The following is a 57,671-nucleotide window of genomic DNA, read 5'->3' on the forward strand; positions in this document are numbered from 1 at the left end:
CCCGGTGGACGGCTCGTCCAGGAACAGCACTTTCGGGCGGTGCATCAGGGCGCGGGCGATCATGACGCGTTGCGCCTGCCCGCCGGACACGAAGTCGATGCGCCCCTTCGCCTGATCGGCGAGGCCCATGCGGTCCAGGATCTCGTCGGCCCGCCGGGTCCGCTCCGCACGCCCGACCCCGTGGTACCGCGCGTGGAACAACAGGTTCTGCCGGATGTTGAGCGAGCGGTCCAGGTTGTTGCGTTGCGGGACGACGGCCAGCAGCTGCCGGGCGGGACTCGGCGTGCGCACGACGTCGACGCCGTGGATCAACGCCGAGCCCGACGTCGGCAGCACGCGGGTCGTCAGCACGCCGACGGTCGTCGTCTTGCCGGCACCGTTCGGGCCGAGCAGGCCGAACACCTCGCCCTCGCGCACGGCGAAACTCAGCCCGTCCACCGCGAGTGGAGCGTTGCGGCGGTAGCGCTTGACCAGATCGGTCACGACAACGGCGTCAGTCACGCCCTCAGCGTATGCCGCACCGCAAACGGAAAACCCAGGCCAGAAAGGACAAAGCGGCTACCAGCCGGCGGGCAACGGCCGTCCCTCGGCGAAACCGGCCGCCGACTGCACACCGAGCACGGCGCGCTCGTGGAACTCCTCCAGCGTGCGGGCACCGGCGTAGGTACACGCCGAGCGCACGCCTGAGCCGATCGAGTCGAGCAGATCCTCGACGCCGGGCCGCTGCGGGTCCAGGGCCATCCGCGACGACGAGATGCCCTCCTCGAACAGGGCCTTGCGTGCGCGGTCGAACGCGTTGTCGGTGCGGGTACGCGCCCCGACGGCCCGCTTCGACGCCATGCCGAAGGATTCCTTGTACGGCCTGCCGTTCTCGTCGTACCGCAGGTCGCCGGGCGACTCGTGGGTGCCGGCGAACCAGGAGCCCACCATGGCCGCCGACGCGCCCGCCGCCAGCGCCAGCGCGACGTCACGCGGGTGCCGCACACCGCCGTCGGCCCAGACGTGCTTGCCCAGCTCGCGGGCGGCGGCCGCGCAGTCGGCCACCGCGGAGAACTGCGGCCTGCCGACGCCGGTCATCATCCGGGTGGTGCACATCGCGCCCGGCCCGACGCCGACCTTGACGACGTCCGCGCCCGCGGCGATCAGGTCCCTGGTGCCCTCGGCGGTCACCACGTTGCCGGCCACCACGGGAACCGACGGCGAGATCGACCGGACGGCCTTCAATGCGGAGATCATCTTCTCCTGGTGGCCGTGCGCGGTGTCCACCACCAGCACGTCCACCCCGGCGTCGAGCACGGCCTCGGCCTTGGCTGCCACATCACCGTTGACGCCGATGGCCGCGGCCACCCGCAGCCGGCCGAGGTGGTCCAGCGCGGGGGTGTAGATCTCCGCCCGCAGCGCGGCGACGTCGGTGAGCACGCCGGCCAGCCTGCCGTCGGCGTCGACGCCCAGCGCCAGCTTGCCGCCGTGCTCGTGCAGCCGTTCGAACACCTCACGCGGGGCCGTGTCCAGGTCGGTGACCAGGGCGGGTGTGACGACGTCGCTCAGCCGGGAGAACCGGTCGACGCCCGCGCAGGCGGCCTCGTCGACGACGCCCACCGGGCGGCCGTCGGCGTCGACGACGACCACGGCGCCGTGGGCCCGCTTGCCCACCAGGTTGAGCGCGTCGGCGACCGCGTCACCACCGGTCAGCACCAGCGGGGTGTCCCACACCGCGTGCCTGCTCTTGACCCAGCTGGTGATCTCGGCGACCGCGGCGGGGTCGACGTCCTGCGGCAGGACCACCAGGCCGCCGCGGCGGGCGACGGTCTCGGCCATCCGCCTGCCGGCGACGGCGGTCATGTTGGCGACCACGATCGGGAACGTCGCTCCGGTGCCGTCGGCGGTGGAGAGGTCGACGTCGAACCGCGACTCCACGTCCGAGCGGTTCGGCAGGAGGTAGACGTCGTCGTAGGTCAGATCGTGGGCGGGGCGGTGCCCGTCGAGGAAGCGCACGGGTCCCCAGGTTACCGGGAACCCCGCAGGGTGGCCCGGACGGCGTCGATGGTGTCCGCCTCTGCCGGGTCCTTGTCCGGGCGGTAGCGGAGCACCCTGGCGAACCGCAGCGCCACGCCGCCGGGGTAGCGGGTGCTCACCTGGGCGCCGTCCAGCTCGATCTCCACCACCAGCTCAGGGCGTACGTGAACGGTCCAGTCGTCGCGGTGGGTCTCCAGCCGCTGGAACGTCTCGGTCTGCCAGGCCAGCAGCTCGTCGGTCATCCCCTTGAACGTCTTGCCCACCATGATCGGCGGTCCGCCGTCCGGGTCGCGGGCGCCGAGGTGGAGGTTGGACAGGTAGCCGGTGCGCCTGCCGTGGCCCCACTCCGCGGCCAGCACGACCAGGTCCAGCGTGTGCACCGGCTTGACCTTCAGCCAGGCGCTGCCCCGTCGCCCGGCCGCGTACACCGAGTCCAGCGCTTTGACCATGACGCCCTCGTGCCCGGCTTCCAGCGCGCCCGCCAGTACCTGCTCGGGGTCGGCGGGGTTCACCTCACCGGGGATGAGGTGCGGGCCGACGACCTTGCGTAGCGCCTCGTTGCGTTCGCGAAGGGGCGAGTCCAGCAGGTCCACGCCGTCCAGGTGCAGGCAGTCGAAGAAGTACGGCCGCAGCAGCAGGGCACGCACCTGCTCCTCGGTCGTCGACCCGAACCTGCTCATCGTCTCCTGGAACGGCCGGGGCCTGCCGTCGTCGGTCAGCGCCAGCGTCTCGCCGTCGAGCACCACGGACGTGCACGGCAGCGCCCGCACCAGCTCGACCAGCTCGGCGACACTGCCGGTGATCTCACGCAGGGTGCGGGTGTAGACGTGCACCTCCTCGCCGTCGCGGTGCACCTGGATGCGCGCACCGTCCATCTTGTACTCGACCAGCGCGTCCGGGTGCTCGGTGACGGCCTCGGCCAGCGACTCGGCAGGCGAGGCCAGCATCGGCCGTACCGGCCTGCCCAGCCGCAGCCGGAACGTCTCCAGCTCGGCGACGCCGCCGGCCATCGCCGCGCGTGCCGTCTCCGGCAGGCTGCCGGACAGCATCAGGGCGCGCCGGACCACGGCTGCCGGTACCTGCGCCGCCGCCGCGACGGCGTCGATCATCACCCCCTCCAAGGCTCCCTGTCGTAGCTCACCTGTCACCAGGGCCAGCAGGAACCGCTGCTCCGCCTCGGTGGCGGCGGAGAACAACGCGGTCAGTACGTCGGCCCTGCGCTTCACGGACCCGGCGCCGCCTGCCGCGGCGACGTCGCCGAGTGCCTTGTCGACCTCGGACACGCTCAGCCGCGGCTCCCGGGCAGGGGTGGCGTCCAGCCCGGTGACCGTGCGCCAGCCCGCCCCGATCCGGCCCTGCCTGGTCTGGCCGGTGAGGTAGGCGACCGCGGCGGCCAGCTCGTCCGGGTCGGTGCCGGACAGGCGTCGCGCCAGCGCCTCGATCTTCGCCTTACGTGAACGGGTCGCGGCGACCTCGGCCGAGGTGGCGACCAGGTCGGCGAACAACATGGGGACCATCATGCCCCCGACCACCGACAATCGCCGATCAGCGAGGCTCGCCAAGCACGTGAAGGCCACCTTCATTACGTGTGACGTGGTGAAGGTGGCCTTCACGTGCTCTGGGTGCTTGGCGGGGTTGTCTCGTTCGTGGTGGCTGGTGGGGCGGGTGTGCCGGGGTGAGGGCGGATGTGGTGGCGTCTGATGCCGTGAAGGGCGCCCTCACGGCAATCGCCCCGGACTCTGGACTTTGCCGGAGCCCTGACGTCTCACGTAGTGAAGGTGGCGATCAGCGAGGTCAGGGGGCGGCGCAGAGGGGGTGCACCGAGCCGTCGCGGCCGACGCACGGCGTGTACCCGGCCTCCTGCAGCTCGGCTCGCGCCGCGTCCCCGCGCAGGTAGTCGAGGAAGTTCTTCAGCAGCGAGTCGCCGTCCGGGACGCCCTTCGTGTACAGGTACTCGATCGTCCAGAACGGGTAGCCCGCGGCGATCACGCTGACGTCCGGCTCCCGGCCGTCCAGCCGCACGGTGGTCAGCGACTGGTCACCCGCCGTCGCCGCCTTGGCGGCCGGGACGTCGGCGTACCCGATCGCCCCCGGTGTCGCGGCGATCTCGGCCAGCACGTCGGAGGTGCTGCTGCGCTCGCAGCGGACGGTCGCCGCGCCCGCGTCGCGCTCGGGCCGCTCGCAGGAATCCGACGACAGCCCGCCCTCGGTCCCGCCGAGTACCTCCGTCTCGAACGCCTGCCTGCTGCCCGACTCCTGGCCCCTGCCGACCAGCCTGATCGGCATCGACGGCCCCGGCCGCAGCTGGTTCCAGTCGCGGATCCGTCCCTGGAAGATGTCCCGGAGCTGTTCGGTGGTCAGCCGGTCGACCCCGGCGGAGGTGTTGACGACGACACCGAACACGATCACCGCGACGGCCTGTGGCACCAGCGCTTTCGCCTGCTCGCCGCCCCTGCCGTCGGACAGCACGGCCAGCTCGCCCCGCTGCTCGGCGGGCAGCGCCGCCAGCGCGCGGACCCCGTCGATACTGCCGGTGGGCTGGGCGGTGACGGTCGCGTCCGAGCAGGCCTGCGTGTATTTCTGCGCGATCCGCCCGACGATCGGCGTGAACACCGTCGACCCCTCGACCCGGATGGTGCCGTCCGCGCACCGGATGGCCGGGTCGACCGGACGGCTCGCGGTCAGCAGCGTGGCGATCAACGCGCCGGTGAGCAGCACCCCGACCGCACCGGTCACCACCGGCCAGCTCAGCCTGCGCTGCTGCTTCTCGTCCTTGATCCGCCCGCCCGAGATCCGGCCGCGGCGGGTGACGTCCTTGCTGATCTCGGTCCTGCCGTTGTCGCCCGGCTCCCGCAGCACCACGACGAGCTTGAACTTCTCCGACCGCTTCAGCGACAGTCGCGTCAACCGCACGCCGTGCAACTGCGGCGGTTCCGGCTCCTTCTCCTTGTCCTGCGAGCCGAGCAGGCCGGCGAGCCGCTGCGGCAGCCAGGACCGCACGCCGGACAGTTTCTCCCGGTCGGCGACGTCGGGGGTGGATTCGCGGGAGAAGAACTCCATGTTCTCCCGGATCAGCTGACGCAGATCGTCTGTGGTGGCCTCGGAAATCCTGGCGTCCCAGACGATCCGGTCGCCGAACGTGAACGAGATCGGTGTCTCGAAGTCGTCCGGGTCGATGTCGAAACTGCCGGTGTTGCGGATCCGGATGACCACGATGCTCATCCGGCTCAGCTGCCGCGCCATGGTCTTCAGGTGCGGATCCATCTTGGCCGAGTGCGCGTCGTCGTTCAGGTCGACGGGGGTGAGGCCGATCTTGGAGTTGTAGAGCACCCGGAACGTCAGCCGCTTGCGCCGGATGACGTAACGGTCGGCGAACGGCGCACCGATCGCGATGAGCGCCGCGATTCCCAGGACCAGGCTGCCCTCACCGGAGCCAAGGAGTTCGGCGATCGACTGCATCGCCTGGCCGATGCCCACGTGTTGCTCCCTCCACCGCGAGCAGCCAGCGTAGACACGGATCTTCCTTGCCCAGCAGCGGAAAACACGACGTTCACCTGGGATTCAACCCCTGGTTGGCGACCTGAGCCGTCACGGTGACCGCCTCCCGCAGCCGGTCCGGCGTGAGCGCCGCGTACCCGAGCACCAGACCGGGGAACGGCGAGTCCGGCGTGTGCGCGTAACCGGACAGCGCCGGCGCGTTGACGCCCGCCGCCGCCAGCTTTCGTTGCAGGGACGCGTCGTCGGTGCCGTCGGGCAGCCGGACGACCACGTGCAGACCGGCGGCGATGCCGAACGGCCGCCACGCCGGCAGGTGCTCGGCGAGCGCGCCCAGCAGGGCGTCCCGCCGCTGCCGGTACAGCCTGCGGGTGCGGCGCAGGTGCCGGTCGTACCCGCCACCACGCAGCAGGACGGCCAGCGCCGCCTGCGGCATCGGCGCGCAGCCGAGGTCGTGTCGGAACTTCAGCTCGATCACCTGTTCCCGCAGCCGCGTGGGCAGCACGAGCCAGCCGATCCGCAGCGCGGGTGCGAGGACCTTGCTGACGCTGCCGACGTAGGCGACCCGTTCGGGATCGAGCGCGCGGACGGCCCCGAGCGCGGCCCGGTCGTAGCGGTGCTCGGCGTCGTAGTCGTCCTCGATCACCAGGCTGCCCGTCGCCCGCGCCCAGGACAGCAGCGACCGCCTGCGGTCCGGCCCGAGCGCGACGCCGAGCGGGAACTGGTGCGCGGCGCTGACCACGACCGCGCGGCAGGGCGCAGTCAGCAGGGTGATGTCGATGCCGTCGTCGTCGACGGGCACGCCGTGCGGCTGAAGTCCATGCGCGGCAAGGAGTTCGGCTTGACCGACGTGGCTGGGATCCTCGACGGCGACCGTCGTGTGGCCCTCCGCGCGCAGGACGCCGGCGAGCAGCGAGAGGCCTTCGGCGGCGCCGTTGGTGATCACGATGTCGTCCGGTGTGGTGGGCAGGGCACGGACGCGGCCGAGGTAGGACGCCAGCTCCGCCCGCAGCGCGGGATGGCCGGCCGGATCGGGGTAGCCCAGTTCGGCGTCGGGCATCGTGGTGAGCGATTCCCGTTGTGCCGCAAGCCATTCCGCCCGGGGGAACGCGCTCAGCGCGGGCAGGCCGGGTTTGAGGTCGTACCGCCAGCGCGGCCGGGCAGCCGGTGGTGCCGGACGGGGTGCGCTGTCGTCGCCCAGCGGTGCGACCTCGGTGCCGGATCCGTGCCGGGCCAGCAGGTAGCCCTCCGCGACCAGCTGCCCGTACAGCGTCGTGACCGTGCCGCGGGACAGGCCGAGCTGGGCGGCGAGGTCGCGGCTGGACGGCAGCCGGGTACCCGCGGCGAGCCGGCCGGAGCGGATGGCTTCCCGCAACGCCGCCTCGACGGCCTTGCCCCGGCGGCCCCCGGTCAGGCTCGGCAGCAGCAGTTCACGCAACATGTGGTCCAGTTTGCGGCAGCACAAGTGGTACTGGGAAGTGGACCAGTGGTCATCGACGCTGGACCTATGAGCACAACCCGCCACGGCGTACTCGCCGGGATCACCACCTCCGTCATCGTCGGCGGTTCCGTACCGGTGACCGCGCTGCTCGACGCCTACCCGCTGCTGACCGGCCAGGCACTGCGGTACGGCCTCGGCGGCCTGCTGCTGCTCGCGTTCGCCAGGCTGACCGGACGGCGGCTGCCCCGGCCCCGGCTGTCCGACGTGCCCGCACTCGTCGCGCTGGCGGCGACCGGAATGATCGGGTTCCAGGCGTTCCTGCTGCTGGCGCAGCGGCACGCCGAACCCGGGCTCGTCGCGGCCTTGCTCGGCGGCAGCCCGCTCGTGCTCGCCATCGCGGGCCCACTGCTGGCCCGCAAGCGACCGTCGGCCACGCCGCTGGTGGGTGCGGTGCTGGCCGTCGCGGGGGTGGCGGTGCTGTCCGGTGGTGGTTCGGGCAGTGCGGCCGGGCTGCTGCTGGCCGTGCTGGCGATGCTCGCCGAGGCGGCGTTCACGTTGCTCGCCGTCGGCCTGATCGAGCGGCTCGGCCCACTGGCCACCGCGACGTGGAGCTGCTTCACGGCGGCGATCGGCGGGGCGGCTGTGGGCAGTTTCGCCGGTGGCTGGCGGGTGCCGGACGCGACCGAGCTGACCGCGTTGCTGGTGCTGGCCGTCCTGGTCACGGCCGTGGCGTTCGTGGTCTGGTACTTCGCCGTCGGGACGCTCGGCGCCGACCGGGCCGGAGTGCTGATCGGGATCATGCCCGTCTCCGGCCTGGTCGTCGCCCTGCTGCTGGGCAGGCAGTCCCTCGAACTGACCGACCTGGCAGGCGTCGCCCTCGTCAGCCTCGGTGTGGTGGTGGGCCTTACTTCCCGCCGCGTGCCATCCGCAGCACGTCCAGAGCCTCGTCCAGCTGAGCTTCGGTGAGCTTGCCGTTGGCCACATGGCCGCGCTCGATGACCACCTCGCGGATGGTCTTCAGCTCCTTCAGCGCCTGCTTGGCGACGGCGGCGGCCTCCTCGTAGCCGATGTAGGCGTTGAGCGGGGTGACGATCGACGGCGATCCCTCGGCGTACTCCCGCGCCCGCTCGGCGTTGACCGTCAGGCCGGCGAACACCTTGTCCGCCAGTAGCCGCGACACCGCCGCGAGCAGCCGCGCCGACTCCAGCACGTTGCGGGCGATCACCGGCAGGTTGACGTTGAGCTGGAAGTTGCCCTGCGCGCCCGCGTAGGCCACCGCGGCGTCGTTGCCGATCACCTGGGCGACCACCTGCAGCGTCGCCTCCGGGATCACCGGGTTGACCTTGCCCGGCATGATCGACGAGCCCGGCTGCAGGTCCGGCAGTGCCAGCTCGGCAAGGCCGGTGCGTGGGCCGGAGCCCAGCCAGCGCAGGTCGTTGGCGATCTTGTTCAGCGACACCGCGACCGTGCGCAGGTGACCCGACGTTTCCACCACGCTGTCCTGCGTCGCCTGCGCCTCGAAGTGGTCGCGGGCCTCGGTCAGCGGCAGCCCGGTCACGTTCGCCAGCTCAGCGGCGACGGCGCTGCCGAAGCCGTCGGGCGCGTTGAGGCCGGAGCCGACTGCGGTGCCGCCGATGGGCAGCTCGCCCAACCTGCCCAGTCCGGACCGCAGCCGCTCGATGCCGAAACGGACCTGCGCCGCCCACGCCCCGGCCTCCTGGCCGAGCGTGATCGGCACGGCGTCCATCAAGTGCGTGCGACCGGACTTCACCACGTCCGACCACTCGGCCGCGCGGCCCTCGATGGTCGTTGCCAGGTGATCCAGTGCCGGGATCACGTCGGTCAGCACGGCCTCGGTCGCGGCGACGTGGATGGTCGTCGGGAACGTGTCGTTCGACGACTGGGAGGCGTTGACATGGTCGTTCGGGTGCACGTCGCGGCCGAGCGCGCGGCTGGCCAGCGTCGCGATGACCTCGTTGGCGTTCATGTTCGACGACGTCCCGGAGCCCGTCTGGAAGACGTCGATCGGGAAGTGCTCGTCGTGGCGGCCCTCGGCGACCTCGTCGGCCGCGGCCGCGATCGCGCCTGCCAGATCGGCGTCCAGCACCCCGAGCCGGGCGTTGACCCGCGCGGTCGCGGCCTTCAGCAGGCCGAGCGCGCGGATCTGGGCGCGCTCCAGGCCCCGGCCGGAGATGGGGAAGTTCTCGACGGCACGCTGCGTCTGCGCGCGGTAGAGGGCGTCGGCGGGCACCCTGACCTCGCCCATCGTGTCGTGCTCGATCCGATACTCCTGTTCTGCCATGCCGCCAGTCTGGCCCAGTTCGGACGGCCACGCGCCGTGTGTTCGACCACTAGGGTGGAAGTGTTCCCGATCACAGCCACCACCACTGGCGGAAGAGGTACGACATGAGTCGGCCCACCGAGGTCCTGACCGTCGACGTCGCCATCATCGGCGCCGGTCCCACCGGGTTGTTCGCGGCTTACTACGCGGGCTTCCGCGGTCTGTCCATGGCCATCGTCGACTCGCTACCCGAGCCCGGCGGCCAGGTCACCGCGATGTACCCGGAGAAGATGATCTACGACGTCGGCGGGTTCCCCGCCGTGCGCGGCCGCGACCTCGTGCAGGGCCTCGTCGACCAGGCGGCGCCGTGGAAGCCGACGTACCTGCTGGGGCGCAAGGCCGAGGGGCTGGTCGAGCACGGCGAGGGGTTCGAGTTGACGCTCGACGGCGGCGATGTCGTGCGGGCAGGCGCGATCCTGATCACCGCGGGGATCGGCGAGTTCACCCCGCGGCCGCTGCCCGCTGGCGACGGCTGGCTGGGACGCGGGATGGTGCACTTCGTGCCCGCGCTGGAGGCGCACCGCGGACAGCACGTGGTGGTCGTCGGCGGCGGCGACTCGGCGTTCGACTGGGTGCTCGCGCTGCACCCGGTGGCGGCCAGCGTCTCGCTGGTGCACCGGCGGTCGAAGTTCCGGGCGGCGGAGTCCATCGTGCGGGAGGCCAGGGAGCTGGGCATCCGGATCATCACCGACGCCGAGGTCACCGCGCTGCGCGACCGCGACGGCGTCCTGGCCGAGGTGGAGGTCGAGGTCAAGGGCGGTGGTACGGAGGTGCTGCCGGCGCAGACCGTCGTGGCGGCGCTGGGCTTCACCGCCGACCTCGGGCCGATCGAGAACTGGGGCCTGGAGATCGACCACCGGGCCATCGGCGTGGACAGCACCATGCGAACGGCCCGGGACCGGATCTACGCCGCCGGGGACGTCGCCGCCTACCCGGGCAAGGTGAAGCTGATCGCCACCGGCTTCGGCGAGGCCGCCACGGCGATCAACAACATCGCGGTGGCCCTCAACCCGGAGGCACACCTGTTCCCCGGGCACTCGTCGAACGTGGAGTAGCTATGGGCCAGGAAACGTCGACGACGGTGCTGTGGCGCCCAACCGGTCCGGAGGAGCTGGAGCTGGTGCGGCAATCCGGCTGGCGCGCCTGGCCGCCACGGCTACCTGAGCAGCCGATCTTCTACCCCGTGCTCAACGAGGAGTACGCGATCAAGATCGCCCGTGACTGGAACGTTCCGCACAGCGGTGTCGGCTACGTGACGCGGTTCCGGGTCGAGTCCGAGTTCCTCCGGCGCTACCCGGTCCAGCAGGCCGGCGGCCGCACGATCCTCGAGCTGTGGGTTCCCGCCGAGGAACTCGACGAGTTCAACACGCACATCGTCGGCCAGATCGAGGTCACCCACGAGTTCCGTCCGTCGTCAGAGGCACCTGCTCGATGAGCAAGCCGGCGTGGTGGCCTTCACGAGCTTGGGGAGCCGGGCGGCTTCGGAGCCGTCTGCTCGGTGATCCAGCTCGCGTAGGCGATGGCGGAGGTGTAGATCGACGGCGCGGTCGCGCAGGTCTCGTCGCCGTTGCCCGGCCGGCTGGTCACACCGACCAGCCGCCAGCGGTCGCCGACCCTGGTGATCTGCGGGCCGCCCGAGTCGCCGTAGCACGACCCGGCCTTGGCTCCGGGGTTGCTGGTGCACAGTTCGACCTTCGGGTCGAAGTCGTCCGTGCAGCCCTCGGTGACGAGCTTCGTGTCCAGCTGCCGCAGCACCGCCGGGTAGTCGCCGCAGCCCTGCTGGGGGCAGATCTGCCCCCAGCCGAGCAGCCGGGTGACGGTGTCCGGCGGCGCGGCGTCCGCCCTGGCGATCGGCTCGGCCTTCACCGGCTGCGTCAGCTCGACCAGGCCGATGTCGCCGCCCGCGCCGTCCGGGTTGTAGTCGGGATGGCGGATCAGCCTCGCCGCCTTGACCAGCTCGCCGTCCTTGGTGCGGTCCCTGCTGCCGACCCTGGCGTTGAGCAGGTCGGTGTTGCGCCCCTGCAGGCAGTGGGCGGCGGTCAGCACCCAGCGCGGGTCGATCAGCACACCGCCGCAGCGGTGCGAGCCGGTGCTGGTCTGCAGCGAGACGATGAACGAGTAGTCCTGGTCGGCTTCGACACCGCCGACGATGAACAGCCGGGTGGCCGCGGCCGGCGTGGCGAGAGCCAGCGCCAGTACGACGGCCGCGAGCAGGGAGCGAACGATCACGGCAGCGGGGGCACCGCGTCGTTGTCGCCGTCGAAGTCGACGGAGGAGTAGTCCCGCAGCTTGGTCAGCCGGTGGTAGCCGTCGATCATCCGCACGGTGCCGGACTTGGACCGCATGACGATCGACTGCGTCGTCGCGCCGCCCTCCCGGTAGTGCACACCGCGCAGCAGGTCGCCGTCGGTGATGCCGGTGGCGCAGAAGAACACGTTGTCGCCACGGACGAGGTCGTCGTTGGTGAGGACGCGGTCGAGGTCGTGGCCGGCGTCGATGGCCTTGGCGCGCTCCTCGTCGTCCTTCGGCCACAGCCTGCCCTGCAGCTCGCCGCCGATGCACTTCAGCGCGGCCGCGGCGATGATGCCCTCGGGGGTGCCGCCGATACCGAGCAGCATGTCGACACCCGTGGTCGGCCGCGCCACCGCGATGGCACCGGCGACGTCACCGTCGGAGATGAACCGGATCCGGGCGCCCGCTTCGCGGACCTCCTTGACCAGCTGCTCGTGCCGGGGCCGGTCGAGGATGCAGACGGTCACGTCGGACACACCGCTCTTCTTGGCTTTCGCCACCCGGCGGATGTTCTCCGCGATCGGGGCGGCGAGGTCGACCGAGCCCGCGGCCTCCGGCCCGACGGCGAGCTTCTCCATGTAGAACACGGCGGACGGGTCGAACATCGCCCCGCGCTCGGCGACGGCCAGCACCGCCAGCGCGTTGGGCATGCCCTTGGACATCAGCGTGGTTCCGTCGATCGGGTCGACGGCGACGTCGCACTCCGGCCCGTCGCCGTTGCCGACCTCCTCGCCGTTGAACAGCATCGGGGCCTCGTCCTTCTCGCCCTCCCCGATCACGACGACGCCGCGCATGGAGACGGTGCCGACGAGCTGACGCATCGCGTCGACGGCCGCGCCGTCGCCACCGTTCTTGTCGCCCTTGCCGACCCAGCGGCCCGCGGCCATCGCCGCGGCCTCGGTGACCCGGACCAGTTCCATCGCCAGGTTGCGGTCGGGCGCCTCCCTGCGGCGCGGCTGGCTGCTGGCTGGACTTGGGCTGGACATGCGGCCTCCCGGGTCACGTGCGGCGGGTTCTCAGTCTCTCAGATCCCCGCTGGCGGTCCCGTTCAACCGCGCATGGCGAACGTCACTGTCCGTCGTCGCCGTCCTCGACCGACGCGAGCGCGGTCTCCACCCGTTCCCGGGCGCCTTCCAGGTGCCGCTCGCACAGGCGGGCCAGTTCCTCGCCCTTCTCCCACAGCGCGAGCGACTGCTCCAGCGACAGGCCGCCGGCCTCCAGGGTGCGGACCACCTCGACCAGCTGGTCGCGGGCCTGCTCGTACCCGAGTTCGTTGTCGGTCTGGCTCTCGCTCACGCGAAGGTTCTCCCGTGTTGTCGGCTGCCCGCGCACACTACCGCGCTGGCCATCGCGTGGTCGTAGCCGACGAACGCGAGCGCGAACTCCTGGCCGTCGCCATCGGTGACGGCGTCCTCGATCTGGTTCTGCGCGCGGGCCACCCGCTTGCGGTGGGCGCTGCCCTCGGCGAACCACCAGCGGGTGCCGACGTAGAGCGAGGTCGCCTCGGACAGCTGCCGCAGCCGCGGCGGCAGGTTGCGGCAGCCGGTGCGGCCGGCCAGCAGGGCCGTCCAGCAGGAGGTGGCCGCCGCGTCGGCGGCCTGGGCGCTGGCGAGCACCGACGTGGCACCGGCGCGGGAGGCGGCGTCGGTCGTCAGCGGCAGGAACTGGTGCACTAGTCCTCCTCGCCCGGTGTTCGCACCGTCGCGGACACGGCACCGTCGGCGACCCGGATGCGGACGACGCTGCCGTCGTTCACCTCGGAGACCGATCGGAGTACGTGGAGGTTGCCTTCCGGATCGGAGAATTGCACGACGGCGTACCCCCGATCGAGTGTCGCGGCCGGTCCGAGCGCGGTCAGCCGGGCCCGCGCGGCGGTCAGCGCGGTCTGTTCGCGGGTGAGGTGGGCGAGGATCTCCCTGCGGCCGCGTTCCTTCTGGACCATGACCTCGTCGGCGCGGCGGTCGATCGGGCCGAGCGGGTCGGCCAGCACGGGACGGCTACGCAGCTGGTCGAGCAGGCGCCGCTGGGTGTCCACCCAGCCGTGCAGTGCACGGCGGCCGCGGTCGCGCATCTGCCGTACCCGGGTGGCCTCCTCCTTGACGTCGGGAACGATGCGCTTACCCGCGTCGGTCGGGGTGGAACAACGCAGGTCGGCGACGTGGTCGAGCAGCGGGGTGTCCGGCTCGTGTCCGATGGCGCTGACCACCGGGGTGCGCACGGCGGCGACCTCGCGGCACAGCGTCTCGTCGGAGAACGGCAGCAGGTCCTCCACACTGCCGCCACCGCGGGCGATCACGATCACCTCGATCGCCGGGTCTCTGTCCAAAGTGGTCAGTGCGCGGACGATTTCCGGAACCGCCTGAACGCCCTGCACGGCGGTGTTGAGCACGCGGAAGTTGGCCGACGGCCAGCGGGCCCTGGCGTTGACGAGAACGTCGCGTTCCGCCGCCGAGGCGCGCCCGGTGATGAGGCCGATTCCCTTGGGAAGGAAGGGAATCTTGCGCTTGCGTTCGGGAGCGAACATGCCCTCGGCCGCGAGCAGCCTGCGTAGCCGCTCGATCCGGGCGAGCAGCTCGCCGACGCCGACCGCGCGGATCTCGTCGGCCCGGAGGCTGAGCGCGCCGCGTCCGAAGTAGAACGTCGGCTTGGCGTGCACGACCACGCTCGCGCCCTCGCGTAGCGGCGGTTCGATCGACCGCATCAGGCCCATCGGGCAGGTGACCGACATGGAGACGTCGGCGGCCGGGTCGCGCAGCGTGAGGAACGCGGTCTGCGTGCCGGGGCGTGCGGTGAGCTGGGTGACCTGGCCCTCGACCCAGACCGTGCCCAGCCGGTGGATCCAGTCGGCGATCTTGCGGGCGACCGTGCGGACCGGCCACGGCGTCTCGGCGCTCGATCCGTCCCTGGCCGCGGTGTCGGGACCCGTCACTGGCCGTTGTTCTCCTCGCTGGCCTCGCCGGTGCGATGCAGGTTGCCGAGGCGGCGGGCGAGCATGCCGGTGAACTGCGGACGGTTCGCGTGATCGCGTTCGTAGGCCAGGATTTCCTCGAGCTGCTCGGCGCTGAACCGGCGCAGGCGGGCGCGCAGCTGGGGCAGTGTGAGGTCGTCGTAGCCGGCGACCCCGGCCGGGCCGGCGGTGTCGAACTCGCCCTCGGGGTGGTCGGCGGCCAGCGCCTGCTCCTCCTGTGACCACGGGTCGTCGGCGACGCCGTTCGTGCTTTCGGCGGGGAGGTCCTCGTCGAAGGTCGCCCAGCTGGGCGCCTCCTCGACCGGGCGGAGGGCGGCGAGGGCGTCGTCACCCTTGATGGCCAGCTCGGTGATGTGTTGTTGAACACGCATGGAGAGCTGGAGGACCTGGCTGGCGACGGTCACCGGAAGGCCGGTGAGCTGCCGGGGGAGTTCGCGAGCCCGCTCGACGGTGGTCACGGCGAGGCCCGCTGCGATCCGGAGCGGGAGCGGGAGAGGCTTCATGCCGCTTAGCCTGCCGCATGTGGGCCGTCCTGCCCAACCGGATGGGGGAAGTGGCGCAGCGTGCGTGACGGTGCGCACAGAGGGTGAGCCCGTACCCTGGGGGTATGAGTGGGAAGCGAGTGCTGCTGGCGAAACCCCGTGGCTATTGCGCGGGCGTCGACCGGGCGGTGGTCGCCGTCGAGAAGGCCCTCGAGATGTACGGCCCGCCGGTCTACGTGCGCAAGGAGATCGTGCACAACCGGCACGTCGTGGAGACCCTGCGGGAGCGCGGCGTGATCTTCGTCGAGGAGACCTCCGAGGTGCCCGAGGGGGCGCTGGTGGTGTTCTCGGCGCACGGTGTGTCGCCCGCGGTCCACGCCGAGGCCGCCGAGCGCAACCTGAAGACCATCGACGCGACCTGCCCCCTGGTGACGAAGGTGCACAAGGAGGTCAACCGGTTCGCCCGCGACGACTACGACATCCTGCTGATCGGCCACGAGGGCCACGAGGAGGTCGAGGGCACCGCCGGTGAGGCGCCCGACCGCGTGCAGCTCGTCGACACCGCCGAGGACGTCGACAAGGTCGAGGTGCGCGACCCGTCGAAGGTGGTGTGGCTGTCCCAGACCACACTGAGCGTCGACGAGACGATGGAGCGGGTCGACCAGCTCAAGGCGAAGTTCCCGCAGATCTCCGACCCGCCGAGCGACGACATCTGCTACGCCACGACCAACCGTCAGGTCGCCGTCAAGGCGATGGCCGCGGAGTGTGACCTGGTGCTGGTGGTTGGGTCGCGGAACTCGTCGAACTCCAAGCGGCTGGTCGAGGTCGCCCTGAAGGCCGGCGCGCGGGCGTCGTACCTGGTCGACTTCGCGTCGGAGGTCGACGAGTCGTGGCTGGACGGCGTCGAGACCGTCGGCGTGACCAGCGGCGCCTCGGTGCCCGACGTGCTGGTGATGGACCTGCTGAAGTGGCTGTCCGAGCGCGGCTGGGACGACGTCGAAGAGGTCACCACGGCGAACGAGAAGGTCGCCTTCGCGTTGCCGAGGGAGCTACGTAGCGCGGTGCGCTAGCCCTGGCCTTCGGGGTCCGGGCGTGGTCAACTCGCCGGGCCCGGGAGGTGGACTCGCGGGGCGCGAACGGTGGACTCGCGGGGCGCGAGTGGTCAACTCGCGTGTTCTGAACGGTCAACTCGCGCGCAGGAACCTACGACTCGCGCGTGGGAACGTACGACTCGCGCGTGGGAACGTACGACTCGCGTGTTGCGCGTCAGCGGTCTTCCTCCCAGGGGCGGCGCGGAGGCGCGCTTCGGCGGCCGCGCGGGTCCTGACCGCGGCCACGCGAGCCCGGGGCGTCGCCCCGGGACCCGGGGGCCTCGCCGCGCCTGCGCGGCGGCTCGCCGTCCTCCGGGCGCGGCCGCCTCGGCCGCGCGCCACCGGCCCGTTCGGGCGCGCCACGTTCCCCGGACCGCCTCGGCGGCGGGTCGTCCGGCCTCGGCCGGCGCCCCCTGCCCGCGGCACCTCCGGCGGCGGCACCGCCGGACGCGGCACCGGAGCCCCGGCGCGGACCGCCCTGCGGCGGCCGACCGCCACCGCGCGGCGGCGGACCGTCCAGGTCGTCACGACCGCGTCGCGCGCCAGACGGCCGGGCGCCCTCGCGCGGCTCCCTCGGCTTGCGGGGCGGCGCGGGCGGCCTGCTGGCCTCGGCGGGCTTCGCCTCGCCCTTGACCGGCGCGTCCGGGTCACGCTCGCGGTAGATGCGGTAGAACCCGATCGCCAGCACGACGGCCGTGGTGATCGCCATGGTCGGGAAGCCGTTGATCAGGGGCGTACCGACCGCGAGGCCTTTCTGCAGCATGTCGGCGTTGTCCGGCAAACCCGACACCAGCAGCACCACGCCCAGTACCGTCACCGCGAGGACCAGCGGCGGCTGCACCATCGGCCCGAACAGGCTCCGTCGCTGCACCGCGCAGATCGCGCCCACCGAGCCAAGGAAGAAGCAGACGTGGAACAGCAGATCCGCCACACCGGAGATCTGCAGGTCCAGCTTGCCGTCGTCGAGCTGGAGGTTCACGACGGCACCGATCACCGACAACCCGAGCGCCAGCAACACGGCCGCCCACCAGGGCAAACCTCTGCGCACGCCGATGACGGGGAGTTCATCCCACGGCACGTCGACGTCGTCGGCATCGGGATCGCTACGGCGATCGGGTACTGCGGTCACGAGGCAACACCGTATCCCGTGGTCAGGCCTGAAGTTGCTACCCCTGCCACAACGATGTGCATGCGACCACTCGTCCGCGTCTCCCACCTCACACCACTGGGGCGCATGAGCGGGCTTCTTGGTTGCCTCCCCCGGGAGGGTGTGTCAGCTTGCTGCCATCTCGTCCCCCTTACGGATGGGTGGCACTGGCGCCGGGCTGGCCGCCGTCTCGGTCAGCGGCGTGACCGAACTGCGGAAGCTCTCCAGCGCCTCCAGCTCCCGCCTGCGTGCTGACAGGAACCGCTGCAGGTGGGTGCTGGACAGGTTGACGGCGTCGACCGCGTTGCCCGCCATGCGGTGCGCCGCCGCCGCATGCGCACGCAGGTGGTCGACGTCGTCGGCCAGGGCTCGCTCGCTGGCCGCGAACAGCGCTGCGGAGGCGATCACCGCGAACCCCGTGGGGCCGCAGAGGAACACTCGCCGGTCGAGCATCCAGCGCAGTAACTCCGGGTCGGTGTCGAGCGCAGCCACCACCGCCGCGTCCGACGGAACGAACATGATCGTTCCGTAGATCGCGTCCGCCCAGCGTTGGTAGCCCTTGCCGGCCAGTTCGGCCGCACGCGAGCGGAGGTTGCGCACGTGGACCCGCAACGCGTCGAGCCGCTCGGCCGCGTCGTCGGTCTCCACGGCCTCCGCCCAGCAGGCCATGCTCGCCTTGGCGTCGACCGGCACCGTCCGGTCACCACCGACGCGCAGCAGCAGGTCGGGCTTCGCGGCGCCGCCGCCCGCGAGGTCCGTCTGCAGCGTGAAGTGCAGCCCTTCCCGGAGACCGAGCGCACGCGCCGTCTCGACCAGTACCTGCTCGCCCAGCTCGCCCCTGCCGCTGATCGACGCGAACGCCACCTCGTACCGCCGCAGCGACGCCTGCTGGGCGTCCACCTTCGCCCGTTCGGCCTCGATCTGCCTGGCCGCCGCGTCGGCCCGGCGCACGCTGTCGTTGTACAGCCGCCACACCAGCGCGACCGCCAGCGCCAGCACCACGGCGACGGCCACAGCCGCCGTGGTGATCACGGTCGAGGCCACCTGGCACCCCCTTTCCTGTCGACGCCCATCATGGCGAAGGGGCCCGACAGAATGCTCGCGATCCGATCATCGAACACACGTTCGAGTGACACGCGGGCCGGGGGTCCGTGGTTCGGTCGGGGCGAGCCCTTAGCTTGAGGACATGCGGGTCCTGCACACCTCGGACTGGCACATCGGGCGGAGCTTCCACGGTGCCGACCTGCTCGCCGAGCAGGAGACCGTCCTCAACCACCTCGCCGAGCTCGTTGCCGGCGAGGCGGTGGACGTCGTCCTGGTGTCGGGGGACGTCTACGACCGCGCGGTGCCGTCGGCCGAGGCCGTCGAGGTCGCGACCCGCGGGCTGGAGGCCATCCGCGCGGCGGGGGCCCAGCTGGTGATCACCTCGGGAAACCACGACTCCGCGCCCCGGCTCGGCGCTCTCGCCGGGTTCGCCGCAGCCGGTGGTCTGCACCTGCGCACCACGATCGACAGCCTGCACCGGCCGGCGTTGTTCACCGACGAACACGGCCCGGTCGCCGTCTACGGCATCCCGTACCTCGAACCGGAACCGGCGCGGCACGCGCTCGGCATCGAGGCCCGCGGTCACACCGGCGTGCTTACCGAGGCCATGCGCCGCATCACCGAAGACCTCGCCACCAGGCCGGAAGGCACGCGTTCGATCGTGCTCGCCCACGCGTTCGTCACCGGTGGGGTCGGCTCGGACTCCGAGCGGCCCATCGCCGTCGGCGGGGTCGAGCAGGTCGGCGGCGCTGTGTTCGACGGCGTCGACTACGTGGCACTGGGACACCTGCACGGTCCGCAGACCCTCGCCGAACACCTGCGTTACTCCGGCAGCCCGCTCGCGTACTCGTTCACCGAGGCGACGCAGCGCAAGTCGGTCTGGCTGGTCGATCTCGACGCGGGTGGCCTCGCCGAGGTCCGCAGGCGGGAGCTGCCCGTGCCGCGCCCGCTGTCCACGGTGACCGGCAAGCTCGACGACCTGGTCGAGGACCCGGAGCTGGAAACCCTTGTGGAGCACTACCTTTCGGTGACGCTGACCGACGACGTCCGCCCGCTCGACGCGATGCGCAAGCTGCGTAACCGGTTCCCCTACGCGGTCCACCTGGACTGGCAACCCGAGAGCGGGCGCGCGGTCGCCGAGCTGCGATACTCCACCGCCGTGCGGGGCCGGTCGGACATCGAGATCAGCAGCGGTTTCCTGGCCGACTGCCGAGGTGCGGGGCCGAACGAGTCGGAGAAGGAGCTGCTGGGGGCCGCGTTCGAGGCCGCCAGCAGGGTCGAGCCGCCGGGATGAGACTGCATCGGCTGGAGGTCACCGCGTTCGGGCCCTACCCGGACCGGGAGGTCGTCGACTTCGACCGCCTCGGCATGGACGGGCTCTTCCTGCTGCACGGCGACACCGGTGCGGGCAAGACGACACTGCTCGACGCCGTCGCCTTCGCGCTGTTCGGCGTGGTGCCGGGCGCGCGAGGGGACGCGAAACGGTTGCGCTGCGAACTGGCCGACGCCGACACGGCGACCGAGGTCGTGCTGGAACTGACCGTGCAGGGCAAGCGCTTGCGGCTGTCCCGCAGTCCCGCCTACGAACGGCCCAAACGCAACGGCACCGGGTTCACCACGCGCCCGGCGAAGGCCTGGCTGACCTGGCTCGGCGACGCCCCAACGGGCCAGTCGGCCGACGGCATCACCCGCATCGACGAGGTCTCCCGCACGGTGGGCCGCCTGCTCGGGCTGAACGCCGAGCAGTTCTTCCAGGTCGTCCTGTTGCCGCAGGGTGAGTTCGCGCGGTTCCTGCGAGCGGAGACGGCCGAGCGGGAGCAGTTGCTGGAGCGGTTGTTCGGCACCTGGCGGTTCGGCGAGGTCGAGCGCTGGTTCCGGGAGCGCAGGGTCGAGCGCAAACACGTCCTCGACGAACGTCGCCACACCCTGCGCGAGTGGGCGGCGAGGATCGGTCAGGTGGCAGGCGAGGAACCGCCGGATCAGGCCGACGACGACTGGGTAGCCGGGCTGCGCGAACGGGCCGCTCGCGCACGCGACGTCGCCGAAGAGGCCGAACGCAAGGCCCAGCGTGCTCGCGCCAACGCCGAGACCGAGCTGCTGCAGGGGCGCGAACTCGCCGAGAAGGCCCGGCGGGTCCGGGTGGCGACCGAGGCGCTGCGTGCCGTCACCGAACAGGGGCCCGAACGCGGGCGCTGGGCCGCCGAGCTGGCCGCGGCTCGCCGTGCCGCGCCGGTCGCCGAGGCAGCCGGGCTGGCGGACCGGCTGGCCGAGCGGGCCAAGCAGGCACTGGCCGCCGAACGCGTGCTCGCCCGCAAGCTGAAGGAACCCGACACACCCGCTGCCGAGTTGCGTTCCCGCGCCGGCGCGCTGCGCGAGCAGGCGGGCGGCCTCGCCGGACTGGTCGCCGAGGCGGAGCAGCAGGACGGCGACCGTGCCCGGCTCGGCGAACTGGAACGCGCCGCGAAGGAGGCGCTGGCCAGGGCCGCACAGCTCGGGCGCACCCTGTCCGAGCTACCGGCGCGCACCGAGGAGGTCCGGGGGAAGCTGGCCGCGTCGGCCACCGCCGGGGCCCGCCTCGACGGCACGCGGGCGCGGGAGGCCGAGCTGGCCGGTCTGCTCACCGAGGCGCGGCGCTTGCCCGAGGTCGAGCGTGCCGCCAGCGACGCCGCCGAGCTGCTGAGCAAGGCCGTCGACGCACACCAGGCGGCCCGGGCGCACCTGCTCGACGTGCGGGAACGGCGCCTGCGCGGCATGGCCGCGGAGCTGGCGGAAGGGCTCGCCCACGGGTTCGCCTGCCCGGTGTGCGGTTCGGAGGACCATCCCGCGCCTGCCCGGCCGGGGCTGGAGCAGATCGGCGACGCCGAGGAACGTGCCGCGGAGCAGGCCGAACACGTCGCCCGGCAGGACCGGGAGACCGCCGCGGCCGCGGCGAAGGAGGCGGACACCCGCCTGGTCACGCTGCGGGAGCTGCTCGCCGGCCGCACGGCCGAGCAGCTCGACACGGAGCTGGGCAAGGTCCGTGCGGAGCTGGCCGCGCTGGCCGAGGTCGCCGCCGAGCACGAGTGGCACGAGATGCGGCTGCGGGAGCTGGCCGCCGAGGCGGACAGCCTGTCCGATCAACGCACCGACGCCGAGCGTGCGGCCGCGACCGCCGCGACCGAACGGCGAAACCTCGAACAGGTCGTCACCGAACGGACCGTTCGCCTGGACAAGGCCAGGGGCAGCTATCCCGACGTCGCCGCCCGGCGTGCGCACCTGCTCGAGCAGGCAGTCGCGCTGGAGGAACTCGCCGAGGCGCGAGCCGATCGGGCACACGCCGAGCAGCGGCTCACCGAGCAACGCGAGGCAGTGGACGCGGCGGTCGCCAGGGCGCAGTTCCGCACGCTCAAGCGGGCGCTGTCCGCGATGCGTTCCGAGGAGGAGGTCGCCGAGCTGGAGGCCCGGATCGCCGAGGCGGACCAGGCCGAGGCGGCGGCGCGTGCCGTGCTCGGCGAACCGGAGCTGTTCGGCATCACCGGTGACGAGGTGGTGGACGTCGACGCCGCGGCCGCCGCGGCGGAGCGGGCACGTGAGCACGCGGAGTCGGCGGTCGCCGAGCACCGGGCGGCGACGGCGCTGGCCGCCGAGCTGGACCGGCTGGCGAAACGGTGGGCAGCCGCACGGGCCGCACTGGAACCCATCGAAGCCGAGGTCGCCGAGCTGGACGCACTGACCGACGTCGTCAACGGGCGTGGGCAGAACGTGCGCCGCATGTCGTTGCGGTCCTACGTCCTCGCGGCGCGGCTGGAGGAGGTGGCCCAGGCGGCCACCATCCGGCTGCGGGTGATGAGCCAGGGCCGCTACACGTTCGTGCACTCCGACGCGGCGGGCGCGCGGGGCACCCGCGGCGGCCTCGGGCTGGACGTCCTCGACGACTACACCGGCACGGTGCGGCCGGCCAAGACGCTGTCCGGCGGCGAGTCGTTCCTGGCATCGCTGGCGCTGGCGCTGGGGCTGGCCGACGTGGTCGCGGCCGAGACGGGCAGCGCCCAGCTCGACACGCTGTTCATCGACGAGGGCTTCGGCACGCTCGACTCGCAGACGCTGGACACGGTGATGAACGTCCTCGACGAGCTGCGGGCCGGTGGCCGGGTGGTCGGGCTGGTGTCACACGTCGAGGAGCTGCGGCAGCGCATCCCGACGCGGCTGCGGGTACGCAAGGCACGCACCGGATCGTCGCTGGAGCTGGTCGCCTAAGCGGCTCGCCACAGGTACATCCCGGCGTAGGACCGCCATGGCCGCCAGGCCTGGGCCCGCTCGGCCAGTCCGGCGGGGTCGTCCGGCAGCCCGAGGGCGGCAGCGCCCTTGCGCAGCACCAGGTCGCCGGTCAGCAGGAGGTCCGGAACGCCGAGGACGCGGGTCAGCACGTAGTCGGCCGTCCACGGCCCGATACCGGGCAGTTCCAGCAGTTCGGCACGCAGCTCCCCGGCGTCCCTGCCCACGTGAACGGTCACCTCGTGCCGTGCCATCGCCTCGGCGGCCCGTTGGATCGACTCGATACGGCGCCGCGGCCCACGCAGTACGTCGGCGCCGTGCTCGGCGACCGCCTCTGCCGTCGGGAACAGCGTGGTCAGGCTGCCGGACGGAACCGCGAGCGGCTCGCCCAGCTCCGCCGTCAGCCGCCCGGCCGCCGTCCGGGCGGCGGCCACCGACACCTGCTGCCCGAGCATCGCGCGCAGCACCAGCTCGGCGCCGTCGACGGCGCCCGGCACGCGGATGCCGGGGGTCGCCGCGACCAGCGGCGCCAGCGCGGGGTCCGCGGCCAGGACGCCTGCCACCGCGTGCGGGTCCGCGTCCAGGTCGAACAGCCTGCGGACCCTGGCGACGGCGCTGCCCAGGTCCCGCACGTCGACCAGGTGCAGTTCGCAGCGCACGTGCCCGTCGGACGGCGTCAGCCGTACCGTCGCCGCGCCGTGCGGCAGGCGCAGCGTCCGGGCGTAACCGGTCTCGGTGACCTCCTCGACGCCGGGCACGGCACGGTCGCCGAAGAACGTGAGCAGGCCGTTCGCGTCGAACGGTGGCCGGTACGGCAGCCGCAGCACAAGCCGCGTGCCGCTGCTCGGCGCGGCCTCGGCGGGCAGCCGCCGCCTGCTCGCCGACTCGCGTAGTCCGGACGGTGTCGTGGCGAACACCTCGCGCACCGTGTCGTTGAACTGGCGGATGCTGGCGAATCCGGCGGCGAACGCGACGTCGGCCAGCGGCATGTCGGACATCTCGATCAGCAGCCGGGCGGAGTGGGCGCGGTGGGCCCTGGCCAGCGCGAGCGGACCGGCGCCCAGCTCCGCGGTCAGCACCCGGCCGAGCTGACGCTCGGAGTAGCCGAGCCTGCTGGCAAGGCCGGGGACGCCCTCACGCTCGACCGTGCCGTCGGCGATCAGCCGCATCGCGCGGGCGGCCAGATCGGCGCGGACGTTCCACTCCGGTGAGCCGGGCACGGCGTCGGGCAGGCAACGCCGGCACGCGCGGTAGCCGCCGGACTGCGCGGCCGCGGACGTCGGGTAGAAGCGGACGTTGTCCGGTTTGGGCGTGATCGCCGGGCAGGACGGGCGGCAGTAGATCCCGGTGGTGCGTACGGCCATGACGAACTGGCCGTCGAAGCGGGAGTCACGCGAGGCGACCGCCCGGTAGCAGCGCTCGGTATCCCGCCAGAGCGGTTCGGTCCTGGTCAGCGTGGTCACGAGGTCGATAGTGCCACCGGCCGGGTCGCCCGACTGGCGGAAATCCGCCATGACAGCCGCCGACGGGGTGTGCGGGGGTGGCACGTAGACTGGCCTGCCGTGAGTCTCACCCTCGGTATCGTCGGCCTGCCCAACGTCGGCAAGTCCACCCTGTTCAACGCGCTCACGCGCAACGACGTGCTCGCCGCGAACTACCCGTTCGCCACGATCGAGCCCAACGTCGGCGTCGTGCCGCTGCCCGATCCGAGGCTGGACAAGCTCGCGGAAGTGTTCGACTCGGCCAAGACCGTGCCCGCCGTTGTGTCCTTTGTGGACATCGCGGGCATCGTGAAGGGCGCGTCGGAGGGCGCGGGGCTGGGCAACAAGTTCCTCGCCAACATCCGCGAGGCCAACGCCATCTGCCAGGTCATCCGCGTGTTCGACGACCCCGACGTCGTGCACGTCGACGGCCGCATCGACCCGTCGTCGGACATCGAGACGATCAACACCGAACTGATCCTCGCCGACCTGCAGACGCTGGAGAAGGCGCTGCCGCGGCTGGAGAAGGAAGCGCGGACGAAGAAGGAGAACCGGCCCGCGCTGGAGGCCGCGCAGCAGGCCAAGGAGATCCTCGACGGCGGCCGGACGCTGTTTTCCGCGCAGGGTGAGTTCGACGGCGCGCTGGTGCGGGAGCTGAGCCTGCTCACCACGAAGCCGTTCCTGTACGTGTTCAACGCCGACGAGGGCGTCCTGTCCGACCAGGCGCGGCGGGAGGAGCTGACCAAGCTCGTCGCCCCCGCGGACGCGGTGTTCCTCGACGCGAAGGTCGAGGCCGAGCTGCTGGAACTGGACGACGAGGAGTCCGTGCGCGAGCTGCTGGAGTCCGTCGGCCAGGAGGAGCCGGGCCTGCACGCGCTGGCCCGCGCCGGGTTCCACACGCTGGGCCTGCAGACCTACTTGACGGCGGGGCCGAAGGAGTCGCGGGCGTGGACGATCCCGCAGGGCGCGACGGCGCCGCAGGCGGCAGGCGTGATCCACACGGACTTCGAGCGCGGCTTCATTAAGGCCGAGGTCGTGTCGTTCGACGACCTGATCGAGGCCGGCTCGATGGCGGCGGCCCGGTCCGCGGGCAAGGTCCGCATGGAGGGCAAGGACTACGTCATGTCCGACGGCGACGTGGTGGAGTTCCGCTTCAACGTCTGACCGCGCCCGCGTAAGTGAAGATAAGGGGCGGCCATACCTTCACTTATTCGGTAAGTGAAGGTATGATGGGTGTATGCCTTCACTTGGGTCTCGTCCAGACCCGGAGGGGGTCGAGGCGGCCGGTGGCTGGCCGGCGATCTCCAGCGAGCCGGTGCCGTGGCGCCCGGCAATCGCTGCTGACCTGCTGACGCGCCCACAGCGTGAGCGGTATCAGGGGCCGTACCGTGCCGCGGTTGTTCCGTTGATCGCGGACAGGGTTCCCGCACTCTCTGCCGAGACGACGGCGATAGCTGCCGAGGCCAGCCTCGCCATTACTCGGTTCGATGCCGATCTCGGCGCCGAGGTCGCGCCATTTTCCGCGATCCTGCTGCGCTCGGAATCGGCGTCATCTTCGCAGATCGAGAACCTGTCCTCGGGGGCGAAGCAGATCGCACTCGCGGAACTGGGCAGCCGGGAGAAGCGAAACGCGACCGAAATCGTCGGCAATGTCGAGGCGATGAAGGCGGCGATCGTGCTAGCGGACCGGTTGGACGCCGACGCGATCCTGGCGATGCACCGCGCGCTGATGGCTGAGCATGATCCCGACATCGCGGGAAAATGGCGTGAGAGCGCGGTGTGGATCGGTGGGTCCAAGATCGGCCCCCATGACGCTGACTATGTCGCTCCTATTGCTCAGAACGTACCGGCGTTGATGGACGACCTCGTAGCGTTCACTCGTCGAGCCGACATTCAACCCATGGCACTGGTGGCGATCGCACACGCCCAGTTCGAAACCATCCACCCGTTCCCAGACGGCAACGGGCGCACGGGTCGTGCGTTGGTGCAGTCGATGATCCTGGGGCGAGGACTCACCCGGAACGTCACCGTGCCGGTATCGGCGGGCTTGCTCAGTGACACCAGGCACTACTTCGACACCCTGGACGCCTATCGGGACGGGGACGTCTCGCCCATCGTCGAGACGATGTCTCGTGCGGCGATGTCTGCCATCGAAAACGGGAGCAAGCTCGTTTCCGATCTCCGAAAGGTCCGCGAAGAGTGGAGTGAGCGACTGCGCTCTCGACGCGGATCGGCAGCTCGGCGACTGGTCGACGTCCTGCTCCGGCAGCCCGTGATCGATGCGCGGACTGCGGCGTCGGAACTGGGCATCTCTCCGGCAAATGCGGGTAGGGCGATTGGGCCGCTCGTCGATGCCGGAATCCTGACCGAGTTCACGGGCTTCAACCGAAACAGGATGTGGCACGCCAAAGACGTCACAGGTGCCTTGGACTCGTTCGCGGCCCGGGCGATGCGTCGTAGCGAATAGCGAGGGTGTTCGTTCAGAACAAGGTCAGCTGTCCCTCTGGTGGCCGGCGGCGGGCGATGATCCCGTCGCAACGGCCGCAGGTGACCTCGTCGTCGGTCGGCTGTAGGCCGCGGTAGTCCCAACCGTGCTACCGAAGTCGTAGCATCGAGATCATGGCCATGACACTGCGGCTGACCGAGGAACAGGAGCGAGCACTGGCCTTGCTCGCCGAGGCTGACGGCGTGAGCAAGCATGAGGCGGCCGTCCGCGCGATCACCGCCACTGCTGCTCGCCGGGTCCAGACCGAGCGGATTCAGCTGTCCCGTGAAGGGCGCGAGCGGTACGGCTCGCTTCTCGGCCGCCTGGCACGGTGACCGAGGTACAGGCTCAGCCCAGGACTGCCAGCGCGAGCACGAGCAGCATCGTGATCGCCGTCGCCAGGGTGGTGACCATGGCGCGCTGGGCGGGGGTGAGGACGGTGGCGGTGTTCATTCGGCATTCCCAACAGCTCTGAACTGGCGTTTCCACCCGTCACAGCGCTTGGATCATGCCCGGTGTTACGGCGCGGCGGGCCGTGTGGCCGAACTCACGACAGCGCGTCCACCGCGTCGTCGATCTGCGCCGCCAGCGCCGTGTCCTTGCCGGTCAGGCCGCCCTCGGAGTGCGTACTCAGCCGCAGCGTCAGCGTCCGCCAGCGGATGTCGATGTCCGGGTGGTGGTTGACGCTCTCCGCCAGCTCCGCGATCCGGTTCACCACGGCGATCGCCTGCGGGAAGCTGGGCAGCTTCGCCGTGCGCACGATCGAGTCACCGTCCCTGGTCCACGACGGCAGGTGCTCCAGCGCGGCGGCGACGTCTTGATCACTCAAAAGTTCCGACATGCCTCCATGGTGGTCCCTCGACCGGTACGCTGCACCTTCGCCACCAGAGGGAGGACCATGATCAGCACGGCGCGCGTCGTCGTCGCGCTCGGCGTGGTCGGCACGCTGACCGCCGGGTGCACGCTCTTCTCCAGCTCCGGCGACGACCCCGCCGGCCCGACCACGATCAAGCTGGTCACCCACCAGTCGTGGAACGCGCAGCAGGAGATCCTCGACGCCTTCGAGCGCCAGTCCGGCATCAAGATCGAGGTGCTCAAGGAGGGCGACGCCGGCGCGCTGACCAACAAGCTGGTGCTGACCAAGGCCAATCCCATCGCCGACGTCGCCTTCGGCGTCGACACGACGTTCGCGTCCCGGGCGCTGGCCGAGGGCGTCTTCGAGCCCTACACCAGCCCCGAGGCCGACCGCGGCTCGCAGCGCTACGCCATCGACCCGCAGCACCGGCTGTCCGCGGTCGACGTCGGCGACGTCTGCGTCAACATCGACGTCCAGTGGTTCGCCCAGCGCAACCTGCCCGAGCCCAAGACGTTCGACGACCTGGCCGACCCGCGTTACCGCGACCTGCTGGTCGTCGAGAACCCCGCCACCTCGTCGCCCGGTCTGGCGTTCCTGCTGGCCACCGTCGCCAAGTACGGCGAGCAGGGCTGGGCAGGCTACTGGGAGAAGCTCAAGCAGAACGGCACGAAGGCCGTCGCGGGCTGGGAGGTCGCCTACAGCCAGGAGTTCTCCGGCTCGGCAGGCAAGGGACCACGCCCGATCGTCGTGTCCTACGCGTCATCGCCCGCGGCCGAGGTCGGCGAGGACGGCAAGCCGCGGACGAAGGCGCTGCTCGACACCTGCTTCCGGCAGGTCGAGTACGCCGGGGTCCTGGCGGGCGGCAAGCAGGTCGACAAGGCCGGCAAGGTGGTGGACTTCCTGCTGTCCCAGCAGTTCCAGGCCACCGTCGCGGACACGATGTACGTCTACCCCGCCCGGGAGGGCGTCCCGCTTCCCGCCGCGTGGACGCAGGCCGCGCCGCTCCCGCCCAACCCGGTGACGATGCCGGGCGAGCAGATCCAGGCGGGCCGGGAGCGCTGGGTCGAGCAGTGGCGCGGAATCGTCGAACGCTGACCGGGCTGGGCCTGCTCGCGGCCCTGCCCATCGGTTTCCTCGCACTCTTCTTCATCTGGCCGGTCGCCGCGATCGTCGGGCTCGGCTTCGCCGACGGCGGTGTCGGCGAAGCCCTCGCCGAGGGCGAGACGTGGCGGCTGGCCGCGTTCACGGTCACGCAGGCCGCCGCCTCCACCGTGCTGGCCGTGCTCGCCGGCCTGCCCGTGGCCTACGTCCTGGCCCGGCTGCGCCTGCCCGGCGTCGCCGCCGTCCGCAGCCTGCTGTTGGTGCCGTTCGTGCTGCCGACGGTCGTGGTCGGCCTGGCCTTCCGGGCGCTGTGGCCGGACGGCGGGCTCACGTCGATCGTGCTGGCCAACACGTTCTTCAACATCGCCGTCGTGGCGCGGACGGTCGGCGGCCTGTGGGCGCACCTCGACCGCGGTGGCGAGGAGGCGGCGCGGGTACTGGGCGCATCGGCGTTCACCGCGTTCCGGACGGTGACGCTGCCGGCCATCATGCCGGCGGTCGGGTCCGCGGCGGCGGTCGTGTTCCTGTTCTGCTCCACCAGTTTCGGCGTCGTGCTGATCCTCGGCGGCGGCACGCTGCGCACCCTGGAAACCGAGATCTACCTGCGCACGGTCAACCTGTTCGACCTGCCCGGCGCGGCGGCGCTGTCCCTGGTCCAGCTGGCAGCCGTCATCGCGGCACTGGCCGTCGGCGCGCGGGCCCGGCGACGCCGGGAGACGGCCCTTCGCCTGCGGCCCAGCACCCGCACGGCCCGGCGGCCCGCGGGCGGCGAGTGGTGGGTGGTCGCCGCGGCGGGGGGCGTGCTGGTCCTGCTCGCGGTGCCGATCGCCGGGCTCGTGCTGCGCTCGCTGTCCGGAGTGGACGGCTGGAGCCTGGCCGGTTACCGGGCGTTCACCGGCACGGGCGAGGGCGTCCCGGCCTGGGACGCGGCGCTGAACTCGCTGCGGACCGCCTTCGACGCCACCGTGCTCGCGTTGATCGTCGGGGTGCTGGCCTCGGTGGTGATCGTGTCGCTGCGGCGTTCGGCTCGCGTGGCCGGTGAGGTGCTGGACGGCGCGCTGATGCTGCCGCTCGGCGTGTCGGCGGTGACGGTCGGCTTCGGCTACCTCGTCACGCTGGACGATCTGCCCGGCGACCTGCGCACGTCACCGCTGCTCGTGCCGCTGGCGCAGGCCCTGGTGATCATCCCGCTGGTCATCCGGATGGTGCTGCCGGTGCTGCGCTCGGTCGACGAACGCCTGCGGCAGGCGGCCGCGACGCTCGGCGCCGGGCCGTTGCGGGTGTGGCGCGAGGTCGACCTGCCGCTGACGTTGCGGTCGCTGGTCGCCGCGGCCGGGTTCGGGTACGTGGTCGCGCTCGGCGAGTTCGGCGCGACGAGCTTCCTGGCCCGGCCGGAGGCGCCGACCCTGCCGGTGCTGATCGCGGAGCTGGCCGGACGGCCGGGACAGCTCAACAGCCAGCTGGCCTACGCTTCCTGCGTGCTGCTGATGGTGGTGACCGGAGCCGTGGTGCTGGTGATCGACCGGCTACGGGCCGGCCAGAGCGCGGTCGGGGAGTTCTGATGCTCACCGTCACTGACGTTACTGTCCATTATGGAACGTTCGAGGCCGTGTCCGGCGCGTCGCTGGAGATCGGCGACGGCGAGGTGTTCGCGCTGCTCGGGCCGTCCGGTTCGGGAAAGTCGACGCTGCTGCGCGGCATCGCGGGCCTGGAACCGCTGACCGGCGGCACGGTGGCCTGGGACGGCACCGACCTCGCCACCACGCCGGTGCACCGCCGCGGGTTCGGCCTGGTCTTCCAGGACGGCCAGCTGTTCCCGCACCGCGACGTCGCGGGCAACGTCGCGTTCGGCCCGCGCATGCACGGCGCCTCCCGCGAGGAACGGGCCGCGCGCGTCCGCGAGCTGCTGGAGCTGGTCGGCCTGGCCGGCTACGAGCGGCGGCGGGTGACGGAGCTGTCCGGAGGCCAGGCCCAGCGCGTGGCACTGGCCAGGGCGCTCGCGCCGCGGCCCCGGCTGCTGCTGCTCGACGAACCACTGTCCGGTGTGGACGCCGAGCTGCGCGAACAGCTGGCCGTTGACCTCGCCGGGCTGCTGCGTGCGGCCGGTGTGAGCACGCTGCTGGTCACCCACGACCAGGAGGAGGCGTTCGCCCTCGCCGACCGGGTGGCCGTGCTCGACGGGGGACGGATCCTGCAGGCCGGGCCGGTACGCGAGGTGTGGCGCCGCCCGGCAGACGACCGGGTCGCGCGGTTCCTCGGGGTGACCACGGTGGTCGACGCCCACGCGGCGGACGGAGTGGTGACCTCACCGCTGGGCACGCTGAGCATGAACGTGGAAGACGGGCCGGTCCGGCTCGGACTGCGTCCCGGCGCCCTGCGGCTCGACGCGGGCGGCGACATCGCGGGGGAGGTGGTCTCGCTGGCACACCGCCGCGACCACCTGCGGCTGACCGTCCGGGTCGCCGAGGGCCTGGTCGTCCAGGCCATGGCCCCGGTGCTGGCCGACCCGGCACCGGGCGACCCCGTCCGGCTCACGGCCGACCCGGACGGGGTGGCGATCACCCGTCCTTCGTGATCAGCCGGGCGTAGGCCAGCGACAGCCCGATCACCAGGTAACAGCCCGCCCGCACGGCGCCTTCCACCAGGCCGGACGCCGGCACCGGGTCGCGCAGCACGTCGCCGAGCGCGATGAACGACTCGTTGAGCAGGAAGGGGTGCAGCCAGTCCAGCGCGTCCAGCAGGCGCAGCATCGAGAACACGATCATGCCGCCGAGCACCGAGACGACCACCAGCATCGGGTGCTCGGTGCAGGTGGAGATCGCCAGCGCCACCGCGCCGACCCCCCACATCTGCAGGGTCACCCACAGCACGCTCAACGCGATCTTGCCGACCACGCCACCGAAGCCCAGTGACGTGCCGGACAGCGTGAACACCGCGTCCGGCCCGTTCAGGACCAGCCCGGTGATCACGCCGGACACCGCCATCAACGTCACCGCGACCAGCGTCACCACACCGACGCCGAGCGTCTTGACGGCCAGCAGCCTGCCCCGGCTCACCGGCGCGACCAGCCACCCGCGCAACGTGCCGTGGGACGCCTCGCCTGCGATCGCGTCGGCGCCCGCCATCGCCGCCACCAGCGGCAGCAGCAGGCCCATGCCGATGCCCAGCGCGGCGATCGGCAGCACCAGCGCGTTGCCGACGGCCGCGGCCAGCAGCGTCTCGCCGCCGCCGTTGGCGCCGTCCTCGCCGCCACCGCGCCCGGTCGGACCGCCGACGACGGCCAGGCCGATCCCGATGATCACCGGCATGACCGCCAGCAACGCGAGCACGACGATCGTGCGGGGCCTGCGGAAGATCCAGCGCAGCTCCGACCGCAGCAGCCGGGCGACGCCGATCGTGCGGACCGGCCCGGCCGGTGCCGTGGCTGTCGTCATCATCGGCCGGCCTCCTCGTCGACGGGCTCGTCCTGGGTCAGCCGGGCGAACACGTCCTCCAGGCCGGTGCGGGCCCGTCGAGCCTCGTACACCGGCACGCCGGCCTTGACCAGGATCTCCAGCACCTCGGGCGCGCTGCTCGTGCTGAGGTCGGCCCGGATGCCCTCCGGCGTGAGCCGGCTGGGAATCCGGCTCTCCCGCAGGGTTTCGATGGCCTTCTCGGTGTCCGGTGTGGACACCAGCAGCGCGGGGGAGCCGGAGTTGAGCAGCTCCTCCAGCTCGCCCTGCGCGACCACGGTGCCCGCGTGCAGCACCGCGACATGCGTGCAGGTGGCCTCGACCTCGGCGAGCAGGTGCGACGACACCACGACGGTCACCCCCGACGCGTGCAGTTCCGCGATGATCTTGCGGATCTCCCTGGTTCCCGCCGGGTCCAGGCCGTTCGTCGGCTCGTCAAGCACCACCATCCGGCGCGGCACCAGCAGCGCCGCCGCCAGGCCGAGCCGTTGCTTCATGCCGAGCGAGTACCCGCGGTAACGGCGGTTGGCCGCGTCGGTCAGGTTGACCCGCTCCAGCGCGCCGTCCACCGCGCCCGGGATGTCCGAAGTGGACAACCGGGGTTCGGCGGCGGCCAGGCGGTGCAGGTTCTCCCTGCCGGAGAGGAACGGGTGGAACCCCGGCCCTTCGACGAGCGCACCCACGTCGGGCAGTGCCTTGCCTGCCTCGTCGGGCATGGCGTGGCCGAGCAGCTCGACCTCGCCGGCCGTCGGCCGGACGAGTCCCAGCAGCATCCGGATGGTCGTCGTCTTGCCCGAGCCGTTGGGGCCGAGCATCCCGAGCACGGCGCCCGCCGGCACGTCGAGATCGACGTGGTCGACGGCCACCGTGCTGCGGTACAGCTTGCGCAGCCCCCTGGTCCGCGCCGCGAGCGACACGGCCGGCGGGGCGCCCCCGCCGGCCGTTGCCGTCTCCGTGGAGAGTGTGCTCACTTCGCGCTCAGTGCCTCGATCAGGACCTGCTCCGGCACGGCCCCCGCGGCGAACCTGCCGTCGTCGGTGAGCAGGGCGGTGCCGACCTTCGTGGTCACCACGTGGCCGGTACCGAACGGACCGGACACCGGCTTGGCGAACTGGCCGAGCAGCTGCCGGACGTCGACCGCGCCACGCTCACCGGGCACGCTCTGCGGCAGCTTCCCGCCGGGCAGCGCGTCCGCGGGCAGCGTGCCGGTCAGGACGGTGTCCCAGCCGGTGCCGACCGTCTTCGGCGCGAGCTGCTCGGCGAGCTTGCCCGCCTCGCCCGGCTGGTGGTCCTCGACGGCCTTGTCGGTCACCTTCGCCCCGGCCGGCGGGGTGAACGTGAACAGGTCCGCGGGCTGCGGCTCGACCACGAACTCGGTGAACGCCACCTCGAACGCGGGCTCGGTGGTGCCGTTGGTCAGCACCTTCAGCCGCAGCGGGAGCCTGGTCTGCTCGTCGACCGCGACCCGGACCTCACGCAGCAGCGTGCGCTCCTCCGGCTTCGGCGTCAGCACCAGCTCGTAGGCGGCCCGGTCGGCGACCCGCGCGGTCCCGTCGACGGAGACCGTGCTGCTCTCCCGGATCGCACCGAGCAGCTGGGTGGCCATCGCGGCCGGGTCCCCGGCCTCGGCCTCGCGCTGCTGCTGCTTGCCGGCGGGCAGGGTGAGCTTGGTGGCGGTGTTGTCGCCGGAGTCGTAGCGCCACACGGTCGCGCCGTCCTGCACCACCGTGTGCTCGCCGCTGCCCTGCTTGAGGGCGAGGCGGTTGCGGCCCTGGCCGTCGTGCCAGACCCGGGCGTCCTGCAGGTCCAGCGAGCCGACGCCGGGCAGCCCGGCGGGCAGGCCGAGCGACTCGTTGACGGCCACCGTCCCCCGCAGCGCCGGAGCCTTGGCGGTGGCGACGGACTGGACCAGGCCTTCGGCGCTGACGGCCGGCAGCTCCGGTGGCTGCTCGTTCGCACCGGCCGGCATGGCCACGAAGGTCAGGCCGGTTACGCCGAGTACGGTGCCCACCGCCGCGGCGATGAGTGCCTTCTTCCTCGGTTGCATGTGCTACTCCCTGTCGTCTGCTGCTCCCAGTGTGGAGGATTCCCGCTACTCAGGCTTCCCTCTCAGGGCTGAGATGGGCCTGAGATGCTGAGATGGCGCTGAGAACTCTCGCCCGGGCCGCCCTGAACAGGGCACTCTGGACACCGTGAAGCCGCGAGTACTGGTAGTCGACGACGAGCTGGGCGTGCGCAAGGCACTGCAGCGTGGCCTGCGCGCCGAGGGGATGGACGTGGTCACCACGGCCGACGGCCCCAGCGCGCTGAAGCTCGCCGGCACCGGTGCGTTCGACGTGGTGCTGCTGGACATCATGCTGCCCGGCCTGTCCGGCTACCGCGTACTGCAGCAGTTGCGGGCGGACGGTGTCCGCACGCCGGTGCTGCTGGTGTCGGCGAAGGACGGCGAGATCGACCAGGCCGACGGGTTCGACCTCGGCGCCGACGGTTACGTCGTCAAGCCCTTCTCGTTCGTGGTGCTGGTCGCGCAGCTGAAGGCCGTGCTGCGCCGGGTGTCACCCGACGGCAGCCGGGGCGTGGTGCGGGTCGGCGAGTTGCGGGTCGATCGCGCGACCAAGTCCGTACGCTGGGCCGACGAGCCCGTGCCGCTCAGTCCCCGGGAGTTCGCGCTGCTGGAGGTGCTGGTCGGCAGGGCAGGCACGGTGGTCACCAAGGACGAGCTGCTCCGCGCGGTGTGGGGCGACGAGCAGGCGGCCACCCGCAACGTGGTGGAGGTCTACGTGGGCTACGTGCGGCGCAAGCTCGACGCCGTCGGCGCCGGCGCGGTGGTGCGCACCGTGCGCGGCCACGGCTACCTGGCGTCCGACCCGCAGCTGGACGAGGTGCTCACGGCGGGGTGAGGACCACCGGCTGGTGGAGCCGCCGCGGCATCCGGTTCCGAATCACGCTGATGACCGCGGCGATCACGTTCGGTTGCCTCGCGGTGGTGGCGGTCGTCGCGGGCAAGGGACTCGGGCCGCTGCTGATCCGCTCGGTGGACTCCGAGCTGCGCGCCGCGCTCGGTCCGGCGACCGCCGAGGTGGCCGCGGGGCAGTTGCCGTCGCCGATGTCCGGCGTCACCGTGCGGGTACTCGACATCGCGGGCGCCCCGAAGGACGGCCTGCCGTTCCCGCCGGGCCTGGGGCCGTCGGAGATCAGTGAGCTGAAGGCGGGCGAGGCCGTCCGGACCGACACCGACGGCGCCGGGCCGAAGTGGCGCTGGCTCGGTTCGGTGGTGACCGTGCCCGACGGCAGGCAGCGGCTGGTCGTGGTCGGCACCGGGCTGGTCGGGTTCACCCAGACCGTGCACGACGGCGGGACCGCCCTGATCTGGGTGGCGCTGGGCAACGCGCTGGTCGCGGCGCTGGCGACCTGGCTCGCCGTGCGGTTCTCGCTGGCGCCGGTGGCGCGCATGCGGCGGTCGGTGAGGGAACTGCCCGCTGGCGACCGGCTGCCGCTGCCCGGTGCGCACGACGAGCTGCGGGCGCTGGCGCGGGAGTTCAACGAGCTGCTGGCGCGTCAGGACGAGGCCGCGCAACGGCTGCGACGGTTCACCGGCGACGCCGCGCACGAGCTGCGTTCGCCGGTGGCGTCGATCCGGGTGCAGGCCGAGGTCGCCGTCACCAATCCCGACCCGGAGCTGGCTCAGGAGACCCTCGCCGACATCCTCGCCGAGGCCGAACGCTTGTCCGCCCTGCTCGACGGCCTGCTGTCGCTGGCCCGCTCGGACGCGGGCGAGCTGCCGCCCGCCGAACCGGTCGAGCTGGTCACCGAGGCGCGGGCGGCGGTTGCCCGGATGCCAGCCGACGCGCCGGACGCGCGGGTGACCGGGGCCGTCGGCAGCGCGTGGGCACACGCCGCGCCCGCCGAGGTCGAGCTGGTACTGAACAACCTGCTGCGCAACGCCGCGCGCTACGCCAGGAGCCAGATCGTCGTCTCGGTGCTGGCCGGGCGGTCCGGGGTGCGGGTGGTGGTCGACGACGACGGCCCCGGCATCGACGCCTCGCACCGGGAGCGGGTGTTCGACCGGTTCTACCGGGTGTCCGACGACCGGGCGCGCACGTCGGGCGGCTCCGGGCTGGGGCTGGCGATGGTCGCCGAGGCCGTGCGCAGGCGGGGCGGGCACGTGCAGGTGGGCGAGTCGCCGGAGGGCGGCGCCCGCGTCGAGGTGCGCTGGCCCGCCGCCCGGGTCGAGTGAGACGCCCGGCATGGGCGGGGCCGTAGGCTTCCGGGCGTGACGGTGATCGTGGGCGCGGCGGTGGTCGGCGACGGACGGTTGCTCGTGCAGCAGCGGGCCTGGCCCGCCGACGCCGCCGGTCGGTGGGAGCTGCCCGGCGGGCGGGTCGAGCCCGGCGAGTCCGAAGTGGAAGCCCTGCGGCGGGAGTGCGTCGAGGAACTGGCCGCGGCGGTGCACGTCGGCGCCAGGGTCGGCGCCGACGTGCCGCTGCCACGCGGGAAGGTGCTGCGCATCTACGCGGCCACGCTGGCCGATCCGGCCGCGCGCCCGCGGGCCGTCGAGCACCGCGCCGTCCGCTGGATCGGCGCCGACGAACTCGACGGCCTCGACTGGCTGCCCGCCGACCGGGTGCTCATCCCGGACCTGGCCGCGCTGCTGTCAGCCCGCGCCGATCAGCCGTAGCGCCGACCGCAGCCGGTGCTCGCCGCGGGCGGCGGCCCGGTCCGCGCCGGCCTTGCGGATGCGCTCCAGCTCCCCGGGGTCGTTCAGCAGCCGGTTGGTGCGCTCGCGGACCGGCGCCAGCGTCGCCACGACGGCCTCGGCCACGGCCTCCTTGAGCTGCCCGTTCGAGCTGTAGTCCGCCGCCAGGTCACGCGGCGCCGACCCGGTGCAGCCGGCCAGGATGTCCAGCAGGTTCGACACACCGGGCCTGCCGTCCGGGTCGTAGGTCACCTCCTCGCCGGAGTCGGTGACGGCCTTGCGGATCTTGCGGCGCAGGGCTTCCGGCTCGTCGAGGACGAACAGCGTGCCCGCGGTGTCGCGGGTGGACTTCGACATCTTGCGGCTCGGGTCGGTGAGGTCACGGACCCTGGCGGCAGCGGGCGGCAGTGTTGCCTCCGGGACCCTGAACACCTCGCCGTAGGTGCCGTTGAACCGCCGCGCCAGCGCCCTGGCCAGCTCGACGTGCTGACGCTGGTCCTCGCCGACCGGGACCTCGGCCGCACCCTGCAGCAGGATGTCGGCGGCCATCAGGACCGGATAGGTGAGCAGGCTCAGCCGCACCCCGCCACGCCCGACGCCCTTCTCCTTGAACTGCGTCATCCGCGCCGCCTCGCCGTAACTGGCCGTGCACTCCAGCACCCAGGTCAGCGCGCCCAGCTCGCGGGCGAGGTCGGACTGGACGAACACGGTCTCCTCGGGCACGCCGGCCGCGATGAGCACGGCCAGCTGCTCGCGTGCCAGCGACCGCAGCTTCGCCGGGTTGTGTGCGGTGGTCATCGCGTGCAGGTCGGACACGAAGTACAGGTCGTCACGGCCGCCCTCGCTCGCCCACCGGCGAATGGCCCCGAGGTAGTTGCCGAGATGGGCGTGGCCGGATGGCGTGATGGCGGACAGGCGGAGCACGGTTGGTCCTTTCGGTCGACTGGCCGCCCGGCCGAAGGTCCCTCCGGCAAACGAAAGGGCCACCCGGTCGCGGGCGGCCCTTGCTTTTGCTGTGCGCAGGAATGGTCAGGCCGCCGTCGGCGGCCACCAGTTCCGGACAGGAGTGCGCATAGTGGGCACAATACAGCACCGACCAGGCGGTTAACAGGGTTCATCCGGTGTGAACGGAGTTACCGTCGAGGGATGTATGTCGTACTGCTGCACTACACGGCGCCGCTCGAAGAAATCGACTACGTGCTGCCCGACCACGCCGAATGGCTGGCCAGGCAGTACGAACACGGGAACTTCCTCGCGTCCGGCAGGCGAAATCCACGGACCGGCGGGGTGATCATCGCCCGGCCGATGCTGCGCGGGAAACTCGACGCGATCCTGGCCACTGATCCGTTCGCGCTCAATCACCTGGCCACCTACGAGGTGATCGAGTTCTCCGCGACGCGGACGGCTCCGGAATTCAGTCCGGTGAACGAGGCTGTCGCGCACTAGTCCACAGAACTCAGGCCGCCGCCTTCTTCGCCTTCTTCAGCGCGAGGACGGGACATTTCTTGCACCGCGGTTTGGATTTGCAGCACTTCTTCTTTACCTTGCCGGCTTTCATCAGCCTGCGCACCACGGCACGGGGATCTTCGTCCGCGTGCTTCTTGCCCACTGCCGTCCAACTCCAAGCTTCGTTCGGGAAGCGTTCAGATTAGGTTAGGCTAACCGATGATCGGGCGTGGGCCTGGTCACATTGGGGCACGGGGTATCCTAGCCGTGATCACGTGTGGCCGACGCCGGTCCACCGCCGAGTACCCCGGTGAGTGATCGCCTACCCGTACCAAGTGTTCAGGAGCTTACGCGTGCCCGCAGCCAGTGTCACCGCAGCAGGAGCCGACCGGGTGACATCGGGCAGGACCCGGCCCGACCTCCGGAATATCGCCATCGTCGCCCACGTCGACCACGGCAAGACCACCCTGGTCGACGCCATGCTGCGGCAGTCCGGCGCGTTCGCCGAACGTGCCGAGCCGGTCGACCGGGTCATGGACTCCGGCGAGCTGGAGCGGGAAAAGGGCATCACGATCCTCGCCAAGAACACCTCGATCCGCAGGCAGACGCCGGACGGGCCGGTCACCATCAACGTGATCGACACCCCCGGTCACGCCGACTTCGGCGGTGAGGTCGAGCGCGGACTGTCCATGGTGGACGGTGTGGTGCTGCTGGTCGACGCCAGCGAGGGCCCGCTGCCGCAGACCCGGTTCGTGCTGCGCAAGACGCTGGAGGCAGGACTGCCGGTCATCCTGGTCGTCAACAAGGTCGACCGGCCGGACGCCCGCATCGCCGAGGTCGTCGAGGAGACCCACGACCTGCTGCTCGACCTCGCCGGTGACATCGAGCACGCCGACCTGGACGCGGTGCTCGACCTGCCGGTCATCTACGCCTCCGCCCGCGCGGGCCGCGCCAGCACCGAGCAGCCCGCCGACGGTGGGCTGCCGGACAACGAGAACCTGGACCCGCTGTTCGACGTCCTGCTGCGGCACGTCCCGCCGCCTGCCGCCGACCTGGACGCCCCGCTGCGCGCGCTGGTCACCAACCTGGACGCGTCCAGCTTCCTCGGCCGGATCGCGCTGATCCGCATTCACGCGGGCAGGCTGCGCAAGGGCCAGACCGTGGCCTGGCTGCGCGAGGACGGCAGCATCCAGTCGGTCCGCATCTCCGAGCTGCTGGTCACCGAGGCCCTCACTCGCGTGCCCGCCACCGAGGCGGCCGCCGGAGACCTGGTCGCCATCGCCGGAATCCCGGACATCACTATCGGCGACACGCTCGCCGACCCGGACGCGCCGGAGGCGCTGCCGCGCATCACCGTCGACGAGCCGGCCATCTCGATGACCATCGGCGTCAACAGCTCGCCGCTGGCCGGCCGCAACGGCGGCGACAAGCTGACCGCCCGCCTGGTCAAGTCCCGGCTGGACGCCGAACTGGTCGGCAACGTGAGCATCCGCGTGCTGCCGACCGAGCGCCCGGACACCTGGGAGGTCCAGGGCCGCGGTGAGCTGGCCCTGGCGATCCTCGTCGAGCAGATGCGCCGCGAGGGCTTCGAGCTGACCGTCGGCAAGCCGCAGGTGGTCACCCGCACCATCGACGGCAAGCTGCACGAGCCGTTCGAGCGCCTGTCCATCGACGCGCCCGAGGAGCACCTCGGTGCCATCACCCAGCTGCTGGCCGCCCGCAAGGGCCGCATGGAGCACATGGGCGGGCACGGCAGCGGCCGGATCAAGCTGGACTACGTCCTGCCCGCGCGGGGCCTCATCGGCTTCCGCACCGACTTCCTCACCGAGACGCGTGGCACCGGCATCGCCAACCACGTCTTCGAGGGCTACCAGCCGTGGGCGGGCGAGATCCGCACCCGCCACAGCGGCTCGCTGGTCGCCGACCGGTCCGGCCCGGTGACCTCCTACGCGCTGATCCAGCTTGCCGACCGGGGCACGTTCTTCGTCGAGCCGGGCGCGGCGGTGTACGAGGGCATGGTCGTCGGCGAGAACCCGCGTGCCGAGGACCTCGACATCAACATCACCAAGGAGAGGAAGCTCACCAACATGCGGACCTCCGCCGGTGACGAGCTGGAGCGGCTGGCTCGCCCGCGCAAGCTCGGCCTGGAGGAGGCGCTGGAGTTCTGCGCGGTCGACGAATGCGTCGAGGTGGCGCCGGAAGCGGTACGGGTGCGCAAGGTGACGCTGGACGTCAACCAGCGCGCAAAGGAGCGCAACCGCCTCAAGACCAGGGGCTGAGCCTCCCGGTTAGCGCCGGGTTCACCCGGTGCGGCACACTCGGGTCCCCGGTGGGAGTAAAGGGGGAGCGGTGAGGGCCAGGCGACTGACGGCGGTGTCCATCCTGCTGGCCGCGCTCGCCGGCTGCTCGAACACGCCGCCCCCGCCCGTGGTCACCTCGCCGGTGGCCCAGTCGTCGCCGACGCCGACCGACACCGCCTCGCAGATCGTCATCGGTGTCGACGACATCGTCGGCGGCTACAACCCGCACGCGCTCGCCGACTCCTCGGTCGTCACCTCCGCGCTGGCGCAGCTGCTGCTGCCGTCGGTGTTCCGGCCCGGCCCCGACGGCGTGCCCAAGCTGGACACCAACCTGATGCGGTCGGCCGAGGTGATCTCCGGCGGGCCCGGCTCGCCGACGGACGGCCCGTTCGTGGTCGCCTACGACATCCGGCCGGACGCCTCGTGGTCCGACGGCGCGCCGATCGCCGCCGAGGATTTCGTCTACCTCGCCAACGCCATGCGCGAGCAGCCCGGCGTCGTGGAACCGGCAGGCTACCGGCTGATCACCGGCGTCCAGTCCCGCGAGGGCGGCAAGCGGGTCGAGGTCACCTTCGCCAAGCCGTACCCGGCGTGGCAGACCCTGTTCGACAACCTGCTGCCCCAGCACCTGCTCAAGGACGCACCCGGCGGCTGGCGGGCCGCCCTGGAGGGCGGCTTCCCCGCCTACGGCGGCCCGTTTGCCATCAAGAACCTCGACCGCGACCGCGGCGAGATCATCCTGGAGCGCAACGAGCGGTACTGGGAGAAACCCGCCGCCGTCGACCGGCTGGTGTTCCGCAGGGGCGACCAGCCCGCGACCGCCGGTGCCCTCGGGTCGGGCACGGTCCAGCTCGCGCTCGTCCGCACCGACTCGACCGGCCTCAAGCGGCTCGGCGAACTCGGCCAGCAGGTCGAGCTGCACACGGTCGCGCGGCCGAGGGTGGCGAGCGTGCTGCTGCGGCCCGCCGCCGGGCAGCCGCTGGCCGACGAGCGGGTCCGGGCAGGCGTCGCCGCGTTGCTGGACCGCGGCAGGCTGATCGAGGAGGGCGTCTCCGGCGGTGCGTCGGCGACGCTGCGGGCCGACGCCCAGGTCACGCCGCCCGCCGCACCCGGCTACCGGCCGACCGCACCGCCCGCCGGTCCGCCGGTCACCCAGGACCTGCGCAGGGCCGAGGAACTGCTGACCTCGGCAGGCTACGTCCGGGAGGCGGGGCTTTGGCGCCGCGACGGCAGGCCGTTGTCGCTGGTCGTGGCCTCGCCAGGGGAGCAGGAACCCTACGCCTCCATCGCCAAGGAGCTGTCCAGCCAGCTCGTCGCCGCCGGAGTCGAGGTACGCACCACCAACCCCGCCCCCCGCGAGTTGTTCACCAACCTGCTCGCGCTGCCCGCGGGCCCGGGCGCTCCTCCGGTCGACGGCGCGGTGGGTGTCGACATCGCCGTCGTGCCGCAGACGGCGAGCGGGAACGCCGCGTCGGTGCTGGCGTCGAACTTCGGCTGCCGGACCGAGACCGAACCGCCGGCGGGACAGGAGAACGCGGCCGAGCCACCGGCGAACCCGGCGTCCTTCTGCGACAAGGCACTCCAGCCCAGTATCGAGGCCACGCTGACCGGTGCGGCGCCGCCTGCCGAGTCGCTGGCCAACCTGGAGCCCGAGCTGTGGCGGCGCATGGTGAACATCCCGCTGTTCCAGCTCGCCGACACGCTCGCCGTGGGCAAGGGCGTCTCCGGGGTGGTGCCGGGACCGCCGATGGTCGGCCCGTTCGGCAACGCCGTGAACTGGACGCGGGGCAGTCGCTAGGTCACGTTGAGTAGGCGACGTCGCGGTTACGCCCAGGTGGCGCAGTGCCGGGTATGTCCGGCCGTCACCCTTTGGTCACGATCTCCGCTGAACAGGTGACCGCCGGGCAACGGCTTTCTAGCGTGCCGGGAACGGCCCTGGCTTGGTGTCAGGCCGAGTGTGCTTGGAGGGCACCACGGTATGAGGAGATCCAAAGCGGTTGCCGGCTGGGCGCTTGTCGCCAGCACGGCGCTGGTCCTGACGGCGTGCAGCGGCGGTGGCGGCGAAACCGGCGACACCAACACCGGCACGACGGCCGACATCAAGAGCATGGCCACGGGCAAGGCGCAGAACGGGGAGAACTTCCGTCTGGCTGAGACCCAGCCGTTCGACGAGATCACCCTGGCTATCGACGACGGGTACTCGGCGTACAACAACGACGCGGCCAGCGCCAACAACTCCTACAACACGTTCGTGCTGGTCGCCACCCTGGCCGGCGCCGGGTTCCTGGACGGCAACAACAAGCCGATCCTGAACAACGACGTGATGGAGTCCTGGACGGTCACCTCGCCGAACCCGCAGGTCGTCCAGTGGAAGATCAAGCCGAACGTCAAGTGGTCCGACGGCGAGGCCTGGGACTGCGACGACTTCTACCTCTCCTGGTTGTCGCACAACAACCTGATCAAGGAGAACGGCGGGGCGATCTTCCAGTCCTCGTCGACCTCCGGCTACGAGTTCGTCAGGGAGGCCTCCTGCAAGGACCCGCTGACGTTCGAGGCCAAGTTCGAGAAGCCCTTCCTCGACTACAAGAGCATGTTCAACCCGACGGCCGTGCTGCCCGCGCACATCATGGAGAAGGCCGTCGGCATCCAGGACATCACCACGCTGAACCTGGACAGCCCGATCGCCGAGCTGAAGAAGGTCGCCGACTACTGGAACACGAAGTGGACCGGCTTCAACCCGGCCACCATGCCGGGGTCGGGCCCGTACATGATCAGCGACTACGTGCCCAACACCGAGACGGTGACGCTGACCCGCAACCCGCACTGGATCGGTGCGAAGGGCGGCCCGAACAAGATCATCGTCCGCGGTATCCCGGACACCAAGGCCGCCGCGACGGCGCTGCAGAACGGTGAGATCGACGTCCTGGGCTCGGTGCAGCCGGACCAGAACGCCGCGAACACCCTCAAGGGCCTGGCCAGCCAGGGCGTCCTGTACGGCTCGGCACCACGCCTGTCGTTCGAGCACCTGGACATGAACTTCACCCGGCCGCTGTTCCAGGACGAGGCCGTCCGCAAGGCGTTCTTCGAGGTGGTCAACCGCCAGGAGATCGTGGACAAACTGCTCAAGGACGTCCAGGCGGACATCAAGCCGCTCAACGGGATCATTTATTTCCCCGGTGAGGAGGGCTACCAGGACGTCTACGCCGACAAGACCGGCAAGGGCGCCGAGGCGGCGGCCAAGACGCTGTCCGACGCCGGCTGGGTCAAGGGGCCGGACGGCATCTTCGCCAAGAACGGCACCCGGCTCTCGTTCACGATCACGCACAACGAGAACGCACGGCGTAGCCAGACCGTCGAGCTGATCATCCCGATGGCCAAGGCCGCGGGTATCGAGGTCAAGGATGAGACCGACGCCAACTTCCTCAAGGGCCGGGTCAACCGCGGCGACTACGACGTCGCGCTGTTCGGCTGGTCGGCGACGCCGTTCAAGTCCGACCAGCTGCCCATCTACAGCACCAAGGCGAAGGGCGGCAGCGAGAACTACCAGGGCCTGAGCAACGAGGCACTGGACAAGGCGCTGGCCGAGGCCGTGGTCGCCACCGACCCGGCCGCGGCGATGAGGTCCTACCAGCAGGCCGACAAGCTGCTGGCGGAGAGCTACGCGACGCTGCCGCTGTTCCAGACGCCCTCGATGTGGGGCTTCCGGGGTATCGACCGGGTCTACATGCAGTCGTACTACGGCGCGCTGTGGAACGTCGGCGAGTGGGTCAAGAACGGCTGATCGACCCCTCCGTTCGTGCTGGACCGATTGAGTGAGAAACGGGTCCGGGCAGGTGCCCGGACCCGTTTCTGCTACCTGCAGGTAACCGTTGTATGTCCAACCGTCGTGTCGATGTCACCCTTTGGTCACGATCGCACCTGAACTGGTGACCCAGCGCACCGACCCTTTCTAGCGTGCTCCCGCAGTGCGCCAAGTGAGTGTCGATTGGCGTGTCATAAGCTCCGGCCAAATATCCGGAGCAGTGCGGGTCCCGCGGTTCACACCATCAGGGCCCAGTGCTAGGAGGGCACACGTAAATGAGGAGAAGCAAGGCAGTCTCCGCTGTCGCGCTGTTCGCAGGCGCCGCGCTCGTCCTGAGCGCGTGTGGCGGCGGCGGCTCCGAGGACAGCACCGGCTCGACCGCCGATGTCAAAAGCATGGCGACGGGCAAGGCGCAGAGTGGTGACAACTACAAGCTCGGCGACGCGCCCGAGTTCGAGAAGGTCACCGTCGCCATCGACGAGGGTTACTCGGCGTACAACAACAAGACGCCGGACGCCAACAGCTCGTACAACAACTACGTGCTGACGGCCGTCATCGCCAGCCCGTTCGTGCTCGACGGCAACAACAAGGTGCTTCTCAACACCGACGTCATGGAGTCGGTGACGGTCACCTCCAAGGACCCGCAGATCGTCCAGTGGAAGATGAAGCCGGGCGTCAAGTGGTCCGACGGCGGCGAGTGGGACTGCGACGACTTCTACCTCGGCTGGCTGTCGCACAGCGGCAAGGCCGAGGGCTTCGAGTCCGCCTCGACCACGGGTTACGACCTGGTGCAGCAGGGTGAGTGCAAGGACCCGCTGACCTTCGAGGCCAAGTTCGACAAGCCCTACCTCGACTACAAGGGCATGTTCACCGACCAGATGCTCATGCCGGCCCACATCCTCGAGGCCAAGACGGGCATCGCGGACATCATCGCCCTCAAGCCCGGCGGCGACGCCGCGGCCATGAAGAAGGCGTCCGAGTTCTGGATGAAGGAGTGGAAGGGCTTCAAGCCGGACATCATGCCGGGCTCCGGTCCGTACATGATCACGGCCTTCGACCAGAACTCGAAGACGGTCACGCTGTCGAAGAACCCGAACTGGATCGGCGCCAAGGGCGGTCCGAAGACGGTCATCGTCCGTGCCATCGTCGACCCGAAGGCCATGGCCACCGCGCTGCAGAACGGTGAGATCGACGTCGCCGCGTCGACTCAGCCGGACGAGACCGCGGCCACCACGATGAAGAACCTGGCCAACCAGGGCGTCACCTACGGCTCCGCGCCGCAGCTGACCTTCGAGCACCTCGACCTGCAGTACAACCGCATGTTCAAGGACCCGATCATGCGCAAGGCGTTCTTCGAGGCGGTCAACCGCCAGGAGATCGTCGACAAGCTGCTCAAGGGCGTCCAGTCCGACGCGCAGGTGCTCAACAGCATCCAGTTCTTCCAGGGTGAGCCGGGCTACCAGGACCTGTACTCGACCAAGGCCGGCCTGGGCGCCGAGGCGGCGGCCAAGACGCTGTCCGACGCCGGCTGGGTCAAGGGTGCGGACGGCATCTTCGCCAAGAACGGCCAGCGGTTCTCGGTGACCATCACGCACAACGACAACCCGCGCCGTCGCCAGACCGTCGAGCTGATCATCCCGATGGCCAAGGCCGCGGGTATCGAGGTCAAGGACGAGACCGACGCCAACTTCCTCAAGGGCCGCGTCGACAAGGGCGAGTACGACATCGCGCTGTTCGCCTGGTCGCAGCAGCCGTTCAAGGCCGAGAGCCGGGCGATCTACACCACCGGCGGTGGCCAGAACTGGCAGGGGCTGAGCAACCCGACCATCGACACCACGTTCAACACCGCCGTGTCGGCGACCGACGAGGCCGCGGCCACCAAGGCCTACCAGGAGGTCGACGCCGCGCTCGCCAACGAGTACGCGACGCTGCCGATCTACTCGCTGCCGTCCATGTGGGGCTTCCGGGGTATCGACCGGGTCTACATGCAGTCCTACAACGGCGCGCTGTGGAACGTCGGCGAGTGGAAGAAGACCGACTGACAATCGGTCCGCTTCGGCGTGCCATCGAGTTCGACCTGGTTGGGGGTCGGCGCCCGGTCACAAGCCGGGCGCCGGCCCCTCCGGAAGTAGCTGTTGACGGCTGCCGGGACGCCACTACCGTTGTCCGGTGGGCGAAGACGCTGCACTGCTTCCGGGCCGGGCCCCGATGAGGAGCACTTAGTTGAACCTGGTTTTGTACATTCTGCGCCGGCTGGCGATCGCGATACCCATTCTGCTGATCGCCACGTTCCTGTGCTTCCTGATGGTCGCCGGTGCCGGTGACCCGCTCGGGGAGCTGCGCACGAACCCCAACATGAGTCAGGAGGCCATCGACGCCTACGCGCGTGCGATCGGCCTCGACAAGGCGCTCGTTCCGAGGTACTTCGACTGGCTGGGAAGCTTCATCACCGGTGACTGGGGTCAGTCCATCGCGCAGGGTCAGGCGATGCAACCGGTTTATCCCAAGGTCATGGATGCCTTCGGCGTGACCGTGAAACTCGTCGTCGGCGCCGAGCTGCTCGCCGTCACCATCGGTGTCCTCATCGGTGTGCTGGCCGCGGTCAAGCAGTACTCGATCGTCGACTACATCGCCACCACGCTGGCGTTCATCCTCTTCTCGATGCCGATCTTCTGTGTCGCCATCGTGCTGAAGACGTACGCCATCGAGGTCAACGTGTGGATCAAGGACCTCGGGTTGAGCGACTGGCTCGGCAACCCGTGGCTGAGAACCTCCAGTCCGGAGAATCTCAGCGCCGACGGCTTCGGTGACTTCATAGTCAAGTACGTCGGCGCGTATCTGCTGCCCACGCTGTGCATCATGGCGATCAGCTTCGCCGCGTACAGCCGTTTCCAGCGCGCCGCGATGCTGGAGACGCTGAACATGGACTACGTGCGTACGGCGCGGGCCAAGGGCCTTTCGTCGTCGCGGGTGATCTTCCGGCACGCGTTCCGCAACGCGCTGATCCCGGTGACCACGCTGTTCTCGGTGAACTTCGCGACGGTGCTCACCGGAGCGATCATCACCGAACGGGTGTTCAACTGGAACGGCATGGGCACCGTGCTGGTGGAGTCGGTGCTGCGCAACGACCCGAACGTGATGATGGGCTGGCTGGTGGTCATCGCGACCACGGTCGTCGTCGCCAACCTCATCGCTGACCTGATGTACGGCATCCTGGACCCGAGGATTCGCGTTGGCTGACATGAACTCGATGCTCGCCGGGGCGGACTCCGACAAGACCCCGCCGAGCACAGAAGGCACACTCCCGCCCGCGGCGCTGCCGGAGCCGGTCAGCCAGGGCAAGCTGGTGCTGCGCAAGTTCCTGCGGCACAAGCTGGCGATGGTCAGCAGCGGCGTGCTGTTGTTCATCGTGCTGGTCACGATGATCATGCCGCTGTTCTGGCCACACGCCTACACCGACACGATGGGTGGCTTCCTGCCGCCCAGCGCCGACAACCCGCTGGGGACCACCCAGGTCGGCAAGGACATGGTCTCGCAGGTGCTGCGCGGTACCCAGTACTCCCTGCTGATCGCGTTGATCGTGTCCATCGTGTCCACCACGATCGGTGTGACGCTCGGGTCGATCGCCGGTTACCTGCGTGGACCGTCGGACACCGGCATCTCGCGGCTGACGGACCTGTTCCTGATCATCCCGCAGATCGCCGCGGCGGCCATCCTGGCCACCGTGTTCGGCAGCGGCGCCTGGTACGTCGTGGCAGGCGTGCTGGCCGCGTTCGGCTGGATGCAAATCGCCAGGATCACCCGGGCCGAGTCGATGTCGCTCTCGCAACGGGAGTTCATCGAGTCGGCCAGGGCGGCCGGTGCCGGTACCGGGCGGATCATCTTCAAGCACCTGGTGCCGAACATGGTCGGTTCCATCACGGTGAACGCGACGCTGGCGGTGGCGCAGGCCATCCTCGCCGAGGCGGCGCTGTCGTTCATCGGCCTGGGTGTCCAGGTGCCGGACACGTCGCTGGGCCGGATCATCTCGGAGAACTACGCGGAGCTGCAGGCGCGGCCCTGGCTGTTCTTCGGCCCGTTCGTCGTGCTGGTGCTGATCTCGCTGTCGATCAACTTCATCGGTGACGGTCTGCGGGACGCGTTCGACCCGCGCCAGCGCAGGGTGAAGGCCTGAGCTAGAAGCGCATGAAGGCCACCTTCATCCCGTCTCGCGGGATGAAGGTGGCCTTCATGCGTCTCGGGGTGCCGTGAAGGGGGCCCTCACGGCATGAGACGCCGTGAGGGCCCCCTTCACGGCAAAACGAAAGTGGCCCCCGCCCAGCCGGGCAGGGGCCACCTCGCGTCGGGTGGGGAATCAGTCCGCCACGGGGGCCAGCTTGCCGGCTTCCCAGGCCTTGCGGCGCTCGGCCTGCAGGACCGGGTCGGCCACCGGCGCGGCCGACAGCAGGCGGCGGGTGTAGTCCTCCTGCGGCGAGTGCAGCACCTGGTCGCGGGTGCCGACCTCGACCAGCTTGCCGTGCTGCATGACGGCCACCCGGTCGGCCAGCAGGTCGACGACGGCCAGGTCGTGGCTGATGAACAGGCAGGCGAACTGCAGGCTCTGCTGCAGGTCCAGGAACAGGTCGAGCACCTTCGCCTGCACCGACACGTCCAGCGCCGAGGTCGGCTCGTCCGCGATCAGCAGCTGCGGGTCCAGCGCGAGCGCCCTGGCGATGGCCACGCGCTGCCGCTGACCGCCGGACAGCTCGTGCGGGTACCGGTTGCGGTAGTGCCCGCCCAGCTCGACCTTGTCCAGCAGGGTGACCACCCGGTCGTTCAGTGCCTTGCCGGTGACGACCTGGTGCAGCACCAGCGGCTCGGCGATCGAGTCGCCGATGGTCATCTTCGGGTCCAGGGTGGACGCCGGGTCCTGGAACACGATGGAGAAGTAGCGGCGCAGCGGGCGCAGTTCCTTCGCCGACAGCGTGGTGATGTCGCGCCCGGCGATGGCCACGCTGCCCGACGTCGGGTTCAGCAGCCGGATCGCGCAGCGGCCCACGGTCGACTTGCCCGAGCCGGACTCGCCGACCAGGCCGAGGATCTCGCCCTGGTCGATGTGCAGCGACACGTCGTCGACGGCCCGGTTCTTCGCCTGACCGCGCTTGCCGGGGTACTCCAGCACCAGGTTCTTGATCTCCAGCGCCGGCGCGGTCTTCTCGATCTGCGACTCCAGCTCGGCGTCGGCCAGCCGGATCTCCTCGGCGATCTTCGCACCCTCGGCGCTCTCCGCGTCGACGGCGGAGTCCTCCAGCAGGCGCCTGCCCTCCGGCCGCTGACCGAGCACCGGCACCGAGGCCAGCAGCCTGCGGGTGTAGTCCTCACGCGGGTTGGCGAACAGCTCGCGCACCGGCGCCTGCTCGACGATCTCGCCGTTGTACATCACGACGACGCGGTCGGCTAGGTCGGCGACGACGCCCATGTCGTGGGTGATCAGCACGATCGCGGTGTTCAGCGTGTCCCGCAGCTTGCGCAGCAGGCCCAGGATCTCCGCCTGCACGGTCACGTCCAGCGCCGTGGTCGGCTCGTCGGCGATGATGACCTTCGGGTCGCAGGCGATGGCCATGGCGATGACCACGCGCTGCCGCAGACCGCCGGAGAGCTGGTGCGGGTACTGCTTGAACCGCTCGGGCGGGTTCGGGATGCCGACCATGTCGAGCAGCTCGACGGCCCGCTTGTCGGCGGCGGCCTTGGACAGGTCCTGGTGGGTCCGCAGCGCCTCCCGGATCTGCCAGCCGACGGTGAACACCGGGTTCAGCGCGCTCATCGGCTCCTGGAAGATCATGGCGATCTCGTTGCCGCGGACCTTGCGCAGCTCCTTGTCGCCCATCCCGCCGAGGTCGAGGTCCTCGAGACGGCGGGTACCCGCGATCTCGGTCGTCTTCGGCAGCAGCCCGAGCACGGACATCGACGTCACCGACTTGCCCGAACCGGACTCACCGACGACCGCGACGATCTCGCCCGGCGCCACGTCGAACCCGATCCCCTTCACCGCCTCGACGATGCCGTCCTCGGTGTTGAAGGTGATGTGCAGGTCCGAGATGGACAGGATGGAACCGGAACCGCCGGTTGTAGCCGTGGTCGCCTCTGTGCTCACGCCGAGTTCCCTTCAGCCCTCGTGGGGTACGTATAGCTCGCGCGAGGATAGCCGAGGTGGCCCAAACCTTGGTCGGGCCGAGGCAAATTATCGACAGAGCGTTATCCGACCTTAGAATCCGGGACGTGAGTTCACCTGAACCCCACACGTTGCTGCTGGTCCACGCCCACCCCGACGACGAGACCCTGACCACCGGCGGCACGATGGCCGTCTATGCCGCCAGGGGAGTCCGCGTGGTGCTGGTGACCTGCACACTCGGCGAGGAGGGGGAGATCATCCCGCCGCACCTGGCCGAGCTGGGCTCGTGGGCGGGTGACCAGCTCGGGGGCTACCGCGACGGCGAGCTGGCCGCGGCCTGCGCGGCACTCGGCGTCACCGAACGCCACCAGCTCGGCGGCATCGGCCGGTGGCGTGACTCCGGCATGGCCGGGACGCTGTCGGCCGATCACCCGAGGGCGTTCACCGGCGGCGACGCCGGCGAGCAGGCCGCCCAGCTGCGTGCCGTGATCGACGAGGTCCGGCCGCAGGTCGTCGTCACTTACGACGCCAACGGCGGCTACGGCCACCCCGACCACATCCGCGCACACCGGATCACCATGGCGGCCACGGAGTCGGCACCGTCGGTGCGCAGGGTGTTCCACACGGTTTCCTCGGCCGGTGCCGTCGCCACCGGCCTCGCCGGGCTGCGGGAGCGCCCGGAGCTGCCGTTCCGGGTGGCCGCCGACGACGAGCTGCCGACGACCCCGGACGAGGACATCGACACGGTCGTCGACGTGACCCGGCTTCTGCCCGCGAAAGTCGCCGCGCTGCGTGCGCACGCCACCCAGATCACCGTGGGCGAGGACTGGTTCGCGCTGTCCAACGACATCATCCAGCCGATCACGGCCACCGAGCACTTCGTGCTGGCCCGCGGCGAGGCAGGCGCCCGGACCGACCTGTTCGAGGGACTGCGACCGTGAACCGCACCGCGTTGTTCGCCCTGCTGCTGGTCGACGCCGTCCTGCTGGCGGCGATCGAGCTGTTCTACCTGCCGCTGCGCCTGGACGGCAGGCTGCTGCCGCAGCTCGGCGACGCGCCCGCCCCGCTCACCGTCGTGCTGGCCATGGTGACCATGCCGCTGCTGGTGCTGCAGACGGCCAAGGTCGCCGGCAGCAGGCTGGCCTGGACACCGCTGGCGCTGTGGGGGCTGACGGTAGTGGTGCTCGGCACGTTCGGTCCCGGCGGCGATCGGGTACTGATCGAGGACTGGCGTTCGTTGCTGCTGCTGGCCGGCGGTGCCCTGCCCGGGGCCGTCGCGCTGGGCAGGGCGATGGCATGGGAGAGGGTGGCGAGCGGACGTGGCTGAGGCGATCTCCGACGAGCAGGTGGTGCGGGTACTGCGGCCGTTCGCGCGGGCGTGCGGCCCGATGCTGGACGGGCTGCGGGACTCCGATCCGTTCGGCCTGCTGGCCAGGGCGCAGCGCAGGGCGGACGAACCCGAACTCGCCGAGGTGGAGCCCAAGCTGCGGGACAAGCTGCTGAACGGCCTGACCACGGTCAAGGTGCCCGGCACCGAGGCGTGGGCCGCCATGGACGCCGAGCAGCGCACCGACTGGTGGGTCAACCGGGTCGGCCGCTTCACCGCGCTGATCACGTCCATCCCCGGCCTGGGCGGCGCGCTGGCTGACCGGCTGCCGGTGCAGGACACGCTCGGCGCGGCGGCGCAGGGCCTGCTGCTGTGTGCCATCGCGGGTGAGCACGGCCGCACCGAGCTCGGCGACCGGGTGCGGCTGATCGCGTGGGTGCTGTTCGAACGCGAGATCGACCCCGTGCTGGCGGCAGGCAAGGACGCGGCACACGACGCCTCCGCGGAGGACGGCCGGACCGAGGAGCTGACCGAGGAGATCACCGACTCCAGGCGCAAGCACGGCAAGGTGACCCTCAAAGCGGTCGCCCGCACGCTGTGGCGGCTGGGCCGCTCGCTGCTGTCCATCGTGGACGAGCTGGAGAAGCGGCCGAGGGGCCGCTTCTACCACCGCGCCCTCGGCATGCTCCCGGTCGTCGGGATGGCCGGTGACTACCTCGGCGAGCGGTCTGGTCTGCGCCGGGTCCGCAAGCGGGCCGACAAGTGGTTGGTCAGAGATTCTTCCAGAACATGAAGGCGAACTGGCCCCAGTTCGAGAAGACTTCCTCGCCGCCGGCCAGTCCGAAGATGAAGTGGGTGACGTCCCACAGCGCGTAGCCGACCTGCGGGACGGCGAAGATCAGTGCGAACAGGATCAGCGGCGCCCACGGCCTTGCCTTCGCACCGAACTCACGTGCTTGCGGCGACAGGTACGGCTCGATCGCGCCGTAGCCGTCCAGTCCGGGCACCGGGAGGATGTTGAGGACGAAGGCCAGGATCTGCAGCGTCGCCAGGTAGGAAAGGCCCATCAGCAGTCCGGCGGGCATGTCGATCAGTACGACCGCCGCGGTCAGCAGGATGCCGAGTGCCAGGTTGCTCAGCGGACCGGCCAGCGACACCCGGCACGCGACCGCACGCGACCGCAGCGCCCACTGGTTGATCCACACGGCGCCGCCGGGCAGTGGCACGCCGCCGATGACGAGGATCAGCAGCGGCAGGACGATGGAGAAGACCGGGTCGGTGTAGCGCCGGATGTCCATCGACAGGTAGCCCTTGATCGCCACCTCGTGGTCGCCGCCCTTGTAGGCGACGAAGGCGTGGCCGAACTCATGCAGGATCAGCGATACCGCCCAGCCGCCGAGGACGAGCAGCACGATGCCCGCCGTGCCGAGCGGCTGCGGCTCCCTGTCGACGGTGATCACGTTGCCGTACTGGACCAGCTCCAGTGGCGACTGCAGGGTGACCAGCACGCCGCCGACGATGGTCACGGCCACGATGATGTAGAAGAGGGGACTGGGTCGCACCGCTGAACGTTGCACGTGTCCAGTCTGCCCTGTCTGCCCCACCTGTCGCCGAGAGGCCCACCCGCGAGCGATCTCGTGTTTGCCAACGGTCCGTTCGGCGTGTCCGCTTGCGCGATCGGGCCGTTGTATCCCCCAAACTCGGTACTCAGCTTGACCTGACCCGATTACACGGGTGTAATCACATCAATGTCATTAGCCGCAGCAGTAAAGGGGAACGGCAAGTGACACCGCCCACGACGGGGACGGCGCCGGGCCGGACACCCGCGCAGGCCGTCGAGGGTTTTTCCAAGGTACAGCGGGGATTTCACCGCTGCACTGGGCAGTACCGCCAGCCTGGGAGTGCGTGGAAGCGAGGAGGCGGACGTGCGGTTGGACGTCGATGGAAGGGATTGGGGGCAGGTGGAGTGGGCTGAACACCCGGAGCAGGAGCTGGGAGTTCTCACTGATCTGTTCGACCAGTCCGAGGAGCAGGAGTGGCAGGAGCGCGCCTTGTGCGCGCAGACCGACCCCGAGGCATTCTTCCCGGAGAAGGGTGGCTCGACCCGTGAGGCCAAGCGGATCTGTCAGGGCTGCGAGGTGAAGGACGAGTGCCTCGAGTACGCCCTGGCGCACGATGAGCGCTTCGGCATCTGGGGTGGGTTGTCCGAGCGGGAGCGGCGCAAGCTGAAGAAGCGCGCCGTCTGAGTTCAGGGTCCACTATGGACGCTGTGGCGCGGGGCCTGGAGTGAGGCCGCGGGCACACCGGACGTAGGGTGGCCGAAACGTCGGTCTTCGACGGTATTTCGGCCACCCAGTCCGTGCCCTTCTGGAGGGTTTGTGCCCCGCACGCCAGCTACGTCCGTTTCCTCGCCGAGGACCGCGCCCGTGCTGGCGGTTCTCGTGTGTCACAACGGAGATGCCTGGTTACCGCTCGCGCTGTCGGCGTTGCGGCGCAGCACCGTACGGCCACGGCACGTCGTGGCCGTCGACACCGGCTCCGCCGACCGGACACCGCATCTGCTGACCGAAGCAGCCGATCCGGCCGCGGCCGCCGGCGCCAGCGGTCCGGCGATCGACGCGATCGTCACACTATCGAGTGAAACCGGCTTCGCGGAAGCCGTCGCCGCGGCCGTCGAGTACGCGACCGAACGCTGGGGCGACCCGGGCGAGTGGCTGTGGTTGCTGCATGACGACTGCGCGCCCGAGCCGGACTGTCTGGACACCCTGCTGAAGGCGGCCGAGCCGTCGCCGCTGGCCGGTGTCCTCGGGCCGATCGCGCTGGACTGGGCGGACCCGAGGCTGGTCGTCGAGGCAGGGCTGTCGACCGACGCCTCCGGGCACCGGCAGTCCGTGGCGGGTGGCCTGGAGGAGCGGCCGGGACAGAGCACCGAGGTGCTCGCCGTTCCCAGCGCCGGTGCGCTGGTGTCGCGCCGCCTGTGGGAGGAACTCGACGGGTTCGACACCGAACTGCCGTTGCTGCGGGAGGACATCGACTTCGGCTGGCGGGCCAACGCGGCCGGGCGGGTCGTGCTGTCCGTTCCCGCCGCCCGGGTCCGGCACGTCCGGGCGGTCAGCACCGGCAGGCGGGAGGCGACCGCGTTGCCGGTCGGCGTCGCCGCGGCCGACCGCGCGCTCGGCCTGCGGACGTTCCTGGTCAACTGCTCGGCCCTGTCGTTCTGGATCGGCGTTCCGCGGCTGGTGCTGCTGTGTGTGCTGCGGGGGCTGGGGTTCGCGCTGGTGCGCCGCGGCGCGCGGGCGCGGGGCGAGTTCGCGGCCGTCGGCTACCTGCTCAGCGGCAGGGCGGCCCTGCGGCAGGCTCGCGCGCGCCGGGCGGCCGAACGGGACGGTGGCGCGGCCCGTGGCCTGCTCACCAGCAGGCTGACCCGGCTGCGTAACGCCACGAAGACCGCCGTGCTGGCACTGGTGACCAAGCGGCTGGCCAGCGAGGCCGCGCTGGGCCGCCTGCCCGAACCGGACCCGGAGAGCAGCCAGACGGCATGGATTCCGCCGGAGAGCCTGGATTCCGGTGAGCGGCCCCGCCCGGTCGGCCCCGACGCGTTGCCCGCTGGCGTCCGGCGCACGACGCGTGTGCGGGCCCCGGGGCTGCGCAGGCCCGGTGGCTCCCGGTCCGCGGGCGTCGTCGCGGTGCCGGTACCCGCGCCCGAACCCGAGCCTGCCGAGGAGAAACCCCGGCCCTCGCCCGGCCCGAGGACGTCCGAACGGGAGCTGGTGTTCGTCCAGGTCGACCGCCGCCGGGTGCTGGCCGCCACCGTCCTGGCGCCGCCGGTCGTGCTGGTCGTCGCGCTCACCGTGCTGGGGTTGCTGGTCAACGGCCATCGGCTCGGCCTGGAGCTGAGCGGCGGGCGGCTGCTGCCCGCGGGCGACCTGGCCGAGGTCTGGTCGGCCTACCTGCGGAGCTGGCATCCGGTCGGTGGCGGGACGGCCGCGGCCGCGTCACCGGCGCTGGCGTTGCTCGGGATGTTCGGTGCCGTCCTCGGTGGACCGTCCGTGCTGGTCGCCGTGTTGTTGCTGGGGCAGCTGCCGCTGTCCGCACTCACCGCGTACCTGGCCACCCGGAAGCTGCGGGTGGGCCGCTGGCCGAGGGCCGCGGTGGCCGCCGCGTACGCGATGCTGCCCGCGGCCACCGGTGCCGTCGCGCAGGGCAGGCTGGACGTCGTCGTGGTGCACCTGGTGCTGCCGCTCGTGCTGGCCGGGGTGGCCGGCGTGCTGGCCGGTTCGGGGCGGCGGTGGCTGCACGGCGCCGTCCACTGCGCGATCGGCTGTGCGGTGCTCGGCGCGTTCTCCCCGCTCGCGCTCGGTCTGGTGTTGCTCGTGTTGCTGACCGGGTTCGTGGTGCTGCCCTCGGACGGCCCGCTGCGCAGGCGGGCCGCGGCGGTGGTGACCGTCGTGCTGGCCTCGCTGTTGTTGCTGCTGCCGTGGTTGCCGACCCTGATCGGTCATCCGGCGCTGATGTTGCACGGCATGGGCGGCCCGGGGGTCGCTCCGGTGGCCGGTGAGCTGCTCGGGCTGGACCCGGGTGGCGACGGAACCCTGCCGGTGGGACTCGCGGTGGTGGTCGCCGCGCTGGTGGCCGCCGTGCTGCGGCCGGGAAAGTGGCTGCTGCCCGGGCTCGGGGTCGCTGCCGTCGGCGGGGCAGCCGCCGTCGCGGTCGGCACGGTCGCGCTGCCCCCGCCCGCGGGTGGACCGGCCGCGGCGGCGCATGCCGGCGTGCCGCTGGTGCTGGCCGGCGCCGGACTGCTCTGGGTCGTGCTCGCGGCCGTCAGCCGGACGGCGACCGGGCTCCGGATGCCGAAGGTGGCGGTCGTCGCCGGCGGGCTGACCGTCGCCGTGCTCGCCGCCGGGGTGGTGCTGGCCGGTGGCGAAGGGCCCGTTCGCGCGGGCCACGGCACCGAGCTGACCGCGTCGCTGCCCGCCGACGTGGCCGGCAGTGGCCGGTCCGTGTTCGTGCTCGGTGATCCGCCGAGGCTGACCGCCGGGCGGCTCCCGCACTGGGGTGACGACGGCCTGCCGCTGGTCGACGGCGCCGCCGCCAGGCTGGCCGACTGGCAGACGCGGCTGCTGGTCGCCGAGCGGCACGCGACCCAGGACGCGTTGCTGGGCATGGCCGCGAACGGCGTGCTGCTGGTGGTGCTGCCGCCGGGCGTCGACGGCAGCGCGCAGCTGGCCGCCGGTGGCGACCTGGTCACCCCCGCCGCGCCCACCGCCGACGGGCGGGCGGTGCTGCGGCTGACTCCCGCGGCGGGACAGGTCGTGTTGATCTCACCGGAGCTGGCGCACCGTTCGGTCAACGGCAGGCTGCCCGAGGTGCAGTCGCCGGACGCGTCGGTCGCGGGGACCGCGCTGGTCGACGCGCGGCTGCCGGACGTGCGGGTGCGGGTGTCCGACGGTCCCGACGGGCGGCTGCTGGTGCTGGCGGCCGAGCTGGAGCCGGGCTGGCGGGCGACGGTCGACGGCAGGCCGGTGTCGCTGGTTCCGGCGTGGGGCCACCAGGTGGCAGTCGCGGTGCCGACGCGGCAGGCGGAGGTAGTCGTCGAGTACCCGGACACCGCCCACGGTCTGCTGTTGCTCGGTCAGGTGGCGGCGTTGCTGTTCTGCCTGCTCACCGCCGTGCCCTCACGTGCCATCCGCGAGGCCGGTGACAGGACCCGGAAAAGCACGTGAAGGCCACCTTCATTACGTGTGACGTGGTGAAGGTGGCCTTCACGTGCCTTGAGGCCTGGCCGGGGGCGTTGGCAAGGGCGCTGTGGTTGCGTAACGCGCACGGAAGGTGCCGTTGGTGGCGGCGGGCCGGGAGTGTTGTCTCGTTCGTGGTGGTCGGCGATGCAGATGTGCCTGCTGGTGCCGGTGTGGCAGGTGCGCCCGCGCGGCGTTCGCGCGGGTACGTGAAGGCCACCTTCATCACGTCTGGCGACAGAAAATCGGCCTTCACGCGGTCCCAGTT

50 protein-coding genes (1 of these 50 only partly in view) are annotated in these 57,671 nt (G+C 71.1%); 27 read left to right on the top strand and 23 right to left on the bottom strand.

Annotation, left to right across the window (positions count from 1 at the left end):
* The 5 genes from EWH70_RS14145 to pdxR all read right to left on the bottom strand — a co-directional run.
* Positions 1-501, bottom strand: the 5' portion of a protein-coding gene (locus tag EWH70_RS14145) for an ABC transporter ATP-binding protein (protein WP_130475810.1). It extends 477 nt beyond the left edge of the window; the window shows 501 of its 978 coding nt (coding positions 1-501); its start codon is at positions 499-501; the stop codon falls past the left edge of the window.
* Positions 502-558: 57 nt separating this feature from the next.
* Positions 559-1,995 carry a GMP reductase gene (guaB1, locus tag EWH70_RS14150; RefSeq protein WP_130475811.1) on the bottom strand — a complete coding sequence of 479 codons (1,437 nt, stop codon included), beginning with the start codon at positions 1,993-1,995 and terminating at the stop codon, positions 559-561.
* 11 nt (positions 1,996-2,006) lie between these two features.
* On the bottom strand, positions 2,007-3,524 hold the full coding sequence (locus EWH70_RS14155) for an ATP-dependent DNA ligase (protein ID WP_130475902.1): 1,518 nt from the start codon (positions 3,522-3,524) through the stop codon (positions 2,007-2,009).
* Between the two features lie 286 nt (positions 3,525-3,810).
* Positions 3,811-5,493, bottom strand: coding sequence for a PstS family phosphate ABC transporter substrate-binding protein (locus EWH70_RS14160; protein ID WP_130475812.1), 1,683 nt, complete (start codon positions 5,491-5,493; stop codon positions 3,811-3,813).
* A 73-nt stretch (positions 5,494-5,566) separates the two neighbouring features.
* Positions 5,567-6,952: a MocR-like pyridoxine biosynthesis transcription factor PdxR gene (pdxR, locus tag EWH70_RS14165; protein ID WP_130475813.1), complete on the bottom strand. Its 1,386-nt coding sequence runs from the start codon at positions 6,950-6,952 to the stop codon at positions 5,567-5,569.
* A 66-nt stretch (positions 6,953-7,018) separates the two neighbouring features.
* On the opposite strand from pdxR, the gene EWH70_RS14170 reads away from it, so the two are divergent.
* Positions 7,019-7,918 carry a DMT family transporter gene (locus tag EWH70_RS14170; RefSeq protein WP_130475814.1) on the top strand — a complete coding sequence of 300 codons (900 nt, stop codon included), beginning with the start codon at positions 7,019-7,021 and terminating at the stop codon, positions 7,916-7,918.
* On the opposite strand, the gene EWH70_RS14175 is transcribed toward EWH70_RS14170, so the two are convergent.
* Positions 7,857-9,254: a class II fumarate hydratase gene (locus EWH70_RS14175; protein ID WP_130475815.1), complete on the bottom strand. Its 1,398-nt coding sequence runs from the start codon at positions 9,252-9,254 to the stop codon at positions 7,857-7,859. The two genes, EWH70_RS14170 and EWH70_RS14175, sit on opposite strands and share 62 nt — an antisense overlap.
* A 104-nt stretch (positions 9,255-9,358) precedes the next feature.
* Here EWH70_RS14175 and EWH70_RS14180 point away from each other — a divergent pair, with 104 nt between their 5' ends.
* Together EWH70_RS14180 and EWH70_RS14185 are read left to right on the top strand one after the other, a co-directional pair.
* Positions 9,359-10,348 carry an NAD(P)/FAD-dependent oxidoreductase gene (locus EWH70_RS14180; RefSeq protein ID WP_130475816.1) on the top strand — a complete coding sequence of 330 codons (990 nt, stop codon included), beginning with the start codon at positions 9,359-9,361 and terminating at the stop codon, positions 10,346-10,348.
* Between the two features lie 2 nt (positions 10,349-10,350).
* Positions 10,351-10,728, top strand: coding sequence for a hypothetical protein (locus tag EWH70_RS14185; RefSeq protein WP_130475817.1), 378 nt, complete (start codon positions 10,351-10,353; stop codon positions 10,726-10,728).
* Between the two features lie 20 nt (positions 10,729-10,748).
* Here the strand turns inward: EWH70_RS14185 and EWH70_RS14190 are convergent, their stop codons facing one another.
* From EWH70_RS14190 to EWH70_RS14215, 6 genes are all read right to left on the bottom strand, one after another.
* Positions 10,749-11,522 carry a S1 family peptidase gene (locus EWH70_RS14190; RefSeq protein ID WP_240686975.1) on the bottom strand — a complete coding sequence of 258 codons (774 nt, stop codon included), beginning with the start codon at positions 11,520-11,522 and terminating at the stop codon, positions 10,749-10,751.
* Complete coding sequence (gene glpX, locus EWH70_RS14195) at positions 11,519-12,571, bottom strand: class II fructose-bisphosphatase (RefSeq protein ID WP_130475818.1); 1,053 nt, start codon at positions 12,569-12,571, stop codon at positions 11,519-11,521. The genes EWH70_RS14190 and glpX overlap by 4 nt, the downstream gene beginning before the upstream one ends.
* Positions 12,572-12,653: 82 nt before the next feature.
* Positions 12,654-12,881, bottom strand: a complete 228-nt coding sequence (locus EWH70_RS14200) for an exodeoxyribonuclease VII small subunit (protein WP_130475819.1) — start codon at positions 12,879-12,881, stop codon at positions 12,654-12,656.
* Positions 12,878-13,258 (bottom strand): hypothetical protein, encoded by a 381-nt coding sequence (locus EWH70_RS14205; RefSeq protein ID WP_130475820.1) that lies wholly within the window; start codon positions 13,256-13,258, stop codon positions 12,878-12,880. The genes EWH70_RS14200 and EWH70_RS14205 overlap by 4 nt, the downstream gene beginning before the upstream one ends.
* Positions 13,258-14,514 carry an exodeoxyribonuclease VII large subunit gene (gene xseA / locus EWH70_RS14210; RefSeq protein ID WP_130475821.1) on the bottom strand — a complete coding sequence of 419 codons (1,257 nt, stop codon included), beginning with the start codon at positions 14,512-14,514 and terminating at the stop codon, positions 13,258-13,260. Before xseA ends, EWH70_RS14205 begins: the two co-directional genes overlap by 1 nt.
* Positions 14,511-15,056 carry a lipid droplet-associated protein gene (locus tag EWH70_RS14215; RefSeq protein ID WP_130475822.1) on the bottom strand — a complete coding sequence of 182 codons (546 nt, stop codon included), beginning with the start codon at positions 15,054-15,056 and terminating at the stop codon, positions 14,511-14,513. The genes xseA and EWH70_RS14215 overlap by 4 nt, the downstream gene beginning before the upstream one ends.
* A gap of 104 nt (positions 15,057-15,160) precedes the next feature.
* Between EWH70_RS14215 and EWH70_RS14220 the strand changes: the two genes are divergently transcribed.
* Positions 15,161-16,105: a 4-hydroxy-3-methylbut-2-enyl diphosphate reductase gene (locus EWH70_RS14220; protein ID WP_130475823.1), complete on the top strand. Its 945-nt coding sequence runs from the start codon at positions 15,161-15,163 to the stop codon at positions 16,103-16,105.
* A 196-nt stretch (positions 16,106-16,301) separates the two neighbouring features.
* Here the strand turns inward: EWH70_RS14220 and EWH70_RS14225 are convergent, their stop codons facing one another.
* The gene (locus EWH70_RS14225) at positions 16,302-17,255 is read right to left on the bottom strand and encodes a DUF6542 domain-containing protein (protein ID WP_130475824.1); all 954 of its coding nucleotides are present in this window, start codon (positions 17,253-17,255) and stop codon (positions 16,302-16,304) included.
* Positions 17,256-17,399: 144 nt separating this feature from the next.
* Entirely contained in the window at positions 17,400-18,317 is a 918-nt protein-coding gene (rmuC, locus tag EWH70_RS14230; protein ID WP_130475825.1) for a DNA recombination protein RmuC, read from the bottom strand.
* A gap of 142 nt (positions 18,318-18,459) precedes the next feature.
* Here rmuC and EWH70_RS14235 point away from each other — a divergent pair, with 142 nt between their 5' ends.
* On the top strand, positions 18,460-19,611 hold the full coding sequence (locus EWH70_RS14235) for an exonuclease SbcCD subunit D (protein WP_130475826.1): 1,152 nt from the start codon (positions 18,460-18,462) through the stop codon (positions 19,609-19,611).
* A complete protein-coding gene (locus tag EWH70_RS14240) occupies positions 19,608-22,553 on the top strand; it encodes an AAA family ATPase (RefSeq protein WP_130475827.1) in 2,946 nt (981 codons plus the stop codon). The genes EWH70_RS14235 and EWH70_RS14240 overlap by 4 nt, the downstream gene beginning before the upstream one ends.
* On the opposite strand, the gene EWH70_RS14245 is transcribed toward EWH70_RS14240, so the two are convergent.
* Positions 22,550-24,085: a DNA-3-methyladenine glycosylase 2 gene (locus EWH70_RS14245; protein ID WP_130475828.1), complete on the bottom strand. Its 1,536-nt coding sequence runs from the start codon at positions 24,083-24,085 to the stop codon at positions 22,550-22,552. The two genes, EWH70_RS14240 and EWH70_RS14245, sit on opposite strands and share 4 nt — an antisense overlap.
* A gap of 48 nt (positions 24,086-24,133) precedes the next feature.
* Between EWH70_RS14245 and ychF the strand changes: the two genes are divergently transcribed.
* From ychF to EWH70_RS14260, 3 genes are all read left to right on the top strand, one after another.
* Entirely contained in the window at positions 24,134-25,216 is a 1,083-nt protein-coding gene (ychF, locus tag EWH70_RS14250) for a redox-regulated ATPase YchF (protein ID WP_130475829.1), read from the top strand.
* Positions 25,217-25,289: 73 nt separating this feature from the next.
* Positions 25,290-26,519 (top strand): Fic family protein, encoded by a 1,230-nt coding sequence (locus EWH70_RS14255; protein ID WP_130475830.1) that lies wholly within the window; start codon positions 25,290-25,292, stop codon positions 26,517-26,519.
* 152 nt (positions 26,520-26,671) lie between these two features.
* Positions 26,672-26,872 carry a CopG family transcriptional regulator gene (locus EWH70_RS14260; RefSeq protein WP_130475831.1) on the top strand — a complete coding sequence of 67 codons (201 nt, stop codon included), beginning with the start codon at positions 26,672-26,674 and terminating at the stop codon, positions 26,870-26,872.
* 212 nt (positions 26,873-27,084) lie between these two features.
* Here EWH70_RS14260 and EWH70_RS14265 read toward each other — a convergent pair whose 3' ends face one another.
* Positions 27,085-27,378 (bottom strand): 4a-hydroxytetrahydrobiopterin dehydratase, encoded by a 294-nt coding sequence (locus EWH70_RS14265; protein ID WP_130475832.1) that lies wholly within the window; start codon positions 27,376-27,378, stop codon positions 27,085-27,087.
* Between the two features lie 57 nt (positions 27,379-27,435).
* On the opposite strand from EWH70_RS14265, the gene EWH70_RS14270 reads away from it, so the two are divergent.
* Genes EWH70_RS14270 through EWH70_RS14280 form a run of 3 tightly spaced genes read left to right on the top strand, consistent with a single transcriptional unit; the run spans position 27,436 to position 31,069 of the window.
* On the top strand, positions 27,436-28,488 hold the full coding sequence (locus EWH70_RS14270; protein ID WP_130475833.1) for a thiamine ABC transporter substrate-binding protein: 1,053 nt from the start codon (positions 27,436-27,438) through the stop codon (positions 28,486-28,488).
* Positions 28,464-30,056 (top strand): ABC transporter permease, encoded by a 1,593-nt coding sequence (locus EWH70_RS14275; RefSeq protein ID WP_240686976.1) that lies wholly within the window; start codon positions 28,464-28,466, stop codon positions 30,054-30,056. Before EWH70_RS14270 ends, EWH70_RS14275 begins: the two co-directional genes overlap by 25 nt.
* Positions 30,053-31,069 (top strand): ABC transporter ATP-binding protein, encoded by a 1,017-nt coding sequence (locus EWH70_RS14280; protein WP_130475906.1) that lies wholly within the window; start codon positions 30,053-30,055, stop codon positions 31,067-31,069. The genes EWH70_RS14275 and EWH70_RS14280 overlap by 4 nt, the downstream gene beginning before the upstream one ends.
* On the opposite strand, the gene EWH70_RS14285 is transcribed toward EWH70_RS14280, so the two are convergent.
* From EWH70_RS14285 to EWH70_RS14295, 3 genes are read right to left on the bottom strand one after another with little or no spacing between them, the layout of a single operon-like run.
* Positions 31,053-31,928, bottom strand: coding sequence for an ABC transporter permease (locus EWH70_RS14285; RefSeq protein ID WP_130475905.1), 876 nt, complete (start codon positions 31,926-31,928; stop codon positions 31,053-31,055). The two genes, EWH70_RS14280 and EWH70_RS14285, sit on opposite strands and share 17 nt — an antisense overlap.
* On the bottom strand, positions 31,928-32,917 hold the full coding sequence (locus EWH70_RS14290) for an ABC transporter ATP-binding protein (protein ID WP_130475834.1): 990 nt from the start codon (positions 32,915-32,917) through the stop codon (positions 31,928-31,930). The genes EWH70_RS14285 and EWH70_RS14290 overlap by 1 nt, the downstream gene beginning before the upstream one ends.
* The gene (locus EWH70_RS14295; protein ID WP_130475835.1) at positions 32,914-33,993 is read right to left on the bottom strand and encodes a LolA family protein; all 1,080 of its coding nucleotides are present in this window, start codon (positions 33,991-33,993) and stop codon (positions 32,914-32,916) included. The genes EWH70_RS14290 and EWH70_RS14295 overlap by 4 nt, the downstream gene beginning before the upstream one ends.
* Positions 33,994-34,138: 145 nt before the next feature.
* Here EWH70_RS14295 and EWH70_RS14300 point away from each other — a divergent pair, with 145 nt between their 5' ends.
* The 3 genes from EWH70_RS14300 to EWH70_RS14310 are packed head-to-tail and all read left to right on the top strand — an operon-like array spanning position 34,139 to position 36,624.
* Complete coding sequence (locus tag EWH70_RS14300) at positions 34,139-34,846, top strand: response regulator transcription factor (protein WP_130475836.1); 708 nt, start codon at positions 34,139-34,141, stop codon at positions 34,844-34,846.
* Between the two features lie 50 nt (positions 34,847-34,896).
* Complete coding sequence (locus EWH70_RS14305) at positions 34,897-36,183, top strand: sensor histidine kinase (protein ID WP_130475907.1); 1,287 nt, start codon at positions 34,897-34,899, stop codon at positions 36,181-36,183.
* A 42-nt stretch (positions 36,184-36,225) separates the two neighbouring features.
* On the top strand, positions 36,226-36,624 hold the full coding sequence (locus EWH70_RS14310; protein ID WP_130475908.1) for a (deoxy)nucleoside triphosphate pyrophosphohydrolase: 399 nt from the start codon (positions 36,226-36,228) through the stop codon (positions 36,622-36,624).
* Here EWH70_RS14310 and trpS read toward each other — a convergent pair.
* Entirely contained in the window at positions 36,601-37,566 is a 966-nt protein-coding gene (trpS, locus tag EWH70_RS14315) for a tryptophan--tRNA ligase (protein WP_130475837.1), read from the bottom strand. The two genes, EWH70_RS14310 and trpS, sit on opposite strands and share 24 nt — an antisense overlap.
* A 222-nt stretch (positions 37,567-37,788) precedes the next feature.
* On the opposite strand from trpS, the gene EWH70_RS14320 reads away from it, so the two are divergent.
* Positions 37,789-38,088, top strand: coding sequence for a YciI family protein (locus EWH70_RS14320; protein WP_130475838.1), 300 nt, complete (start codon positions 37,789-37,791; stop codon positions 38,086-38,088).
* Between the two features lie 10 nt (positions 38,089-38,098).
* Here EWH70_RS14320 and EWH70_RS35470 read toward each other — a convergent pair whose 3' ends face one another.
* Positions 38,099-38,251: a hypothetical protein gene (locus tag EWH70_RS35470; RefSeq protein ID WP_165436271.1), complete on the bottom strand. Its 153-nt coding sequence runs from the start codon at positions 38,249-38,251 to the stop codon at positions 38,099-38,101.
* Positions 38,252-38,441: 190 nt separating this feature from the next.
* On the opposite strand from EWH70_RS35470, the gene typA reads away from it, so the two are divergent.
* The 6 genes from typA to EWH70_RS14350 all read left to right on the top strand — a co-directional run bounded on the left by typA (position 38,442) and on the right by EWH70_RS14350 (position 48,364).
* Positions 38,442-40,367, top strand: coding sequence for a translational GTPase TypA (typA, locus tag EWH70_RS14325; RefSeq protein WP_420809057.1), 1,926 nt, complete (start codon positions 38,442-38,444; stop codon positions 40,365-40,367).
* Between the two features lie 70 nt (positions 40,368-40,437).
* Entirely contained in the window at positions 40,438-42,186 is a 1,749-nt protein-coding gene (locus tag EWH70_RS14330) for an ABC transporter family substrate-binding protein (RefSeq protein WP_240686977.1), read from the top strand.
* A gap of 180 nt (positions 42,187-42,366) precedes the next feature.
* Positions 42,367-44,169 carry an ABC transporter family substrate-binding protein gene (locus tag EWH70_RS14335; RefSeq protein WP_130475839.1) on the top strand — a complete coding sequence of 601 codons (1,803 nt, stop codon included), beginning with the start codon at positions 42,367-42,369 and terminating at the stop codon, positions 44,167-44,169.
* Between the two features lie 296 nt (positions 44,170-44,465).
* Positions 44,466-46,232 carry an ABC transporter family substrate-binding protein gene (locus tag EWH70_RS14340; protein WP_130475840.1) on the top strand — a complete coding sequence of 589 codons (1,767 nt, stop codon included), beginning with the start codon at positions 44,466-44,468 and terminating at the stop codon, positions 46,230-46,232.
* A gap of 181 nt (positions 46,233-46,413) precedes the next feature.
* Positions 46,414-47,430 (top strand): ABC transporter permease, encoded by a 1,017-nt coding sequence (locus EWH70_RS14345; protein ID WP_130475841.1) that lies wholly within the window; start codon positions 46,414-46,416, stop codon positions 47,428-47,430.
* Position 47,431: 1 nt separating this feature from the next.
* Positions 47,432-48,364: an ABC transporter permease gene (locus EWH70_RS14350; protein ID WP_130475911.1), complete on the top strand. Its 933-nt coding sequence runs from the start codon at positions 47,432-47,434 to the stop codon at positions 48,362-48,364.
* A gap of 180 nt (positions 48,365-48,544) precedes the next feature.
* Here the strand turns inward: EWH70_RS14350 and EWH70_RS14355 are convergent, their stop codons facing one another.
* The gene (locus EWH70_RS14355) at positions 48,545-50,323 is read right to left on the bottom strand and encodes an ABC transporter ATP-binding protein (RefSeq protein WP_130475842.1); all 1,779 of its coding nucleotides are present in this window, start codon (positions 50,321-50,323) and stop codon (positions 48,545-48,547) included.
* Between the two features lie 149 nt (positions 50,324-50,472).
* Between EWH70_RS14355 and mshB the strand changes: the two genes are divergently transcribed.
* From mshB to EWH70_RS14370, 3 genes are read left to right on the top strand one after another with little or no spacing between them, the layout of a single operon-like run.
* Positions 50,473-51,282 (top strand): N-acetyl-1-D-myo-inositol-2-amino-2-deoxy-alpha-D-glucopyranoside deacetylase, encoded by an 810-nt coding sequence (gene mshB, locus EWH70_RS14360; RefSeq protein ID WP_130475912.1) that lies wholly within the window; start codon positions 50,473-50,475, stop codon positions 51,280-51,282.
* The gene (locus tag EWH70_RS14365) at positions 51,279-51,668 is read left to right on the top strand and encodes a hypothetical protein (RefSeq protein ID WP_130475843.1); all 390 of its coding nucleotides are present in this window, start codon (positions 51,279-51,281) and stop codon (positions 51,666-51,668) included. The genes mshB and EWH70_RS14365 overlap by 4 nt, the downstream gene beginning before the upstream one ends.
* Positions 51,661-52,461 (top strand): hypothetical protein, encoded by an 801-nt coding sequence (locus tag EWH70_RS14370; protein ID WP_130475844.1) that lies wholly within the window; start codon positions 51,661-51,663, stop codon positions 52,459-52,461. The genes EWH70_RS14365 and EWH70_RS14370 overlap by 8 nt, the downstream gene beginning before the upstream one ends.
* On the opposite strand, the gene EWH70_RS14375 is transcribed toward EWH70_RS14370, so the two are convergent.
* The gene (locus EWH70_RS14375) at positions 52,439-53,245 is read right to left on the bottom strand and encodes a site-2 protease family protein (protein ID WP_130475845.1); all 807 of its coding nucleotides are present in this window, start codon (positions 53,243-53,245) and stop codon (positions 52,439-52,441) included. The two genes, EWH70_RS14370 and EWH70_RS14375, sit on opposite strands and share 23 nt — an antisense overlap.
* 414 nt (positions 53,246-53,659) lie before the next feature.
* On the opposite strand from EWH70_RS14375, the gene EWH70_RS14380 reads away from it, so the two are divergent.
* Positions 53,660-53,914: a WhiB family transcriptional regulator gene (locus EWH70_RS14380; RefSeq protein WP_420809059.1), complete on the top strand. Its 255-nt coding sequence runs from the start codon at positions 53,660-53,662 to the stop codon at positions 53,912-53,914.
* A 180-nt stretch (positions 53,915-54,094) separates the two neighbouring features.
* Positions 54,095-57,391, top strand: a complete 3,297-nt coding sequence (locus EWH70_RS14385) for a glycosyltransferase family 2 protein (protein WP_240686978.1) — start codon at positions 54,095-54,097, stop codon at positions 57,389-57,391.
* The last annotated feature ends 280 nt before the right edge of the window (positions 57,392-57,671 follow it).

The sequence above is a fragment of the Amycolatopsis suaedae genome, from assembly GCF_004214935.1.
Classification (GTDB): domain Bacteria; phylum Actinomycetota; class Actinomycetes; order Mycobacteriales; family Pseudonocardiaceae; genus Amycolatopsis; species Amycolatopsis suaedae.

What these genes read in the sequence shown, in the direction of transcription:
- EWH70_RS14155 (WP_130475902.1), bottom strand. Translation starts at nt 3,524, where the DNA reads ATGTTGTTCGCCGACCTGGTCGCCACCTCGGCCGAGGTCGCCGCGACC.
- pdxR (WP_130475813.1), bottom strand. Translation starts at nt 6,952, where the DNA reads ATGTTGCGTGAACTGCTGCTGCCGAGCCTGACCGGGGGCCGCCGGGGC.
- EWH70_RS14170 (WP_130475814.1), top strand. Translation starts at nt 7,019, where the DNA reads ATGAGCACAACCCGCCACGGCGTACTCGCCGGGATCACCACCTCCGTC.
- EWH70_RS14175 (WP_130475815.1), bottom strand. Translation starts at nt 9,254, where the DNA reads ATGGCAGAACAGGAGTATCGGATCGAGCACGACACGATGGGCGAGGTC.
- EWH70_RS14180 (WP_130475816.1), top strand. Translation starts at nt 9,359, where the DNA reads ATGAGTCGGCCCACCGAGGTCCTGACCGTCGACGTCGCCATCATCGGC.
- EWH70_RS14185 (WP_130475817.1), top strand. Translation starts at nt 10,351, where the DNA reads ATGGGCCAGGAAACGTCGACGACGGTGCTGTGGCGCCCAACCGGTCCG.
- glpX (WP_130475818.1), bottom strand. Translation starts at nt 12,571, where the DNA reads ATGTCCAGCCCAAGTCCAGCCAGCAGCCAGCCGCGCCGCAGGGAGGCG.
- EWH70_RS14215 (WP_130475822.1), bottom strand. Translation starts at nt 15,056, where the DNA reads ATGAAGCCTCTCCCGCTCCCGCTCCGGATCGCAGCGGGCCTCGCCGTG.
- EWH70_RS14220 (WP_130475823.1), top strand. Translation starts at nt 15,161, where the DNA reads ATGAGTGGGAAGCGAGTGCTGCTGGCGAAACCCCGTGGCTATTGCGCG.
- EWH70_RS14235 (WP_130475826.1), top strand. Translation starts at nt 18,460, where the DNA reads ATGCGGGTCCTGCACACCTCGGACTGGCACATCGGGCGGAGCTTCCAC.
- EWH70_RS14240 (WP_130475827.1), top strand. Translation starts at nt 19,608, where the DNA reads ATGAGACTGCATCGGCTGGAGGTCACCGCGTTCGGGCCCTACCCGGAC.
- EWH70_RS14245 (WP_130475828.1), bottom strand. Translation starts at nt 24,085, where the DNA reads ATGGCGGATTTCCGCCAGTCGGGCGACCCGGCCGGTGGCACTATCGAC.
- EWH70_RS14255 (WP_130475830.1), top strand. Translation starts at nt 25,290, where the DNA reads ATGCCTTCACTTGGGTCTCGTCCAGACCCGGAGGGGGTCGAGGCGGCC.
- EWH70_RS14260 (WP_130475831.1), top strand. Translation starts at nt 26,672, where the DNA reads ATGGCCATGACACTGCGGCTGACCGAGGAACAGGAGCGAGCACTGGCC.
- EWH70_RS14265 (WP_130475832.1), bottom strand. Translation starts at nt 27,378, where the DNA reads ATGTCGGAACTTTTGAGTGATCAAGACGTCGCCGCCGCGCTGGAGCAC.
- EWH70_RS14270 (WP_130475833.1), top strand. Translation starts at nt 27,436, where the DNA reads ATGATCAGCACGGCGCGCGTCGTCGTCGCGCTCGGCGTGGTCGGCACG.
- EWH70_RS14285 (WP_130475905.1), bottom strand. Translation starts at nt 31,928, where the DNA reads ATGACGACAGCCACGGCACCGGCCGGGCCGGTCCGCACGATCGGCGTC.
- EWH70_RS14295 (WP_130475835.1), bottom strand. Translation starts at nt 33,993, where the DNA reads ATGCAACCGAGGAAGAAGGCACTCATCGCCGCGGCGGTGGGCACCGTA.
- EWH70_RS14305 (WP_130475907.1), top strand. Translation starts at nt 34,897, where the DNA reads ATGACCGCGGCGATCACGTTCGGTTGCCTCGCGGTGGTGGCGGTCGTC.
- EWH70_RS14320 (WP_130475838.1), top strand. Translation starts at nt 37,789, where the DNA reads ATGTATGTCGTACTGCTGCACTACACGGCGCCGCTCGAAGAAATCGAC.
- EWH70_RS14335 (WP_130475839.1), top strand. Translation starts at nt 42,367, where the DNA reads ATGAGGAGATCCAAAGCGGTTGCCGGCTGGGCGCTTGTCGCCAGCACG.
- EWH70_RS14340 (WP_130475840.1), top strand. Translation starts at nt 44,466, where the DNA reads ATGAGGAGAAGCAAGGCAGTCTCCGCTGTCGCGCTGTTCGCAGGCGCC.
- EWH70_RS14350 (WP_130475911.1), top strand. Translation starts at nt 47,432, where the DNA reads ATGAACTCGATGCTCGCCGGGGCGGACTCCGACAAGACCCCGCCGAGC.